This is a genomic window from Rhizobium sp. S96 (assembly GCF_030382195.1).
Taxonomy (GTDB): domain Bacteria; phylum Pseudomonadota; class Alphaproteobacteria; order Rhizobiales; family Rhizobiaceae; genus Rhizobium.
The window spans coordinates 1-57,671 of record NZ_JAUDRY010000006.1 but is presented as its reverse complement, the minus strand read 5'-3'; the positions used below and the strand labels follow the sequence as shown (position 1 = coordinate 57,671).

50 protein-coding genes and 1 riboswitch (1 of these 51 running past the window's edge) are annotated in these 57,671 nt (G+C 59.8%); of the genes, 20 read left to right on the top strand and 30 right to left on the bottom strand.

Features of this window, described 5'->3' with window-relative positions; translation table 11 throughout:
* Positions 1–596 carry the 5' end (the start) of a polysaccharide biosynthesis/export family protein gene (locus QTL94_RS07980; RefSeq protein WP_083199551.1) on the bottom strand. 649 nt of this gene lie to the left of the window's left edge, so 596 of the gene's 1,245 nt are visible here — the first part of the coding sequence; its start codon is at positions 594–596; the stop codon falls past the left edge of the window.
* A gap of 561 nt (positions 597–1,157) precedes the next feature.
* Positions 1,158–2,060: a DMT family transporter gene (locus QTL94_RS07975; RefSeq protein WP_289801164.1), complete on the bottom strand. Its 903-nt coding sequence runs from the start codon at positions 2,058–2,060 to the stop codon at positions 1,158–1,160.
* Between the two features lie 195 nt (positions 2,061–2,255).
* Here QTL94_RS07975 and olsE point away from each other — a divergent pair, with 195 nt between their 5' ends.
* A complete protein-coding gene (gene olsE, locus QTL94_RS07970) occupies positions 2,256–3,206 on the top strand; it encodes an ornithine lipid hydroxylase OlsE (RefSeq protein ID WP_289801163.1) in 951 nt (316 codons plus the stop codon).
* A 46-nt stretch (positions 3,207–3,252) separates the two neighbouring features.
* Here the strand turns inward: olsE and QTL94_RS07965 are convergent, their stop codons facing one another.
* The 3 genes from QTL94_RS07965 to cbiE form a co-directional block, all read right to left on the bottom strand.
* Positions 3,253–4,044, bottom strand: coding sequence for a helix-turn-helix transcriptional regulator (locus QTL94_RS07965; protein WP_065692821.1), 792 nt, complete (start codon positions 4,042–4,044; stop codon positions 3,253–3,255).
* Positions 4,045–4,523: 479 nt separating this feature from the next.
* Positions 4,524–5,282: a precorrin-4 C(11)-methyltransferase gene (gene cobM, locus QTL94_RS07960; protein ID WP_289801162.1), complete on the bottom strand. Its 759-nt coding sequence runs from the start codon at positions 5,280–5,282 to the stop codon at positions 4,524–4,526.
* Positions 5,283–5,292: 10 nt separating this feature from the next.
* The gene (cbiE, locus tag QTL94_RS07955; RefSeq protein ID WP_289801161.1) at positions 5,293–6,525 is read right to left on the bottom strand and encodes a precorrin-6y C5,15-methyltransferase (decarboxylating) subunit CbiE; all 1,233 of its coding nucleotides are present in this window, start codon (positions 6,523–6,525) and stop codon (positions 5,293–5,295) included.
* Between cbiE and QTL94_RS07950 the strand changes: the two genes are divergently transcribed.
* Positions 6,524–7,294 carry a cobalt-precorrin-6A reductase gene (locus QTL94_RS07950; RefSeq protein ID WP_289801160.1) on the top strand — a complete coding sequence of 257 codons (771 nt, stop codon included), beginning with the start codon at positions 6,524–6,526 and terminating at the stop codon, positions 7,292–7,294. The two genes, cbiE and QTL94_RS07950, sit on opposite strands and share 2 nt — an antisense overlap.
* Here QTL94_RS07950 and QTL94_RS07945 read toward each other — a convergent pair.
* The 7 genes from QTL94_RS07945 to QTL94_RS07915 all read right to left on the bottom strand — a co-directional run bounded on the left by QTL94_RS07945 (position 7,258) and on the right by QTL94_RS07915 (position 13,282).
* Positions 7,258–8,022, bottom strand: a complete 765-nt coding sequence (locus QTL94_RS07945; RefSeq protein WP_289801159.1) for a precorrin-3B C(17)-methyltransferase — start codon at positions 8,020–8,022, stop codon at positions 7,258–7,260. The two genes, QTL94_RS07950 and QTL94_RS07945, sit on opposite strands and share 37 nt — an antisense overlap.
* Positions 8,019–8,750 (bottom strand): precorrin-2 C(20)-methyltransferase, encoded by a 732-nt coding sequence (locus tag QTL94_RS07940; protein WP_289801158.1) that lies wholly within the window; start codon positions 8,748–8,750, stop codon positions 8,019–8,021. Before QTL94_RS07940 ends, QTL94_RS07945 begins: the two co-directional genes overlap by 4 nt.
* The gene (locus QTL94_RS07935) at positions 8,747–9,379 is read right to left on the bottom strand and encodes a precorrin-8X methylmutase (protein WP_289801157.1); all 633 of its coding nucleotides are present in this window, start codon (positions 9,377–9,379) and stop codon (positions 8,747–8,749) included. The genes QTL94_RS07940 and QTL94_RS07935 overlap by 4 nt, the downstream gene beginning before the upstream one ends.
* Positions 9,380–9,381: 2 nt before the next feature.
* Positions 9,382–10,746 carry a precorrin-3B synthase gene (gene cobG / locus QTL94_RS07930; protein WP_289801156.1) on the bottom strand — a complete coding sequence of 455 codons (1,365 nt, stop codon included), beginning with the start codon at positions 10,744–10,746 and terminating at the stop codon, positions 9,382–9,384.
* A gap of 62 nt (positions 10,747–10,808) precedes the next feature.
* Positions 10,809–11,576 carry a precorrin-6A synthase (deacetylating) gene (gene cobF, locus QTL94_RS07925; RefSeq protein WP_065692829.1) on the bottom strand — a complete coding sequence of 256 codons (768 nt, stop codon included), beginning with the start codon at positions 11,574–11,576 and terminating at the stop codon, positions 10,809–10,811.
* A gap of 194 nt (positions 11,577–11,770) precedes the next feature.
* Positions 11,771–12,562 carry an aldolase gene (locus QTL94_RS07920; RefSeq protein ID WP_289801155.1) on the bottom strand — a complete coding sequence of 264 codons (792 nt, stop codon included), beginning with the start codon at positions 12,560–12,562 and terminating at the stop codon, positions 11,771–11,773.
* An 18-nt stretch (positions 12,563–12,580) separates the two neighbouring features.
* A complete protein-coding gene (locus QTL94_RS07915; protein ID WP_289801154.1) occupies positions 12,581–13,282 on the bottom strand; it encodes a haloacid dehalogenase type II in 702 nt (233 codons plus the stop codon).
* Positions 13,283–13,371: 89 nt separating this feature from the next.
* Here QTL94_RS07915 and QTL94_RS07910 point away from each other — a divergent pair, with 89 nt between their 5' ends.
* Positions 13,372–14,229, top strand: coding sequence for a LysR family transcriptional regulator (locus QTL94_RS07910; RefSeq protein ID WP_289801153.1), 858 nt, complete (start codon positions 13,372–13,374; stop codon positions 14,227–14,229).
* Positions 14,230–14,233: 4 nt separating this feature from the next.
* On the opposite strand, the gene QTL94_RS07905 is transcribed toward QTL94_RS07910, so the two are convergent.
* Complete coding sequence (locus QTL94_RS07905; RefSeq protein WP_065692832.1) at positions 14,234–14,986, bottom strand: metallophosphoesterase; 753 nt, start codon at positions 14,984–14,986, stop codon at positions 14,234–14,236.
* Between the two features lie 201 nt (positions 14,987–15,187).
* Here QTL94_RS07905 and QTL94_RS07900 point away from each other — a divergent pair, with 201 nt between their 5' ends.
* From QTL94_RS07900 to QTL94_RS07890, 3 genes are all read left to right on the top strand, one after another.
* Positions 15,188–16,513, top strand: coding sequence for an LLM class flavin-dependent oxidoreductase (locus QTL94_RS07900; protein WP_289801152.1), 1,326 nt, complete (start codon positions 15,188–15,190; stop codon positions 16,511–16,513).
* A 102-nt stretch (positions 16,514–16,615) separates the two neighbouring features.
* Complete coding sequence (locus tag QTL94_RS07895; protein ID WP_065692834.1) at positions 16,616–16,957, top strand: DUF2147 domain-containing protein; 342 nt, start codon at positions 16,616–16,618, stop codon at positions 16,955–16,957.
* Positions 16,958–17,068: 111 nt separating this feature from the next.
* Positions 17,069–18,631: a DHA2 family efflux MFS transporter permease subunit gene (locus tag QTL94_RS07890; RefSeq protein WP_289801151.1), complete on the top strand. Its 1,563-nt coding sequence runs from the start codon at positions 17,069–17,071 to the stop codon at positions 18,629–18,631.
* Here the strand turns inward: QTL94_RS07890 and QTL94_RS07885 are convergent.
* Complete coding sequence (locus tag QTL94_RS07885; protein ID WP_289801150.1) at positions 18,624–20,510, bottom strand: diguanylate cyclase; 1,887 nt, start codon at positions 20,508–20,510, stop codon at positions 18,624–18,626. The two genes, QTL94_RS07890 and QTL94_RS07885, sit on opposite strands and share 8 nt — an antisense overlap.
* Positions 20,511–20,712: 202 nt before the next feature.
* On the opposite strand from QTL94_RS07885, the gene QTL94_RS07880 reads away from it, so the two are divergent.
* The 3 genes from QTL94_RS07880 to QTL94_RS07870 all read left to right on the top strand — a co-directional run bounded on the left by QTL94_RS07880 (position 20,713) and on the right by QTL94_RS07870 (position 22,343).
* Positions 20,713–21,639, top strand: a complete 927-nt coding sequence (locus QTL94_RS07880) for an arginase family protein (protein WP_289801149.1) — start codon at positions 20,713–20,715, stop codon at positions 21,637–21,639.
* Positions 21,640–21,732: 93 nt separating this feature from the next.
* Entirely contained in the window at positions 21,733–22,017 is a 285-nt protein-coding gene (locus tag QTL94_RS07875; RefSeq protein ID WP_141683995.1) for a hypothetical protein, read from the top strand.
* On the top strand, positions 22,014–22,343 hold the full coding sequence (locus tag QTL94_RS07870; RefSeq protein WP_065692839.1) for a hypothetical protein: 330 nt from the start codon (positions 22,014–22,016) through the stop codon (positions 22,341–22,343). Before QTL94_RS07875 ends, QTL94_RS07870 begins: the two co-directional genes overlap by 4 nt.
* Before the next feature lie 78 nt (positions 22,344–22,421).
* On the opposite strand, the gene QTL94_RS07865 is transcribed toward QTL94_RS07870, so the two are convergent.
* Entirely contained in the window at positions 22,422–22,565 is a 144-nt protein-coding gene (locus QTL94_RS07865) for a DUF1127 domain-containing protein (RefSeq protein WP_065692840.1), read from the bottom strand.
* 291 nt (positions 22,566–22,856) lie between these two features.
* Here QTL94_RS07865 and QTL94_RS07860 point away from each other — a divergent pair, with 291 nt between their 5' ends.
* Both QTL94_RS07860 and QTL94_RS07855 read left to right on the top strand, forming a co-directional pair.
* Positions 22,857–24,635 (top strand): adenylate/guanylate cyclase domain-containing protein, encoded by a 1,779-nt coding sequence (locus QTL94_RS07860; RefSeq protein ID WP_289801148.1) that lies wholly within the window; start codon positions 22,857–22,859, stop codon positions 24,633–24,635.
* A gap of 101 nt (positions 24,636–24,736) precedes the next feature.
* A complete protein-coding gene (locus tag QTL94_RS07855) occupies positions 24,737–26,737 on the top strand; it encodes an ABC transporter ATP-binding protein/permease (RefSeq protein ID WP_502944107.1) in 2,001 nt (666 codons plus the stop codon).
* A 34-nt stretch (positions 26,738–26,771) separates the two neighbouring features.
* Here the strand turns inward: QTL94_RS07855 and QTL94_RS07850 are convergent, their stop codons facing one another.
* The 8 genes from QTL94_RS07850 to QTL94_RS07815 form a co-directional block, all read right to left on the bottom strand.
* Positions 26,772–27,662 (bottom strand): DMT family transporter, encoded by an 891-nt coding sequence (locus QTL94_RS07850; RefSeq protein WP_141683996.1) that lies wholly within the window; start codon positions 27,660–27,662, stop codon positions 26,772–26,774.
* Positions 27,663–28,526: 864 nt separating this feature from the next.
* Positions 28,527–29,513, bottom strand: coding sequence for an ABC transporter ATP-binding protein (locus QTL94_RS07845; protein WP_289801147.1), 987 nt, complete (start codon positions 29,511–29,513; stop codon positions 28,527–28,529).
* An 8-nt stretch (positions 29,514–29,521) separates the two neighbouring features.
* Positions 29,522–30,481, bottom strand: coding sequence for an ABC transporter ATP-binding protein (locus QTL94_RS07840; RefSeq protein WP_289801146.1), 960 nt, complete (start codon positions 30,479–30,481; stop codon positions 29,522–29,524).
* Complete coding sequence (locus QTL94_RS07835; RefSeq protein ID WP_113522666.1) at positions 30,478–31,449, bottom strand: ABC transporter permease; 972 nt, start codon at positions 31,447–31,449, stop codon at positions 30,478–30,480. The genes QTL94_RS07840 and QTL94_RS07835 overlap by 4 nt, the downstream gene beginning before the upstream one ends.
* Positions 31,449–32,471: an ABC transporter permease gene (locus QTL94_RS07830; protein WP_289801145.1), complete on the bottom strand. Its 1,023-nt coding sequence runs from the start codon at positions 32,469–32,471 to the stop codon at positions 31,449–31,451. Before QTL94_RS07830 ends, QTL94_RS07835 begins: the two co-directional genes overlap by 1 nt.
* 15 nt (positions 32,472–32,486) lie before the next feature.
* Positions 32,487–34,148, bottom strand: coding sequence for an ABC transporter substrate-binding protein (locus tag QTL94_RS07825; RefSeq protein WP_289801144.1), 1,662 nt, complete (start codon positions 34,146–34,148; stop codon positions 32,487–32,489).
* A gap of 17 nt (positions 34,149–34,165) precedes the next feature.
* On the bottom strand, positions 34,166–35,071 hold the full coding sequence (locus QTL94_RS07820) for a proline iminopeptidase-family hydrolase (protein WP_289801143.1): 906 nt from the start codon (positions 35,069–35,071) through the stop codon (positions 34,166–34,168).
* A gap of 27 nt (positions 35,072–35,098) precedes the next feature.
* On the bottom strand, positions 35,099–36,610 hold the full coding sequence (locus QTL94_RS07815; protein WP_289801142.1) for a leucyl aminopeptidase: 1,512 nt from the start codon (positions 36,608–36,610) through the stop codon (positions 35,099–35,101).
* A gap of 272 nt (positions 36,611–36,882) precedes the next feature.
* Here QTL94_RS07815 and QTL94_RS07810 point away from each other — a divergent pair, with 272 nt between their 5' ends.
* From QTL94_RS07810 to repC, 4 genes are all read left to right on the top strand, one after another.
* Positions 36,883–37,785: a LysR family transcriptional regulator gene (locus tag QTL94_RS07810; protein WP_289801141.1), complete on the top strand. Its 903-nt coding sequence runs from the start codon at positions 36,883–36,885 to the stop codon at positions 37,783–37,785.
* 364 nt (positions 37,786–38,149) lie between these two features.
* Positions 38,150–39,385, top strand: a complete 1,236-nt coding sequence (gene repA, locus QTL94_RS07805) for a plasmid partitioning protein RepA (RefSeq protein ID WP_289801140.1) — start codon at positions 38,150–38,152, stop codon at positions 39,383–39,385.
* Complete coding sequence (gene repB, locus QTL94_RS07800; RefSeq protein ID WP_289801139.1) at positions 39,382–40,380, top strand: plasmid partitioning protein RepB; 999 nt, start codon at positions 39,382–39,384, stop codon at positions 40,378–40,380. Before repA ends, repB begins: the two co-directional genes overlap by 4 nt.
* 154 nt (positions 40,381–40,534) lie before the next feature.
* A complete protein-coding gene (gene repC / locus QTL94_RS07795; protein ID WP_289801138.1) occupies positions 40,535–41,749 on the top strand; it encodes a plasmid replication protein RepC in 1,215 nt (404 codons plus the stop codon).
* Positions 41,750–42,492: 743 nt separating this feature from the next.
* Here repC and ribB read toward each other — a convergent pair.
* The 7 genes from ribB to QTL94_RS07760 all read right to left on the bottom strand — a co-directional run bounded on the left by ribB (position 42,493) and on the right by QTL94_RS07760 (position 49,430).
* Complete coding sequence (gene ribB / locus QTL94_RS07790) at positions 42,493–43,122, bottom strand: 3,4-dihydroxy-2-butanone-4-phosphate synthase (protein WP_289801137.1); 630 nt, start codon at positions 43,120–43,122, stop codon at positions 42,493–42,495.
* Between the two features lie 115 nt (positions 43,123–43,237).
* Positions 43,238–43,382, bottom strand: a riboswitch (FMN riboswitch).
* A gap of 107 nt (positions 43,383–43,489) precedes the next feature.
* The gene (locus QTL94_RS07785; RefSeq protein ID WP_289801136.1) at positions 43,490–44,272 is read right to left on the bottom strand and encodes a glucose 1-dehydrogenase; all 783 of its coding nucleotides are present in this window, start codon (positions 44,270–44,272) and stop codon (positions 43,490–43,492) included.
* A 67-nt stretch (positions 44,273–44,339) separates the two neighbouring features.
* The gene (tpiA, locus tag QTL94_RS07780) at positions 44,340–45,077 is read right to left on the bottom strand and encodes a triose-phosphate isomerase (protein ID WP_289801135.1); all 738 of its coding nucleotides are present in this window, start codon (positions 45,075–45,077) and stop codon (positions 44,340–44,342) included.
* A gap of 4 nt (positions 45,078–45,081) precedes the next feature.
* Positions 45,082–45,870 carry an SDR family oxidoreductase gene (locus QTL94_RS07775; RefSeq protein ID WP_289801134.1) on the bottom strand — a complete coding sequence of 263 codons (789 nt, stop codon included), beginning with the start codon at positions 45,868–45,870 and terminating at the stop codon, positions 45,082–45,084.
* A 22-nt stretch (positions 45,871–45,892) separates the two neighbouring features.
* Positions 45,893–47,371, bottom strand: coding sequence for a sugar ABC transporter ATP-binding protein (locus tag QTL94_RS07770; RefSeq protein WP_289801133.1), 1,479 nt, complete (start codon positions 47,369–47,371; stop codon positions 45,893–45,895).
* Positions 47,372–47,400: 29 nt separating this feature from the next.
* Entirely contained in the window at positions 47,401–48,330 is a 930-nt protein-coding gene (locus QTL94_RS07765) for a sugar ABC transporter substrate-binding protein (RefSeq protein ID WP_065692856.1), read from the bottom strand.
* A gap of 116 nt (positions 48,331–48,446) precedes the next feature.
* A complete protein-coding gene (locus QTL94_RS07760) occupies positions 48,447–49,430 on the bottom strand; it encodes an ABC transporter permease (protein WP_065692857.1) in 984 nt (327 codons plus the stop codon).
* 218 nt (positions 49,431–49,648) lie between these two features.
* Between QTL94_RS07760 and QTL94_RS07755 the strand changes: the two genes are divergently transcribed.
* The 5 genes from QTL94_RS07755 to QTL94_RS07735 all read left to right on the top strand — a co-directional run bounded on the left by QTL94_RS07755 (position 49,649) and on the right by QTL94_RS07735 (position 54,787).
* Entirely contained in the window at positions 49,649–50,461 is an 813-nt protein-coding gene (locus QTL94_RS07755; RefSeq protein ID WP_289801132.1) for a transketolase, read from the top strand.
* On the top strand, positions 50,461–51,417 hold the full coding sequence (locus QTL94_RS07750; RefSeq protein ID WP_289801131.1) for a transketolase family protein: 957 nt from the start codon (positions 50,461–50,463) through the stop codon (positions 51,415–51,417). Before QTL94_RS07755 ends, QTL94_RS07750 begins: the two co-directional genes overlap by 1 nt.
* 64 nt (positions 51,418–51,481) lie before the next feature.
* Complete coding sequence (locus tag QTL94_RS07745; RefSeq protein WP_289801130.1) at positions 51,482–52,948, top strand: FGGY family carbohydrate kinase; 1,467 nt, start codon at positions 51,482–51,484, stop codon at positions 52,946–52,948.
* 21 nt (positions 52,949–52,969) lie between these two features.
* A complete protein-coding gene (locus QTL94_RS07740) occupies positions 52,970–53,923 on the top strand; it encodes a sugar-binding transcriptional regulator (RefSeq protein ID WP_065692861.1) in 954 nt (317 codons plus the stop codon).
* 384 nt (positions 53,924–54,307) lie between these two features.
* Positions 54,308–54,787 (top strand): ProQ/FINO family protein, encoded by a 480-nt coding sequence (locus QTL94_RS07735; protein ID WP_289801129.1) that lies wholly within the window; start codon positions 54,308–54,310, stop codon positions 54,785–54,787.
* The last annotated feature ends 2,884 nt before the right edge of the window (positions 54,788–57,671 follow it).

Genomic DNA, 57,671 nt, shown 5'->3' with positions numbered 1-57,671 from the left:
AGCAATGTCTGTTCTTGTGCGATGAAACGATTATTCTTGTCGTTTACCTCGACCGTTGCGCCGCCGTTCAATTCGGCCTGGAAGCGTGCGTAGCGGGCCGCTAGCTGCTCCAGCTTGCTCTGAGCGGCTTCGATGGAGCGTTTGACCACGATCGATCGGTCCTGATCCGCGGCGAGCATCTCGCTACGATGAAGACCACCGGCAACGCTCACGCCATGCAGGACGGTCATGCCCTTTCGATAGGGAAACGACCCCGGGGTCGTGACCTCTCCCGCCATGAACACGTTCGGCTGATGCAGCGGATCGGGGCGCAGCATGATCGTGAGGTTCGGGTTCTCCTTGAAGAAGGGGCGCAGCTTTTCGCTGAGCGCTGCCTCGACCTGGGTTACCGTCAAGCCTTCGGCCTTGAGGTGACCTGCCAATGGGAAGGAGACCCAACCATCCGGTTCGACGACGACATTGCGACGAAGGTCGTCTTCTTGAGCCACCCAAACTTCCAGGCTGTCGCCGGGCTGCAGCAGATACTTTTCCTCGCCATGGGCGCTGCCCAGGAGCATGAGGTACAATAGTCCGGCTATGCCATATCTCATTCGCATGCTTCGCTCCAAGAGTTGGATCTTTCTCAAAGCGTCACCCCAATAGGCAACATTTCGCTGCATCTTACTGGCTGCGAGTGGTGGTGAGAATAACGCACAATGGAGTAAGTCTACGGGCTGGAAATTCTGTCTCCTGTGTCATCGGAGACAAAAATTTGACGAACACGTGAAGATAGAAATCGGAGATGCTTGGCATCCGCCGTGGTGTAGGGTGGCACGATTTCAATTCGAAAAGTATAGAATGTCATTTTCAGTGAAAGTATAAATATATACTTTAGAAATTTCCTTGAGTTTATTAAGTGACTGATTGTAAATGAGTGTTTCTAATTTTCTCGCGTAGACAGTTGGTTTTTCCCTTTTGCTAAATCGATATTCTTGTCGGGACAGTCCCAAAATACCCCGCTTAAGCATGTATAGTTAATATGTAATCGAAAGAATATCGAGCACTATGGCCGGGGGAGAGGCCGCACGCTTCAAGGAAGTCAAGCTTCTTTTGGCTGTGTCGAGATCATCCATTTGGATTACGATCTCGAGGGCCTAAAAAACACCCGCGATTGCCGTTCACGCCATGAGGCGTTTTGCGGCGAGGACCTGGCGACGCTCCCACCAGACCAACGCGAGGCTGGATGTGACAATCAGCATGGCGCCGACGATCACGTTCATCGTGGGGATCTCATTCCAGATCATAAAGCCGTAGAGGAACGCCCAGACGAGGCCGCTATATTCCATGGGTGCCAATGTTGAAGCGGGGGCATATCGAAAGCCCTCATAGAGCAGATATTGCCCTGCGGCCGCGATCAAGCCCAGGCTGATCATCAGGATCCAGCCAAACAGGTCAGGCGTCTTCCAAAGCCAGGGCAACGTTGCGCCACAGGCGATAACAAAGAGAAAGCTGGTGGCCATCATCTGGTTCGGGGTGCTTTCCGTGCGGCTGACGATCCGAATAAGCACCGTGCTCAAAGCCCAGCAGAACCCGGCAAACAGAACCATGCCCGCCGGCACCAGGCTGGGGGCTTGGGTCGGATTGGCTGCCAGCAGGACGCCGAGAAACCCGGCGATGCAGGCGAGCCACCGGATCGGCCCCACATTCTCTTTCAAGATCAGGATGGAGAGGAACAGGACCATGACCGGTGCGGAGAAGTACATGGTGGTGATTTCGGCAAGCCCGAGATGTCGTGCGGCGGAGTAAAAGGACATCCATGCCGCAAACATCAGGCCAGCCCGCAGCAATAGCGAATTGCGGTGCGGGCTTTTGAAGATCGATGGATGCCGCAGCCGTCGAACCACAACACCCGCGACGACGGTCACCATGATGCTGCGCATGAAGAGGATCTGCGGAACCGAATAGTCGGCGACAAGCCATTTGACGATTGCGTCCTGGATGGCAAACAACGAGTAGCCGGAACAGGCAAGGCCAATTCCTGCAAGCGGACCTGGTTCGGCATGGGGAGATCGAGTGAGCATTGTGGCCTGCGGCGGGAATAGAAGTAGGTGCCGGGGGACTAGCAAGAAGGCTCGGCCAAGACAATTGCTAGATTTTGGATCGGACGGCCGATCACGATCCCGTTGTCGGCCTCTGCCGAACCACGGTTTGGCTTGTTTCTCGGCGTCAACTGAAGTCTATCATGGCGCAAACCGCAACTTCTCGAGGGGTGGCCGATGCGTGACGAGGAAAGATCGCCTCTGTATAAAACGCTCACCTGGGTTCTTTGGCCGGGGCTTTTCGTCGCGGGCCTCACGGGTGCGGGTTTCGCATTCGAGACCAAAGCGCCACTCTTGTGGTTCAATGTCGTCTACCTCGCCACCGTCGCCGTCATCGCAACGTTCGAACGTTTCATGCCGTATGAGCAGCAGTGGCTCACCCAGGATGGCCAGACATTCAACGATATAGCGCACACGCTGCTCAACAAGGGCGGGGTTCAGATCGTTGCGGCAATCGGGGTTTCAGCCCCCATGGCGGTCGCCACTGTCGTGGAACCGGCAGTACGGACACCGTGGCAGGTCTGGCCCGAAGGTTGGCCACTCATGCTTCAAGTCGCTTTGGGTTTGGTCATCGCGGAGTTCGGTCTCTATGTCGCGCATAGGGCGGCACACGAGATCTTGTCGCTTTGGCGTTTCCACGCCTTGCATCACAGCGTCGAGCGGCTTTGGGTCGTGAATACGGGCCGGTTCCACGTCGTCGACTCGCTTTTCAAGATCGCGCTGAGCCAGGCTCCTCTTTATCTGATCGGAGCGCCCTTGCCGGTATTTCTATGGATCAGCGCGGTGACGGCCTTTATCGGGCTGTTGACCCACTGCAACATCGATGTGCGAACCGGGCCTCTCGATCTGATATTCAGCACCCCTCGCCTGCATCGATGGCATCATTCCAGGGTGCTGGCTGAAGGAAACACCAATTATGGTGAGAACCTGGTTCTGTGGGATCAGGTCTTCGGTACCTACTTCAACCCCGATCGTCGCCCGCCCGCCGATATCGGCATAAGCGGTCGTGTCGCCGAAGGGTTTCTGGCGCAGCTGTTGCAGCCGTTTACGAAAAGAGGGTTTCGCCAGATACTTGGCCGGAAGGCCGTTAGCGAGAAGATTTCGGCGGAGTCAAGTAAATCGACCTAAGGAGCGCTGACCCACAGCGCTCCTAAATCAAGTAAAGATGGTGGAATTACTCGGCTGGGATGTTCCATCTGGAATCGCTCTGGAATATATCGTTCAGCTTGTAAGCAACTTCGGTGCGATTGGTTGCCTTCAGCTTCTTCATGATATTCCGGATGTGAACCTTGACCGTGCTTTCGCGCAGATTGAGTTCATAAGCGATGATCTTGTTTGCCTTGCCTTTGCGGAGGGCCTGAACGACTTCCGCCTGACGCAAGGTAAACATGCGGGCCAGTTCACGAGCTTTCGGGTTGCGATCCATGGGGGCCGGTGCCGAGAAGCTGTTGCTGGCAAGAATGAATGTTCCCCCCGCAATCGCAAGCGCGATCGCTTCTACGCAGACTTCGATACCGACGGACGTCGGAATGAAGCCACGAGCGCCATACTCGAGAACTTTCAACGTCTGGCTGAGGTCGTCGCCATCTGCAAGTATTACGACTGGAGCTGGCGCAAACTCGGCACTAATTGCAGCGATTTCGTCGGACAAAGCGCCATCATTGGCCTTTCGCCCGGCAATATTCAACAAAATGGCACTTACACGCTGCGTATTGTCTTTCCGGCGCTTCCATTCAGCGATCGATCCCACGGCGAACGCTTCCATGCCGAGGCCGTTTCTCGTCAATGTGGTCGCGAGGCACTCGCGTTCCAATGTCCGGCTGTCGATGATGAGCAAGCAGCGCTCCTCATCGAGGGTATCACGGTTATGCGCAAGGTCGCCGACTATCCGGGGCGACATTGCTGTGGCTCTAAGGTTACCAACTGGTTTTCCAGTGCTTTCAAATTCCGAAGGTACGTAATTCATACTAGCCTCATACTCAGTAGTGTTAGAGGTGACCATTCGCAACGAAATGCAATACTCTGTAGGCATCCATTGTTAGTGCGTAACTAAGTAGTTTCTTCGTCTTGCATCAGCGGTAAAAATTGAGACGTTTGGTTTCTACTTGATTTAGAACCTACATACATAGGTACTAATAATCAATATAAAATATTTTTGTAAATATAAAGAAAAACTGCTCAGTATATAAAAATATACCAGCCAAGTCCGAAATGGGAAATTTATTTGCACTTGATTCGGAAAATGGCAGAAATGTGGGGCCCCTTCCGCAATATGGCGAAATAATGTTCCTTAACGATAATGCGAATCAGTTGAGTTTCAGTCGATTTTACTGCTTTGAGCCGTATTATTTTGGGAAGATGCGTCAAGGGTTGTATTTACAGCGAACACCTCAAAAGAACAGGCGTATGGCAAAACTGCTGTACCAATGTGGACGTAGTCACACTCTATTCTTTGCCCCTGAAGCGGCGCTGGTAGACGGGATCGTAAAGCGAGCTCTCGCGGAAATCATGGGCATGCAGCGATCGCCCGACGAAGATGATGGCTGTTCGCTCGACCGGCTCGGCGGCCACCTTTGCCTCGATATCGGCAAGCGTGCCGCGCAGGATCCGTTCGTCCGGCCATGATGCCTTCACAACGATCGCGACGGGGCAGTCGGCGCCGTAGAGCGGCGTCAGTTCACCGACGACCTGGTTCAAGGCGTGGATCGCCAGATGGATCGCGAGCGTTGAGCCCGTCGCGCCGAACTTTGTCAGGGTCTCGTCGTTGGGCATCGGCGATGCGCGACCGGAGACCCGTGTCAGAACAAGGCTCTGAGCAACGGCCGGAATGGTGAGTTCGCGTCCGAGCGCCGAGGCGGCGGCAGCGAAGGCCGGAACGCCTGGTGTCATCGTATAGTCGATCCCAAGCCGTTCGAGCCGGCGGATCTGCTCGGCAACCGCGCTCCAGACGGCAAGATCGCCCGAATGCAGTCTTGCGACATCTTCGCCGGCGTTTGCGGCGCGAAGATATTCCGCCTCGATTTCATCGAGAGACATTGGCGCCGTGTCGATGATGCGGGCACCGGGCGGGCAATATTGAAGCAGTTCCGGTGACACGATCGAGCCTGCGTAGAGACAGACCGGGCATCTCGCGATCAGCTCGCGTCCGCGTACGGTAATCAGGTCTGCGGCGCCCGGCCCCGCGCCGATGAAATGAACGGTCATCTCTATACCTTTAATTCTTTGTCCAGCGCCATTGCGTGACCGGCATTGCCGGTCGCCAGCCGGTCATGCCGCCAATCGGGGCCGCCCGGCTGATCTCAATGCGTGTCAGCGTTCCGCCGAGCTCAGCCTGAGTGGCAATGAGCTTTGCTTCCATTTCGAGAGTAACGGCGTTTGCAACAATCCGCCCTCCATTCCTTAAGGCGCCGATCGCCGCATTCAGCACGCCGGCTTCGCTGCCGCCACCGCCGACGAAGATGACGTCCGGAGTGGCGAGGTGCTCAAGCGCTGCGGGCGCACATCCCTCCACGACGGCGAGGCCGGGCACGCCAAAAGCCGCCGCGTTGCGTGCGATGCGTTGCGCGCGTTCTTCTGACTGCTCGACCGCGATCGCGCGGAGGGAGGGATCGCAAAGCATCCACTCAATGCCGATCGAGCCGGATCCGGCGCCGATGTCCCAGAGCAGTTCTCCGTGGCGTGGCGCCAATGCGGACAGCGTGACGGCACGGATCTCCTGTTTGGTGATCTGCCCGTCATGTTCGAACAATGTGTCGTCCAGCCCGGGGGAAAAGGCCAAGGTTCGGGCTCCACCCGCCGCCACGACGTCGATGGCACAGACATTCAGGGGGTCGATGTCTGCAAGATCGAAGTGATCAGCTTTGCAACGGCGAAACTGTTCGCGTGTGCCGCCAAGGGTCTCCAGGACGCAAAGCTCGGATTGCCCGAAACCCGAGGCGGACAGGAGATCGGCAAGCTGGCGGGGTGTGTCGGCATCAGACGTCAGTGCGATGATCCGCCGGCCATTGTGAAGATGCGGCCGGATCAGATCGATCGGGCGGCCATGCAGCGATATCGTCGTGGCGTCCTGGAGTGGCCAACCGAGGCGCGAAGCGGCAAGGCTGAAGGAGGACGGGGCGGGAATGGTGTGCATCTCATCGGCATTCACATGCCGGGAGAGGGTCGCGCCGACACCATAAAGGAACGGGTCTCCCGATGCGAGGACGACGACAGGAGAGCCGCGACGGGCGACAATCGCGGCGATGGATCGATCGAAGGGGCTTTCCCACGTCAGGCATTCTCCGATCGCGATCGGTGCGACCAGCGCATGGTGCCGTCTGCCGCCGAAGACAACGGGTGCGGTGACGATCAGACGTTTTGCCTCGTCTCCGAGGCCGTCTGGACCATCCTCACCGATGCCGATAATAGTCAGCCAGCGTTTGTTGGAGGCGGAAGAGATATCAGCCATGGGCAAGATCCGCATTCTGATGCTTGGCGGGACGACGGAGGCGCGGTCTCTCGCGCATGCCTTGTCTGCCGACAACCTCTATGACGTCCTGCTTTCGCTGGCCGGACGTACGGAAAAGCCCTCCGCGCAGCCCGTGCCAGCGAGAACCGGTGGGTTTGGCGGTCGGCAAGGCCTTGCTGCTTTTCTGCGTGACGGGGGCTTCGATCTGTTGATCGACGCGACGCATCCCTTCGCGGCGAGGATTTCGCAGAATGCTCATGACGCTGCGGTCGATGTCGGCATACCGGCGTTCGTGCTGCGCCGGGAGCAATGGACGGCTGAGCCGGGTGACCACTGGAAGCATGTTGCCAACATTCCGGAGGCGATAGCGGCGCTCGGCACCTCGCCGCGGCGCGTGTTTCTGGCGATCGGACGACAGGAAGCCCATTTTGCGCTGGCCGCCCCGCAGCATTTCTATCTCATTCGCAGCGTCGATCCCGTAGAGCCGCCTCTGATGCTGCCGAACGCAGTGTGCATTCTCGATCGCGGTCCGTTCGAGATCGAACGCGAAATCGCGCTGCTTGCCCAGCATGACATCGATGTCGTGATCGCAAAGAACAGCGGCGGTTCCGCGACCTATGCGAAGATTGCCGCCGCCAGGCGCCTTGGTCTCGAGGTGGTGATGGTCATGCGCGCGCCAGCGCCGGCCATGCAGACGGTCGCAACGGTCGAGGAGGCGCTGGCGGCAATCGCTCACCTGTTTCCCCCTGCGATGAAGCGCGGCGTGTAAACGAGATCAGACTGGCCTTGCCTGGCAATAATTTTCGTTTCGGCTGACCCGATGATGACGCATGTCGCCATGTCAGCAATGGTCGCGTCTGCCTCGCCGAGTTGCTGTACGGTCATGCGCTCGTCGGGCCGTCCGGCCGCTCGCCCGAAAATAACCGGCGTCGTTGGTGGCAAATGCCGACGCAGCAATTCGAACGCCTTGCCCAATTGCCAGGGCCTTGCCTTGCTGATCGGATTATAGAGCGCGATCACGAAACCGGCGGATGCTGCCGCCTGCAGGCGCGCTTCTATTATGTCCCAAGGTTTCAGATTGTCCGATAGCGATATGGCACAAAAGTCATGGCCGAGCGGCGCGCCGATGCGCGCGGCAACGGCAAGCATGGCTGTGATACCCGGCAGCACGACGAGGTCGATATCGCGCCATTCGTCTGGTCCATTGTCGATTGCCTCGCACACCGCCGCGGCCATGGCAAATACGCCTGGGTCGCCGCCGGAAACGACACACACGATTGATCCGGCTGATGCCGCCTTCAGCGCCGCCGTTGCCCGGCCAAGTTCCTCCCTGTTATCGGAGGCTTGGCGCCGCTGGTCTTCCCGCAGGTTGAGCCGGTCGAGATAAGGTCCGTAGCCAAAGAAATCCGTGGCCTGTGATACCGCGGCGAGCGCCTGTGGGGTCATCTGATCCGGATTGCCGGGACCGGTCCCGATCACGAAGAGCTTGCCTGTCATCGGTTGCTCTCCCAACCCGGCACAAGCACCAGTGAGAAATAGGGAGCGTCGCCATCGGGCCGATCGGCGAGCTTGACCATGGCGGCATTCGCCATGGTGCCGCGCTCGACGTAGACCGCTTCGGAGAGGCGTCCGGAGGCCGCGAGCGCCCGGCGGATTTTTGGAAGGTTGCGGCCGACTTTCATGATCACGGCCGCTTGCGTATCGACCAGTCTGCGCTGCAGTTCCGCTTCCGCCATGGTGCCGGGAAGGACGGACAGGACATCGTCTCCCTGAACGATCGGAATGCCGGCCACCGACCAACATCCGGACATTGCAGTGATCCCGGGGATGACTTGGGTCGGATAACGATCGGCGAGCCTCACATGCAGGTGCATATAGGAGCCGTAGAACAGCGGGTCGCCTTCGCTTAGAACCGCGACGGTTCGGCCGGCATCCAGGTGGCCCGCGACGATCGCTGCCGACTGGTCGTAGAAGGCGGTTATCTGGCTGCGATACGCTGCCTCATTCTTGTCGATCTCGGTGGTAACAGGATAATAGAGCGGTAGCAGCGTGGTATCGCTGGTGAGCAGATGCTCGACGATCGCCTTTCCGTTTCCTGCCCGGCCCTGCTTGGCGAAATAAGCAACCACGTCGGCGGTTTCGATCGTCTTGACCGCCTTGACCGTCAGGAGTTCGGGGTCACCGGGGCCGGTGCCAACTCCGATCAGCTTGCCGCTGCCACTCATAGGCCCGGCCTCGCCAATGCATTCACCGCCGCTGCGGTCATGGCGCTGCCACCGAGGCGGCCGCGGACGATCGCGAAGGGTACGCCATAGGAGTTTTCCGCCAGCGCGTCCTTGGATTCGGCGGCGCCGACGAAGCCCACCGGCATGCCGATGATGGCGGCGGGCTTCGGTGCACCGTCACGCAACAGTTCGAGCAGATGGAAGAGTGCCGTCGGCGCATTGCCGATCGCAACGACGCTGCCGGCAAGACGATCCAGCCACAGGTGGAGCGCCGCTGCCGAGCGTGTGTTGCCGGTTTGCTTGGCAAGTTCCGCCGTGCGGGGATCATGGAGTGTACAGATCACGTCGTTCTTCGCCGGCAGGCGGGTGCGCGTCACCCCGTGGGAGACCATCTCCGCGTCGCAGAAAATCGGAGCGCCCGCATGCAGCGCCGAACGGGCGGCGCTGACGAAGTGCGAGGCAAAGACGAAATGTTCGGCCGCCTCTACCAATCCACAGGCATGGATCATGCGAACTGCGACATCGGCTTCCTCCGAGGAAAACCGGGACAGGTCGGCCTCGCTGCGGATGATCGCAAAGGACCGTTCATAAATCGCGTCGCCGCTGTGGATGTAGTCGTATTCTGGCATTCCTATTCCTGTCGCAGTGCAGGCGTGGCGGTTCCTTTGCCCAGCCGTCTAAGGCAGGCACCAGCCGATTCGCCAGCGTGTCTCTCGGTTTTGATGAGGCGGGCGAGCCTCTGTATAGCGGAATCGATATCGCCGCTAGCGATCTGTGCGTCTGGCAGGCTCGAAGCGGCGCCATCGACGATGAGATGGTAGCCGTCGGCTGTACCGGCCAGCGTCAATGCGGCTGGCCGTGGATGGGCGCAGCCCTTGATGCAACCTGAAAGGTGAATATCCAGCGAGCCGTCCAGCAACTCGGGAGCAGCAGTGGCAATCGTCTCGGCCAGCGTCTTGGTGGGATAAAAAGCGGATGCGCACGCCCCCGCTCCGGCACAAACCGCGATGGAGCCATAAGGATCCTCGTGATCTGCGAACATATTGTAGGCAATGGCTGCGTTCTTGAGAGTGATCGCGGCTGTGTGGGTCAGCCCGGTCACGAAAAAGCAGCGGCCTGGCGCAGGCCTGACCTCCTGTGCGCCGGCGCGTTCTGCGAGGCCAAGGAAGTCAATGACGTCCGATGCAAGCAATTGCCCAAACCGAGGTCTGAGCCCGACAACGGCGGCATGCGCGGAAATCGCGTGAACGCCCGGCGTCGCAGTCTCCCCCCCAGGCAAGCTCCCGGGCGCGATGGGGGTCGCAGGCAAGTGTGCCGCGGACAAGTGTTCAGCCGTGATATCCCGGGCCCGCTTGTGCCGCCCCATGGAAAGCAGGAGTTCCAGAACCGCGCCAACGGTGCGAATTGCCTCGGCGCTGCTTCCTGTCGCGACAGTACGGGCGGACTGCGCATCCCCGTCGATTGCGACGTGCCAAACGTCTGACGAGACGGCACAGAGGCGAATGTCGGCGCTGACCGCGGCAAGCCCCCGGCGACCACCGTCATCGATGACGATCGAAAGCTTCGGTGCGAGCAAGGGCGATCCGAAGAGCAATGCGAGGTCGCGGCGAAGCTCCCGCTCCATCACGGCCGCGTCGGCGATTTCGTCGGGAAAGATGCCGTGCAGCGGAGGTAACTCGATCACCGGTGCCGGGGGAACGACGATCCCCGCTGCCCCGATCTCCGAGGCCAGTATCGGCGCCGTATCCGGCGTCAGTCCGCGGACCTGCACGCTCCCGCGCGCGGTGATCTCTATGATGCCGTTTCCGTGGCGCTGCGCCGCTTGTGCCAATTGCTTGAATTGGCCAATCGTGAAGATACCGTGTTCGGGGCGCAATCGGGCGAGCAATCCATCGCCTGTTCGCATCGGTTCCATCAGGGTCGGACAGGCGCCACGTTGCGTTGCCGGTAGAGGGGCTCTCGTATTCTCAGGTGCGATCTGCTCGGCGCGCGTCATTGTCCCAATTCCTTCATTCATGTCTTTATAGGATTGGGGGCTGTTGGGCAAAATGATGCTTGTCAAAGGTCGTCGAAGTCGTGGCCCTTGCGGAGCAGATAGATGTCCATGATCCAGCCGTGGCGAGCGCGAGCCTCCGCGCGTGTCCTTACTATATCGTCCGCTACGTCACCCAATCGTCCCGAGCGGACGATTTCGTCTTCGGTTCCGAGGTAAGCGCCCCAGAAGATTTCGGCATCGGGGTCGTCGATCTTCGCAAATGCCTGTTCGCCGTCCAGCATGACGATCGTGGTCTCTGCTCGGTTGCCATGTTCGGCGAGCCGGCGACCCGTGGTCACTTCCAGAGGCTTGCCGACGAGATTAATCGGGATGCGATGGCTGGCCGCGAGTGCCTGGACGCTCGTGATCCCGGGGATGACGCTATAATCGAAGGCTGCCCTTCCGATCTGCTTTGCCCTCTCGATAATACGGATGGTGCTGTCATAGAGACTTGGATCGCCCCAGACCAGAAAGGCACCGATCCCATCGTCCGGCAGGTCGTCGATCAGGTGTACATAGGTTGTCGCGAGCTTGGCGTGCCACTCGTCGACACTTTCCACATATGTGCGATCTTGCATCGCCCGGGTGGGGACCGCGAACTCGATCAGGGATGTCTTCGGGTTCGTGACGTAGCGCTGGCAGATATCACGACGCACCGCAGCAAGGCCTTCCTTGCTCGCTCCCTTGGTCGGGATGAAAATAGCGGTCGCCGCATTCATGGCATTGATCGCCTGAATGGTGACATGCTCGGGATTTCCGGTTCCAATGCCGATGATGTAGATATGGCGCACGCGCTTGCCTCGATCAGTTCTGGCCGTTTCTGGCGCAGACCAAAGGGTTTCGCAAGGCCCTGTCTCAGGCCGAATAGGCCAGACGGTGTTTTCGCGTGCGGTAGCGCGAACCGATCGCCTGCCTTTCTGCTCGCGAACGGATGAGGCGGCGGCTCAGTGTCCCCGTAGTTGTGGCCACTGAGCGAAAGCAGCGATCAGTCGCGATACTCCGGCTCCTGCCGGTCGAGGATGCGCCGGATGCTTTCCAGATGCATCCGGGCACTTTCCGGGTCCCCTTCCCTCATCTGCTTGGCCGCCTGGGCGGCGACTTCTGGCAAGACGGGGAGGAGCTTGCGACCGGAGCCCATCGCCTTCAACTGTACCTCGGCAGCTCGCTCCAGATAGTAGAGATCATCCCAGGCCTCGGCGATATTCGGCGCGCACACCATTACGCCGTGGTTCCTCATGAACAATATGTCCTTGTCACCGAGAACCGAGGCGATCCGGTCGCCCTCGGTTTCATCCAGTGCGAGACCATTATAGTTTTCATCGACGGCTACGCGGCCGTAGAATTTGAGCGCCGTCTGCCCTGCCCAGACCAGCGGTTCGCCTTCTACCATGCTAAGCGCGGTGGCGTTGGGCATATGAGTATGAAAAGCGGCTCCCACCCGCGGGGCCATCTTATGCAGGCGTGCATGAATGAAGAATGCCGTCGCTTCCGGTACGCCTTCGCCTGCAACGACGTTGCCTTCGAAGTCGCAGATCAGCAGTGATGAGGCGGTTGCTTCCTGAAAGGCCCAACCCAGACGGTTGACGATAAACAGATCCGGATGGCCGGGGACGACAGCCGAAAAGTGGTTGCAGATGCCCTCTTCAAGTCCATGGCGCGCCGCTGTTCGAAGGCAGGCGGCGAGATCAATCCTCGCCTGCCATATCTCATCGGTATCCAATGAAATACTGCGCCGAACACTATGCTGCGCTTTCGAAATATTGAGTTCGTGGGCCATGCTCTCTCCTTCGAGACACTACTTCCATTCTGTCGCCGCGAGCACCGCGGGTACCTTGTCGAGCGCCGCGACAATCTCATTCGGGCGATAGTCCGGTAGCGGTTGTCGGCCCGTGCCGCGATCAACCCAGATCGTACGAAATCGAAGTTCACGCGCCGCCGCAAGGTCGAGATGCGGGCTGGCACAGATATGCACTAGATCGTTGATCCCGATGCCAAGGCTTTTCCAGGCGTGATGGAAAATCTGGGAAGACGGCTTGTACGCCCCCGCTTGTTCCGCGGTGATGACACGATCGACATATCCACCAAGCTGGGCGACATTTCCGGCGATGATGGCATCATCGGTATTCGAAATGATCGCCAGGCGGAAACCGGCGACCTTCAGGGCTTCGAGCGTTGCGACCACCTCTGGAAAGGGCGGCATGTTGCCGATCGACGATGTCAGGATTTCGGCATCCGCTGGATCGAAGGGCAGTCCGAAATCGACCATCGCCCGCTCCAGGGCTAGAGCGCTGACCTGCGCGAAGGTGCGATGGGGACGCACTTCCTCCAGCGCATGTTCGTGACGGTCGTAGACCGCAATGAAGCTGCGCTGATCGATGTCGCCGCCCTTTGCGGACAGTATTTGTCCCATCGCGGCAAGCAGCCCTTCGTCCCATTGGATCAGGGTTCCATAGCAATCAAAAGTCAGCCACGTCGGCTTAGGTCCGGCAAGTGTCATCGGCTTTGTCTCCTTGAGCATGCCGAGGTTGACAGGAATACAAGATATTGAGAAATTAAATCTCCATATGCTGGACATTGGAAAATCAAATGAGCTTTGGCTTTGATCTCGATCTGCTGAAAACCTTCGCGACAGTTGTCGATTGCGGCGGGTTTACGAAGGCGGCAGAGCGGGTTCACCTGACCCAATCAACGGTGAGCCAGCAGATAAAGAAGCTGGAGGCCAATCTAGGCACTGCGCTGTTACGTCGGGACAAATCAGCGGGGACCGTCGAAACGACGGAGGCCGGCGAACTGCTGCTCAGCTATACGCGCAGGATACTCGCGACGGCGGCGGAGGCGGCAGAGGTGATGCGCAGGCCTTCGGCGCCAAGGACGGTCCGCCTCGGCGTGCCCGAGGACTTTGCCGGGCGGCGGCTCATCGATCTGCTGTCGGGATTTTCCGCGGCATCTCCCCACATACGGCTCGACACGGTGAGCGGTTGGAGCACCGAGCTGCGCCGACTGCTTGATGCAGGCGAGATCGACCTAGCCTTGATAAAGCGGGAGCCGGGGGACGGCGCATGTCTTGCGAGCTGGGCCGAGAAGCTTGTCTGGGTAGCGAGCGCCGCGCGGGCTGTCGACGCGGATCCCGTTCCGTTAGCGGTCTTTCCCGTGGGCTGCATCTATCGAGATCGCGCCATACAGGCGATCGAGCAAAGCGGGCGCCGCTGGAGGATCGCTTATACCAGCCAGGGCCTGATGGGAGTGCAGGCGGCGGTCGCCTCCGGTCTCGGCATCAGTCTCCTCCCGTCAGATGCAGTTCTTCCCGAACATCAAGAACTTGGCGCAGCAGAGGGCTTTGACGATCAGCCCGCATCGGAAATGGCCTTGGTCAAAGGCAGGGCAAGCCTATCGGCGGAGGGGAAATCCCTTGGGCTTTTCCTAGCCGATAATCTGCATCCTTGATCCGTCAGGGTAACCAAGTCTCGACAGTGATATCACCCGTCTCGACCAATTGCGTGCAGACGAAATGGGAGAGCTTGTCTTGCCGGATCACGGCGGCGCTGAGGCGGCCGGTTCGGTAAGCAGCCGTATCGACCGCGATGCGGTTGTCGTAAATTTCAGGACGCAAGGAGCTTGTGATCGTATGGCCATGGACGACAACATGGTCGAACGCATCCGCATGGTCCAGAAAGCCTGCCCGGATCCATCGCAGGTCGTAGTCGGTCTGTGCCGTGAGCGGAAGCCCTGGGCGGATCCCCGCGTGAACGAAGCAGAAGCTTCCGATCTCCTTGTACGTCAGAGCGTTATCCAGCAAGGCGGAATGGTGTGGGAAGGCGTTGCGGATATCTGCGGCGATGCCCTTGAAGTCGGGAACCGGTCGATCGGAATAGGCACTTACCGTTGCGACCCCGCCCCAATCCATCCAGTTGACGGCATCTTCGTATGTGAGCTCCTCGCGAAGCAGGGCGCGCAGATAGAAGTCGTGGTTGCCCAGCACCAGTTGCGAACCCGGATAGAGATTGAGGGTCGACGCCACCAGGTCGAGTACCTGCGGACTACGTGGTCCGCGATCGATCAGATCGCCCAGAAAGATCACGGTCGGCGGCGATCGGCGCTCGCTCGAGGCGGCTGCGATATGATCCAGCATGGCTTGTAGGAGATCGGCGCGTCCGTGAATGTCGGCGATTGCATAGATGTCGGACGGCACGTCGTCGGTCATATCTGTCATTCTCCTGCAGGCAGCATCGCGCCCGGCATCACTCTTGAGCGGATCTAGGGTTTACGTCAGCTATTGGTCTGTCCGCAAGGTGTCGCCAGCGCGCAGTTGAAGGAAGAAGAACGAAGCGGGTGGCCGTTGATCGGGATGCGGCGAGTTCCTAACTGACAGAAAGCGTGTATCAAACAGCGGGAAAGCTCGAACATGACAAAGCAGCGTCAAATGCATCTTGGAGCATTCATGCGTCCCGTGAGTCTCCATACCGGCGCGTGGCGCTATCCCCGCTCCTTTCCGGACGCCAACTTCAATTTCTCGCATCTCAAATCGTTCATCCAGAAATTGGAAGCTGCGAAGTTCGACGCTTTCTTCATGGCCGATCACCTCGCCGTCTTGAACATGCCGATCGAGGCCCTCAAGCGAAGCCAGACGGTAACGTCCTTTGAACCCTTTACGCTTCTGTCCGCGCTCGCCGCTGTCACGGAAAGGATAGGTTTGGCAGCCACCGCGTCGACAACGTTCGATGCCCCATACCACGTTGCACGCCGCTTTGCGTCGCTCGACCACATCAGCAACGGCAGGGCTGCCTGGAACATCGTCACTACGGCAAATCCGGATGCCGCCCTGAACTTCGGCTTCGACGAGCATGTCGAACATGGCGAACGCTACAAGCGGGCGCGTGAGTTCTATGATGTGGTGACGGGCCTGTGGGACAGCTTTGCCGACGATGCTTTCATCCACGACCAGGAAAGCGGCATCTTCGTCGACCCGGAGAAAATGCATGTGCTCGATCACAAGGGAGAGGAGCTAAGTGTTCGCGGCCCATTGAACATCGCTCGACCCGTGCAAGGCTGGCCGGTGATCGTGCAGGCCGGTCAGTCGGAGCCGGGGCGACAGCTGGCGGCGGAAACGGCCGAGGTCGTTTTCTGTGCTCCAAGGGACATCGATGCGGCAAAGGCACTCTATTCGGACATCAAGGGACGCATGAGCGATTTCGGCCGAAGTCGCGACCATCTGAAGATGCTGCCGGCAGCGTTTGTCGTGTTGGGAGATAGCATTGAGGAGGCCAAGGCCAAGCGGGCTAGACTCGACAGCTTTGTCCACTACGACAGCGCGATCGCGTCTCTCTCGATTGCTCTTGGCCACGATGCGTCGGCTTTCGATCCTGATAAGCCGCTGCCCGACATACCGGAGACGAACGCCAGTAAGTCCGGTCAGGCGCAGGTGCTGAAACTGGCAAGGGAGGAGAATCTCACCGTCCGGCAACTTGCGCAGCGGTACGGCGGATATGCCGGGCTCGCATTTGTCGGGAAGCCGGCGTCTGTCGCCGATGAGATGGAGCGATGGATCGACGAGGAGGCTTCCGATGGCTTCAACATCGTATTCCCCTACCTGCCCCAGGGACTCGATGACGTCGTGAACCTTCTTGTACCTGAGCTGCAGCGACGCGGCCGGTTCCGGAAAGAATACGACGGCGAGACATTGCGCGAGCACCTTGGACTACCCCGGCCGGTCAACCGCTTCTTTGAATAAGTGCGTTGGGTCGGCAAGCGGCCCATTTGATGATGCCAAGCCGCTCTTGTTGTGTGACGACAGGAGTACATATCTGCCTGAAGTCAATGCGAGCATTTCCACATGCGACCGAGGTTTGGCGTCACACTGGTTATCACCCTGCTCGCCACCGACGCGATGAGCGCCGACGCGGTGGTGGGGACCTGGAAGACGGAAGATGGCAAGATCTCCGTTGTCGAGCGTTGCGGCGCGAGTTACTGCATTTTCGCCAAGTCTGGCGAGTATGCGGGACAGAAGATCGGCACCTTTTCCGGTGCTGCCGACAGCTATTCAGGACGGATCACGGATCCGAGGAACAAGACCACCTACAGCGGAAAGCTGACGGTTCTCGGTGACAGTTTGAAACTTCGAGGCTGTGCCACCGATGTTCTTTGCAAGACACAGACATGGACCCGCGCGGACTAGAGCTCCCGGAAGGTGAGGCTCAGTCCATCCGCACTGGCGCTCATACCCAGTTTCGCTTTTCCGTTGCGCCATCGTCATTCTCAGGGGAAGCAACGCTGACAGGATCGTCCGGTGCAGGCACAACTTGATCCGTATCCGGCAGACCGCCACAAGCCTGGGGTCTGGCTAGGCTTCATTGCCATGTGCGTTGGCATGTTCATGGCAATCCTCGACGTGCAGGTCGTGGCGACGTCACTGCCGACAATCCAGTCAGCTCTGGATATCGATCCCGATCAGATGAGTTGGATCCAGACGGTCTATTTGATCGCCGAAGTCGTTGCGATCCCGCTAACGGGCTTCCTGACGCGCGTTTTGACGATGCGTTGGCTATTCGTGACGTCGCTATCCATGTTTGTGCTCGCTTCGGCAGGATGCGCGGCGAGCACCAGCTTCCCTCAACTGCTCTGTTGGCGGGTATTGCAGGGGTTCTCAGGCGGTACGCTCATACCGTCTGTCTTCTCGGCCGTCTTCCTGCTGTTCCCCGAAAGGCGTCAGGCGCTTGCCACGACCATTGCCGGTGTCCTGGCGGTGCTTGCGCCAACTGTCGGGCCGATCGTCGGTGGCTGGCTGACGAGTAGCTATTCCTGGCACTGGCTCTTCTTGATCAACGTCGTCCCTGGATCTCTTGCCGCATTGGTGGCGGCGCGGTCGCTTCCCCGTGAACAGGTCTCTCTGTTGCAACTACGCCGTATCGATGCAGTGGGGCTGGTCTCCATGGCTCTGTCCCTCATCTGCCTGGAGATTGGACTGAAGGGCGCGCCGACCAGCGGATGGCTGTCGATCGACAGCCTTGCCCTGTTTGGTGTTTTCGCCCTTTCGGGGGCGCTTTTCATCAGGAGAACGCTTTCTATTGCGAGCCCCCTGGTAAACCTTCGTAATTTTCAGGATTGGAACTTTCTCATTGGTTCGACCCTGAGTTTTGTTCTTGGCATCGGGCTGTTCGGCTCGGTCTACATGATGCCGGTTTTCCTGGCATTCGTGCGGGGGCATAACGCCCTGGAGATCGGATTGACGATGCTTGTCACGGGCATCGCGCAACTGTGCACGGCGCCGATTGCGGTTGCCCTCGAAAAAAGAACGGATCCTCGGCTATTGTCGGCGGCCGGCTTTATATTGTTCGCTGCCGGAATGGCCATGAGCGCTTGGCAGGATCCCCGGTCGGATTATGACGCGATGTTCTGGCCGCAGATTATCAGAGGCATCGCAATCATGTTTTGCCTCCTGCCCCCTACCCGGCTGGCCCTTGGCAATCTCTCGCCTGAACGTGTTCCTGACGCCAGTGGCCTCTTCAATCTCATGCGAAACCTGGGCGGCGCGATCGGCATAGCGCTGATCGACACGATCATCTACACGCGATCCGAACCGTTGACCCAACAGCTCTGGCAAAGCCTGCAAGACGGCAATCTCAAAACGGCCGAGTTCGTCGGGGCGCCTCTGGCAACGATAGAAGACCACACCGGCCCCTTCGATCCCCAGACGGTGGCGAGCCTTGATGGCCTGGTTCAAACTTCGGCGACCGTGCAAGCGCTGAACGAAGCGTGGATGATCGTCGCAATCATCACCTTCGTGGCCGTCGTATGCTTGCCGTTCGCGAAGCCGGCACCGCAGAACTCCGTCGCGGGCACACTCAGCTAAAGGCACGTTGGAGCATGTCGTCCGTTTTTCCGAAAACACGGACGCAATGACGGCCGGCATTCTTTGCATCATAGAGAGCGAGATCTGCCTCCTGCAGCAACCGGGTAACGCCGTCGGCCGATCGGTTGCCGGTGCAAACCGTGATACCCATGCTCGCCGTTACGATCGCGTGCTCACTTTTTGCATGCTTGATCCCCATGCCAATCACCTCGGATTGGAGGTGTTCGGCAAAATCCATGGCGGCTGAAGCGTCCGTGTCCGGCAACACGACCATGAATTCCTCGCCGCCGAAACGTGCCATCACCTGATCCGGTCGCTGCCGGGCCTGGATGAGGCAGTGGGCCACCTGTTTGAGGCAATCATCGCCCATCAGGTGACCGTAGTGATCGTTGTACGCCTTGAACCGATCGACATCGATCATGATGATCGAAAGCGGTCTCGCGACCGTTGCCCTGCCAAGTTCCGCGGCGAGGGTTTGGTCCAATGCACGACGATTGGCGAGCCCGGTGAGGCCGTCGGTCTCTGCCAGAAGCTGAAGTCTCTCTGCGAGAGAGCGGAACGCGAGTTCCGATTGCTTTAGTGCGGTCGTTTCCGTGACGACTGCAAGGGCCATGCGATTGCAGGTCACGCGCGTTCTTATTTGCAGCCAACGTCCCGCGTCGGTCTGGATGTCCTGATCGTGGTCGGTGAAGAGCCCACGTGCGATGTCCTCTATCCAGGTCGCTTTATCGAGAGGAAGATTGGTCTGCTCCTTGGAGGCGACCACGCCCTCGAGAATCGTGCGGATATGCGTGCCGGGAACGCGCAGATGGGCCGTTGCGGGAAAGAATTCACGATAGCGATCGTTGCAGAAGAGCAGAACGCCCGTCTCGCTGAATAGTGCCAGCCCATCAGACATGTCGCGCATCACCTGCTTCAACAGGTCCCGGCTCTGCACGATTTCAGTCTCCAGGCGCTTGCGCTCTGTTATATCGCGGGTGATCCCGGCAAGCCCGATCACATCACCTTCGCTATCGTGGACGGCAACTTTTGAGGTCAGGAACCAGCGTTCGCCGTTCTCCCCAGCGAGACATTCTTCGCGGTTCACCAGGGCACCTCCGGTCGCCATGATATGGCGTTCTTCATCGGAGAGTGCGGCCGCTCGCGACGTTTCCGCAATGTCAAAATCCGAAAGGCCGATCATCGCCGCCGGATCATCGAATTTGTTGAAACGCGCCACGGCTTCGTTGGCAAAGCGGAACCGGCTCTTGGTGTCTTTCAAATAGTAGAAATCTGGCGACTGCGCCAAAGCTGCCCTGAGAAGATCACGCTCCATGGTTATGCGACGGAGCTTCAGGATGATGAAGCCGGACGCCAGAATGCAGACGAAGTTCAATCCGACAGCACCGCCCGCGACGGCAGTGCCGAGATGACGCAGAGGAGAAACTGAACTGTTTCCGATGAGGTAGGCAGCGCCACTCTGGAGAACCGCCAGAACTGCGACGTGCCGGAACAGAATTTTTGATCCGGCCGCCTCGCGCATCAGGAGCGATAAGACTGTGGCGGCAACAATTCCGGCAACGCCGATTGTTGCGCCGGCGCCCGCCATCCAAAGCCTGAATATAACCGCCATGACGGTGGCGAAAACGGCTGCTACCGGCCCGCCGAAGAGTGCGGCCGACACCACCAATCCGGCGCGAAGGTCGAAATAGATGCCGGGTTTTATCTCGGCCGACATCGCCATCGAAATTACGGCGCCGCCGCCCATCGCCATGCCGAAGAAAGCTTCGCGCGATAGGCCGAAACGTGGCCGGATGGATGGCGAAAGAAGCGCCCACGCTGTCATCATCAGCGCAACGGTCGCGAGATTGCCGAGAAGTGTCTGCCAGATATGTGCCATAGTCGATGCCGTGAGATCAGTGCCGGCACTCCTAACGCTATGTAGTAAGAGTTTAATTAAGCGATTGCCGATTCGAACGCGTCGCGCCGATCTCGGCCATCGCTTTATTCGGTGATCTCACAAGGTCTGGGCACTACTCTATCTGGGCATCAGCTGTTATCCGCAATAGACAAGTCTCGTGTATGAAGGCGGAGAAGATATAGTGTTTCGGTTCCAGCAAACTTCTGACACTTTCCTGGGTATCCCAACGGCGGCGGATGCAGCGGGCGCCGATGTGGCGATCTTTGGCGCAGTCCATGGGACGGCCTATCCTCACGCCTCCTCGGCAACCGAAGAGACGATCGCGCCGGACGCTGTTCGCCGTGCGATTACTGCTGCGTCCGTCAACATCGACCACTGGGATTTCGATTTCGGTGGGCCGCTGCTGAACGATGGTGCCTTGACCGTCGTCGATCTCGGAAACGTGCCCACCGCATTTAATGCCAATCAGAAGAACCGCGAGGCGATCGGCGAGGCAACACGCAGCGTTCGAGCGCGGGGGGCTCTGCCGATCCTCATCGGCGGGGACGATTCGACAGCGATACCATTCATTCGCTCGCTATCGGATCTGCCGGCGTTGCACATCCTGCAGATCGATGCCCACATCGACTGGCGCGATCGGATCGGGGACGAGCCTTTGGGGTACTCAAGCACGATGCGCCGCGCCTCGGAGATTCCGCCTGTTCGCTCGATAACGCAGGTTGGGATCCGCGCAGTCGGTAGCGCGCGTCGCGAAGAAGTAGACACGGCGGTGTCATGGGGCGCACGAATTTTCACCGTTCAGCAGACACGCCGGAGTGGGATGGCGGCCATCGCGGATACCATTCCACGGGAGGGCGCGTTGTTGATCCACATTGATCTCGATGCACTGGACCCGTCGATCTGCCCCGGCGTCAACGCGCTGTCACCCGGCGGCCTGCGTCTCGACGAAGTCACCGAACTGATAGCCGAAGCAATGCGGGGCCGAACGCTGGCAGGCTTTTCGATCGTGGAGCTCAACCCGGCGGCGGACGTGAACGGAATGACGGCTACGGTTGCCGGGCGGCTGATCTGCCACGTGCTCGGTCACCTCGCACGCCGCGGACCATAATTCGTCAGATCTTGATCGGACGAAAACGAACCGATATGGCAGTAGGATCAAGGTGTAAGCAGTGTCGGAGACCTTGACCTCGGAGGGTCCAGCTTGACGTTTCTCTATTGCTATATGGCCGCTGTCTTTATCGTGCTGTTCCTTGCCGCGTGCATGGAGTGCCAAGCCTTGAAGAACGGGATTTCGGGGGCGAATGGCTTTGTCTGGGTGATGCTCAGCATGGTCATGTGCGCCGCCCTGTTTCCGGTAACGCTGCTTGCCTGGATCTTCGAGGATAGCAGGACGGCTTTTGCCACCTTTATCTGCGGCGCTGGTTGGCTTGCGCTCGTGTTCACGCTGTCAAAGAAGATGATCCTCGCGACGGAGAGACAGAAATGACATGGATCTTCGGGTTTCTTCGCATCGTCTTGCTGGCTGTTGTCCTGTCGTTGTGTCTCGCCTGGCTCAGGACGGGGGACGGTGATCTGGCGCTGACGCTCTCCTGGACCTTGTACCCCGTGAGCGGGGGGATGGTCGCAGCGCGAAGTCTGCTGGATTGGGAGGCGACGCGCCGGGACGCCCAGCTGTTGGCCGGAGTTCTTCGGGTCGCGGCGTTCTTTGCGGTCGTGGCCGTGGCGCAATGGGGATTTCCCGGCTCGCTCGCGGCGGTCAGCGTGGCTTTTGTCACCACCTTGACGCTCGCCTGCTACAGGGCTGAGGCCTAGCCGCCGGACGCATGAAAAAACAAAGCGCCCGTCATGAATGGACGAGCGCTCAAAAGCAGTCTGCGTATAGCTGCAGTCTTACAGAGCAGCGGCCTTCGCGATCCGTTCGATATCACCGCGGGCAATGCCGAGGTCGTTAAGTTCTCGGGTGCTCATGCGGCCGAGCTCGGAGACCGTCTGACGGTACTTGCGCCAATTGTTGAAAGTGCGTGCTACGTTCATGATAATCCCCTTTCCTTGGGCTTTCGAAAGGTAGCTGCCGGTCCTTGGCGCTTCGTTCCTTTCGATGACGCTGATATAAGCGGGGACGGCGTGACTGTGTAGCGCCAAGACGTGATCCCAGCCATGCCGCCGATGCATATCGCGTGGCCTAACCGTGTGCGACACTCCGCATGGCAGTCGGGCATGGCACCAAATCATCTCGGTCTTTGCCACTGGCCGGACGTGTGATGTTGCCTACCTGTTTTGTGAGAGCAGAGGTTTTCGACCACTGCGACAAGGGAGGGCTACTCGTTGCAGCGAAGGCTGGCAGCCATCTTGGTCGCCGACGTTGTCGGTTACTCGGGCCTCGTCGAAGCGGACGAAGGCAAGACGCTTTCGACGCTGATGAACCTGCAGACGTCGGTGTTCCGGCCGCTGATTGAGAAACATTCAGGGCGGCTGGTCAAATTGATGGGCGACGGCTTGATTGCCGAGTTCACATCGGTCGTGGAGGCCGTGTCCTGTGCGATCGCCATGCAAACCGCTCTTTCGAGCGAGCGGAATTATCCTGCCGCAGTCAGCGGAATCGTCCTGCGCGTGGGCATCAATCTCGGCGACGTCGTTGTCGAGGGCGATGATCTCCTGGGCGATGGTGTGAACGTCGCGGCACGCCTGGAGCAGCTGTGCCCGCCGGGCGATGTGCTGATTTCCGGCTCGGCTCACGAGCAGTTGGCCGGGAAAATCGATGCCCGCTTTGAATATGCAGGTGAACAGAACCTCAAGAACATCGCAAGGCCGATCAGAGCCTATCATCTGCCTCTCACCGGCTCATCCTTCGTCGCGACCAAAGCGCCGAAGCTGGCCGGGCCGGCGATCGCAATCCTCCCATTCGAGAACATGTCGGCTGATCCGGAGCAGAGCTATTTCAGCGACGGTATCACCGAGGATATCATCACCGAGCTGGCTCGTTTTAGCGAACTGATGGTAATCGCAAGAACCTCGTCGTTTGCGCTGCGCGGTCGGATGCTCGATTCACGCGAGATTGGCCGTATTCTCAATGCGGGTTACGTTGTCGAGGGAAGCGTCAGGCGAGCCGGCAATCGCGTCCGTATCAGTGTGCAGCTCATCGAGACGACGGGCGGAACACATCTTTGGGCAGACCGATACGACCGGTCCCTGGAGGACATCTTTTCCACCCAGGAAGAGATAGCGCAGAACATCGTCGCGATGGTCGCGCAGCGGGTCATCGACAACAACGAGCTGACGTCGCGAAGACGCCGACCGGAAGACGTGCGCGCCTACGATCTCTTCCTGCAAGGCAACCGCCTCTCCGATGATTTTGCCGCCGGAGCGCAGGAAAGGGCAGAGGCACTGTTCGAGCAGGCGGCCAAGACCGACCCCACGTTTGCGCGCGCCCACACCGGCCTCGCTTATATCTATCTCAACCGAGCTTCCGATGGCGGCATCGGCATTCCAAGGCAACAGGACGAGAACCGAATCAAGGCATTGCGTTCGGCGGAAAGAGCGTTTGCGCTCGACCCGAGCGATCCGAGGGTGCAGTGCACGCTGGGCTATATCTGCATGACTTGGCGCGACTTCAAAAGAGCGGAGCATCATCTCGGCCTGGCGAAGTCCATGAACCCCAACGATGCCACGATCCTGATCCTGTGGGCATGGATGCAGGGAGCGCTTGGGCGACCTGAACAGGGCTTGGCTGGAGCAGAGGTCGCATATCGGCTGAACCCGCTGCATCCCGCTTGGTACAATTACTACAAGTCGCGACTGCTGTTTCAGGCAGGGCGATATGGCGAAGCCGCAATTCTGCTTGAACAGCGAACCTTCGACACGCCGGAACGGGAACCGCGAGATATGGCGTGGCGAGCCGCTGCCTATGCTCATCTGGGCCGGATCGAGGAGGCCGAAAAGTGCGGAAAGGTCTTTCTCGATGCCGTCAGCAGACGCTGGCAGGGGGCCTCGTCGGCAGGCCCGCCGGACTACGTGGCTTGGCTGATCGACGTTTCGTATCTCAGAGAAGACAGAGACGTCGAGCGCCTGCGCGATGGGCTGAGGCTTGCGGGCCTACCTGCATGAGGGAAGCGGTGCTTCGGAACCTCCAGGAGTGCTAGGCGGATATTGCGGTAGCCCGTCGTGGCGCTGCTCTCGCGATGAAACTTTCTGATTTTGAAGGCGTTATGCGCCTTATGTGGGACCTGAGGAAGAAGTCCGGATCGCTCGACGATACCCGGGATTGTAACGACAAGTCGGACCATGAAAGCCAGCCTCCCGCCGAGGCCAAGCCGCCACCCTTTGATGAATCCGAAGACATGACGCCCGAGGAAATCGAGCAGGCTCGCAAAGCGTATCTTCTCAAGCGGTTCTGGATCAGCGCACGCGGCTATTGGGGGCGCAGTGGCGACAGGCTTTCCTGGCCGCTCTCCATAGGGCTGCTCATCCTGATCGGGATAAATGTAGGCTTCCAGTACGGGATCAACATCTGGAATCGTGGCATCTTTGATGCCATCGAGCAGCGCAATGCGCCGAACGTATATTTCCTTGGCGCCCTGTTTCCGCCGCTGGTGTTTGGAAGCGTCGCGCTCGTTACCATCCAGGTGTATGTCCGCATGAAGATGCAGCGACGGTGGCGTTCATGGTTGACGACCGCGCTCATCGGCCGCTGGCTTGCAAATGGCCGTTACTATCAGCTGAACCTCATCGGAGGAGATCACAAGAACCCCGAGGCTCGCCTCTCCGAGGACATGCGGATCGCAACCGAGTCCCCGGTTGACTTTGTCGCTGGCGTGATATCGGCATTCGTATCGGCTTCGACCTTCATCGTCGTGCTCTGGATGATCGGCGGTGCTCTTCAGCTTCCGATCGGTGGAGCAGTCATTACTATTCCCGGCTTTCTTGTCGTGACGGCTGTCCTCTACGCGATCATAACGTCCAGCTCGATAGCATTCATCGGGCGCCATTTCGTCCAGGTCTCCGAGGTCAAGAACCAGGTCGAAGCCGAGTTCCGCTATACTCTGACGCGCGTGCGAGAAAACGGCGAAAGCATAGCCCTGCTCGGCGGTGAGGAGGAGGAACGCAACGACCTCGACAAGACCTTCGGAAATGTTCTGCACCAATGGGCGTTGCTCGCGCGTCAATACATGCGAACCACATTGGTCTCGCATGGTTCGATGCTGATCGCACCTGTCGTCCCGGTTCTGCTTTGCGCGCCGAAATTCCTTGATGGCAGCATGACGTTGGGCCAAGTCATGCAGGCAGCGTCCGCATTCACGATCGTCCAGAGTGCGTTTGGGTGGTTGGTCGACAACTACCCACGCCTGGCCGACTGGAATGCCTGCGCCAGGCGCGTCGCCTCGCTGATGATGTCGATCGACGGCTTGGAGCGCGCCGAACAGAGTGACTCGCTTGGACGCATCAAGCGGGGCGAGACGCAAGGCGATACCGTGCTCAGCCTGAATGATCTCTCGATCTCGCTTGGTGATGGCACGGCCGTGGTCAAGGAAACCCAGGTCGAAATCCAGCCGGGCGAACGCGTGCTTGTGGCGGGAGAATCCGGTTCTGGAAAAAGCACGCTGGTCCGGGCGATCGCGGGCCTTTGGCCGTGGGGCAATGGCAGCGTCAACTTTCACGCTGATCGGCGGCTGTTCATGCTGCCGCAGCGACCATACATTCCGTCAGGAACGCTGCGCCGCGCCGTCACCTATCCCGCCGGCGCCGATAGCTGGGCGCCCGATGAGATCAAAGCCGCGCTCGAGAAAGTTGGCCTTGGCCATCTGAAGGAGCAGATCGACGAAGAGGCGCCCTGGGACCAAACCCTGTCTGGCGGCGAAAAGCAGCGGCTCGCATTCGCACGGCTTCTGCTGCACAACCCGGATATTATTGTCCTCGATGAAGCAACCTCCGCGCTCGATGAGAAAAGCCAGGACTACATCATGGAGATGCTCATACGCGAACTGCCGAAAGCCACCATCGTCAGCGTTGGGCACAGAGCTGAATTGGAGGCATTTCACAGCCGCAAGATCACATTGGAACGCCGACAAGGGGGCGCGAGATTGGTGAGCGATGTCGATCTGGTCCCACATAAGAGGACGCGAAACATCCTGGCGCGCCTGACAAAGCACCGGCATCGATCGTCGTCCGGCTCTGCGATGTCGCCAGGAACTAGAGACTCAAGCAGCTAACCATCAACACAGAACGCGCACGCGTTTGTTTGGGTCAAGGCATGACGCCCGAGCGGCTCGCCGGGTTGTTCTTGGAATGCGCTCGCGGCTCGCGCCACATCGTAAACAGCCCGGCACCCACGACAATTGCGGCGCCCAACAGCATGTTCCAAGTGAGGGTTTCGTCAAAAACAAGCACGGCGATGACCGCACCCACCACGAGCTGGAGATAGGTCAACGGCTGCACGTCCGACGCTTGCAGCGAGTCATAAGCGCGGATCAGGCAATAGTGGCTAACCGCACCGCAGATCGCCAGCGCGGCGACGAACGGCCAATCCGACCGCGCGATGGGCATCCAGTAAAAGGGACCCAGCAACGAAATGGCAACCGCACCGCCGACAGCCGTGTAGAACAGGCTCGTGAATGCCGCGTCCTGGCGGCTGACCGCTCTCGTTGCCACGCTGTAAATGGCGAACATGAAAGCACAGCTCAACGGCAGCAGGAGATAGGCGTTAAACTCATGGCCCACGGGGTTGATGATCAGCAGCACTCCAAACAAGCCTGCCACGACGGCGAGCCACCGTCTCCAGCCGACATGCTCGCCGAGAAACGGGATCGACAGGACCGTGACGATCAGCGGTGAGGCCTGAAAGATCGCCTGGGTGACGGCAAGGCCCGTATGGGCCAGTCCGTAAACGAACACGGCAATCTCGGCGACCAGAAGGACGCCACGCAGGATCTGGAGCGCGGCATGTTTCGTAGCGGCAACCGCACGCAAGCCGCCCGGTCGTCTGGAAGACAGCAGGATAACGAACGCTGCAAAGACCCAGTAGCGGATCATCGTGATAAAGATGGGAGAATACCGCTCGCCAAGGTATTTGGAGAAGCTGTCCTGTATCGCGAAAATAACGACCGCAAGCAGGGTGAATGCGTATCCGCTTGCCACTTTGCTGTTCTTGAAGATCGACCTATCCTCCAGATCGCCATCGCGAGATCACGACGACCTGGGAGGACCTAGTTCAGCCGATTGACCCGCTCAAGCCCACAGAGCCGCGAAGCTGTACGCTTGGCGTGTTTTTTAGGGTGAATGCAGAGAACCAATTTGGACGCCGGGCGCAACAACCGTTCGCGACTGAATGGCACCGATATTCTCAATGTTTCGCATCAGAATGGCTAGGATTTTCGGGCACACAAGGCCTCCCGGTATGCATTCCTGAAGGGAATTTTCTTCCGTTGAACAAATCTGCGGGCGTCGAACATACGTCTTTGGTTGGCGCTCAAGGGCGGCGAGTTGTCGTTGTTGCGGCACGGTTTCGGGCGCAGGTGACATGCATTTCATGGTCTTACCGAAGTCGGTGGTTTCTCCACGGCGTATGCGACCCGCCAGCGCGCCAGAGAGGCATCCTTTTTGCCGACAGAGTGATCGGAATATGCTATGTTACGCTACTGGCGCTGGACTGGCATCGTGACGTTAACAATCATCGCCGGTCCAGCAGCAACCCGCCGTGATCGACCGTCACGGCGGGTTTTCATATTTGGTATCCTTGCCGGGATTCGGATTTTCTGAAGCGCACGCCAAGTGGCTGAAAGTTCTCGTCGCATCGCTGCCTTGCACAAGAGGTGGATCAACCCAAAGTTGGCCTGAGTGGCCGCCGGAATTGAATGCTAGGAGGCGGCGCCGCATCTGTTGGTGGCAACCACCTCTAAGGCTCGCCCGTTGGCGAGCCTCTTTTTGTTCGGGCCAAGCAATGGGATTGAGTAAGCGGCAAGGTGACCGCTGTCACAGCCCTTTGGCGTTTCTTATTGCCCCTCAGATCGTCGGAAAGTGACAAGCCACCTTTCGGTCCCCAGCGTAGGAGATAGGCTGGGGGCGCTCCGTGCGGCAGCGGTCCTGGGCGATTGGACAGCGCGGGTGGAAGCGACAGCCGGAGGGCGGGTTGAGTGGGCTTGGGACATCGCCGGTCAAAAGGATGCGCTTGCGCGTTCCGCCCGGTATCGTCTCGACCACGGGCACAGCGGAGATCAGCGCCTGGCTGTAGGGGTGCGCCGGCGCGGCGAACACCTCTTCCGCCGGCCCCTCCTCGACGACCGAACCGAGATACATGACGGCGATGCGGGTTGAGACCTGACGCACGACCGAAAGGTCATGCGCGATGAAGACATAGGTGAGATTGAGCTTTTCCTGCAGGTCGGCGAGCAGGTTGACGATCTGTGCCTGCACCGACACGTCGAGGGCGGAGACGGGCTCGTCCAGCACGACGAGGTCGGGGTTCAGCGCAATTGCTCTCGCGATGCCGACGCGCTGGCGCTGTCCGCCGGAGAACTCGTGAGGGTAACGCCCGACATGATCCGGCAGGAGGCCAACGATTTCGAAAAGCTCGGCGACACGCCGGTTGATGTCGGCGGCGGAAAGCTTGGTATGAATGCGCAGCGGTTCCGCGACCAGATCGCCCACACGCCGACGCGGGTTAAGGGAGGCGGACGGATCCTGGAAGACCATCTGCAGGCGGCGGCGCAGTGGCCGCAGCTGGTTCAGCGACTTGGCGGTGATATCCTCGCCTTCGAAGATCAGTTCGCCTTCGCTGACGTCGTAGAGCCGCACCAGACAGCGAGCGAGCGTGGACTTGCCGCAGCCGGATTCGCCGACCAACCCCAGGGTCTCTCCCCGTCTGACTGTCAGCGAGACGTTGTCGACGGCGTGGACCGTCCGCTTGCCTTCCGCCGAAAAGCGGGTGCCAATCGAGAAGCGTTTTCCGAGCGAGCGGGTTTCGAGAATAGGCTGATCTGTCTGTGTCATCGCTTCGCTCATGCTTGCACCTCTCGAAGACAGGCGGCTGCGTGTCCGCCGGTGCCGAGGGCTGGCTTCTGGCTGGTGCATAGTTCGTAGCGCACGGGACAGCGCGGGCCGAAGGCGCAGCCTGGTGGAAGCCGCAGCAGTGATGGCGGCGACCCCGGGATGGCGGGCAGGCGCGCCGGCTTTGCGCCGGTCAGAGGCGGGATCGAGCCCAGCAGAGCGCGGGTATAGGGATGACGCGGATCGGAGAAGAGCTCCGCGCGGCTGCCGCGCTCCACGACACCGCCCGCATACATCACCATCACCCGATCGGCGAGTTCGGAGACGACGCCCATGTCGTGGGTGATGAAGACGATCGCCGAGTTGTGGGTGGCGCGCAGCTTGCGAACGAGATCGAGAATGCCGGCCTGGACGGTCACGTCGAGCGCCGTCGTCGGTTCGTCGGCGACCAGCAGGGCCGGATTGCAGGACAATGCCATGGCGATGACGGCCCGCTGGCGCATGCCACCCGAGAGTTGGTGCGGATAGCGTGACATTGCCTCGCGCGGATTGGGGAAATTGACCTCGGCCAATAGCTCCTCGACCCGTTCAAGCGCCTTCTTTCTGCTGATCTTCTGGTGTGCGAGGATCTGTTCGGCGATCTGCCAGCCGATCGTATAGACAGGCGTCAGCGCGGTCATCGGATCCTGGAAGATCATGGCGATCTCGTTGCCGCGCAGGCGTCGCAGTTCGTGCGCCGGCAGACCTAGGAGTTCGCGGCCCTTATAACGGATAGAGCCTTCGATGATGGCGTTGGGATCGGTGATCAGGCCCATGACCGCCAGTAGCGAGACGGTCTTGCCGGAGCCGGATTCACCGACGACGCCGAGGATCTCGCCCTGGTCGAGATCGAAGGAGATGCCGTCGATGGCCCGGACAAGGCCATCTTCGGTGCGGAACGATACCCGCAGGTCGCGCACGGAGAGCATCATGAGGTCCTCACTCGCGGATCAAGAAGGATATAGACAAAATCGACCACCGCATTGGCGATGACTACGAACATCGAGGCATACATGACCGTTGCCATGATCATAGGCAGATCGAGGTTCTGCATGGCGTCGTAGGTGAGCTTGCCAATGCCGTTCAGGCCGAAGACCACCTCGGTCAACAATGCGGAGCCACCAACCAGCGCACCGAAATCGAGGCCGAAGAGCGTCACGAAGGCGATGAGCGAAGTCCGCAGACCGTGGCGCAGCAGGATACGGGTTTCCGACAGGCCCTTCGCCCTCGCCGTGCGCACGAAATCCTCCTGCATCGACTCGATGATGGCGGCGCGCAGGACGCGAGCGTAGATGCCGATGTAGAGGACGGCGAGCGTGATCCACGGAATGACGAGGGTGAGAAACCATCCCTTGGGATCGCTCATCAGCGGCTTGTAGCCGAGCGGCGGTACCCAGGAGAACAGCCAGGTATCGTGATAGCGGCTCTGGGTGAACAGGTTCATGACCTCGCCGAGCCAATAGACCGGCATCGAGATACCGAGCAGGCCAAGCGCCATCAGAAATTTATCCAGCCAGCTGTCGCGGGTCGCCGCTGCGACAATGCCGATGATCACGGACATCACAACCCACAGAACAGCCGCGCCGAAGACAAGCGACAGCGTAACGGGGATCGCGTCGAGGACGGCCGGAACCACCTTCCAGCCACGATTGACGAAGGAGGTGAGATCGCCGGTGATGAAGATCTTGTTGATCATCAGCGCGTATTGCACATAGAGCGGGCGGTCGAAGCCGAAGCTGTGACGGACCGCCTCAAGCACTTCGGGAGACGCATTGCGGCCTGCAATGCGGGCCGCGGGGTCAGAGCCCGGCGTGGCGAAGAAGATCAGGAAGACGATGACGGATATACCGAACATCACGAACAGCATCTGACCGAAGCGGCGGAGGATGGCATAAATCATCAGCTGCGCCCCAGTTGAACCTTCGAACGCGGATCGAGCGCGTCGCGCAAACCATCGCCGAAAACGTTGAGCGCCATCACGGAGAGGGCAATGGCCAACCCCGGCGCGAGCGCGACGACCGGGCGCGTGTAGAGCAGCGCCTGCCCGTCCTGAATGATCGTGCCCCAGCTGGCCGCCGGTGGCTGTACGCCGATCGACAGGAAAGAAAGAGCCGATTCCGTCAGCATGTTCAGTGCCATCATCAGGGGCACGAAGACGATCAGCGTCGTGGTGATGTTCGGTTGAATATCGCGCAGGAGAATGCGCCAGCCCGGCACGCCGAGATTGATGGCGGCGAGCACGAATTCACTGTTGCGAAGCGACAGCACCTGACCGCGGATCGGACGGGCCACGTACGGCACGTAGACGATACCAATGATAATGACGGGCAGCCAGAGACTGCCGGATTCGATCTGGATCGGTCCGATCGCGATGCCCTTTGCGATCATCACGATGGAAAGCGAGATCGCCAGCAGATAGATCGGGAACGCCCACAGGACGTCGAGAAAACGAGAGAGCAGCGTATCGGTGACGCCGCCGAAATAGCCTGCCGTCAGCCCTGCCGCGGTGCCGAAGAATAGCGTGAAGATGGTGGCCGCGCCGGCGATCAGCAGCGAGTTGAGCCCGCCATAGAGCAGGCGTGCCATGACGTCCCTGCCCTGACTGTCTGCGCCGAGAAAATAGTTGCCGAGCTCCCAGGTCGGGCCGATCGGCGTATAGCCAAGTCCAAGTCCCTCCGTTGAGGGCTCCATGACCGGGACCTCGGTGCCCCCGACCTGAATGACGGCATCGAGGGTCGATGTGAAAGGATCGACGCCGGCCCAGCGCGCATAAAGCGGCGCGCTGAGACAGGCCAGGACGATAATGAGGAAGATCGACAGGGACGCCATGGCGGCCCTGTTTCGTTTTAGCCTCACAAATGCGAGGGCCCATGGCCCTCGCGTCGCGCGTTGCGTTGCAACGGCTTCAGTTGACACGCTCATGTCTCCGCCTGGATATCACTGTACCCACGCCTGGGTAATCATCCAGTTGAACTGGCGGTTGAACATGAAGTTGCCGAGGCGCTTGCTGGTGAAGTCCAGACGCTTGGGCGTGAACAGGCCAACAGCCGGAGCCTGGTCGGTGACCTCGCGGTCGATCTCGGCCCACAATGCGTCCGCTGCCTTCTGGTCGGTCACACCGAGATCAAGCGCCTTCTGCATCTTGGCGTCGATGCCCGCGTCGCAGAAACCGGAGATGTTGATCGAGGCATCCGAGCCTTCACGGAAGGATGCGCAGCCGAACAGGATATGCAGGAAGTCGGAAGCCGCCGGATAATCCTTGTACCACTGGCTGACGGACATCTGCACCTTGTTGTTGGTGTTCTGGATGTAGGTGAACTGGATGTTGGTCGAGATCGGCTTGACGTCGGCAACATAACCGATGCTGGTAAGCACGCTCTGGAGGTAGACACCGATCGAACGCGACACAGCGGTGTCTTCAACGATGATCGTCACCTTCTGGCCCTTGGTTCCCGATTCCTCGACGAGTTGCTTGGCCTTGTCGAGATCAGGAGCGGACCACTTTGCACCGGGGTTCTTGGTATAGGGGCAATAATCCTCGTGGCCGGGAAAATCCGGAGGCAGAACCTGGCAGACCGGCGAAGCCAGCACCTTGCCGCCAAACAGCTTGACCAGCGTGTTGCGATCGACGGCGAAGGCGACAGCCTGACGCGCCTTCACATTGTCGAACGGTGCAAGGCGCGTGTTGAGCGGCGCGTACCACCAGGCGGACAGCGGCGAGATGTGGAGCTGTTCCTTGAACTTGGTGCCGAGTTCGGCCAGGCGATCGCTCGGCAGCGCATCGAACATCCAGTCGGCTTCGCCGTTCTGGATCGCCGTGACGGCCGCCTCTTCGGAAAGACCGAAGTCGTATTGGACAACGTCGGGATAGCCGTCCGGCTGGGCTTCCTCGCTCCACTGCTTGAAGTGCGGATTGCGGGAGACGGTCATGCCCTTGTTCGGGTCGAATGCCGAGATCATGTAGGGACCAGTGCTCGGGATCGGAACCGAGCCCATGTCTTCGGCCGCGGTATCGGCCGGCAGGACGACGGCGTGCGGCAAGGCGAGCTTGTAGAGGAACTCGGCATCCGGCTTGGCGAGATTGATGGTGATCGTGCCGGCTGCTTCGTCACCCACTACGCCGCCCTCAAGCGTGCAGCTCTTGGCATCGGCAAGGCATTTGTCGGCGCCGTTGATGCCGGCATAGAAGGTTCCCGATGTCGGGCCGGAAACCTTGAAGATCCGCTGGAACGAGGCGACCACGTCCTTGACGCCGACGTCCTGGCCGGTCGAGAACTTGATGCCCTTGCGAAGCTTGAAGGTAAAGGTCGTGCCATTGTTGCTGACATCAGGCAGCGCCTCGGCCAGATCCGGTACGATGGTGAAACCATCGACGCCCTCTGCCTTGCGGAAGGCGACGAGGCCGTCGTAGATCGGCTGATACATCTGCCAGCCCTGATCGGTGTAGTTGATATGCGGATCGAGCGTTCCGGCCGCGGAGCGCGCCAGGAGGCGCATGGTGCCGCCGCGATGTTCCGGATTATAACCGGCCTGCGCCGGAGCCAGCCATCCGCCGCTAAGGAGCGCTACGGCCGTTGCCGTCATAAGCAGTTTCTTCATTCTCGATCCCCTTTTTTCTATTGATCGTATTGATTGAGAAAAGTTCCCACAACCCGCATGCAGGCTTCCTGCTCTTCGACATGCGGCATGTGGCTTGAATGCTCGAAAATCTCCCAGCGCGCACCCTTGATGCCGTCCATGAAGGGCTGCACGGTCGCCGGCGTGGCTTCGTCGTATCGTCCGGAGACGATCAGCGTCGGCACATTGATGGCCGGCAGGCGGTCGATGATGCTCCAGGTCTTCAGGGTGCCGATGACATGGAATTCGTTCGGCCCGTTCATCAGGGTATAGACCGTCGGGTTTCTTGCCGCCTGCTCGAAGCTCGCGGTTACCTCGGGTGGGAACGGCACGACACGGCAGACATGGCGTTCGTAGAAGGCCATCGTCGCCTGCTGGTAATCTTCATGATCCGTCGTGCCTGCATTCTCATGCCGCGTCAGCGTATCCTGGATGTCTTGCGGGAGGTCGGCGCGCAGCCGGTTGGCCTCCTCGACCCACAATGTCATGGAGGCTGGTGAGTTGGCGATGGTCAGCGACACAAGCCCTTTGGGGCGCTGTACCGCATATTCGGCGCCGAGCATTCCGCCCCAGCTCTGTCCCAGCACGTGGAATCCATCGCGGATCCCGAGGTGGTCTACCAAGTTCTCAAGCTCGTCGATGAACAGCTGCGGCGTCCAGAAATCGGCGCCTTTTTCCGGGAGCAGCGTGGAGTTGCCGCATCCCAGCTGATCGTAGTGAATGACGGCCCGACCGTCGTTGGCAAGCAGCTTGTAGGCATCGACATAATTGTGCGCGACGCCGGGTCCGCCGTGCAGGATCACCAGCGGAAGCTTGTCGCCACCGAGTTCACCGCTGATCCGATACCAGGTTTCATAGCCCCTGAACGGTGCCCGGCCTTCTGTGCTGCTGATGGAAACTGACATATCCGCTTCTCCCGCGATTGAAGACGCCTAGGCGCCCTTCCGGTTCGTCTGCACCCATTCCTCCAGCATCTGCACGCCGAAGGCCGTGGCGCCTTCCCGGCCAAGCGGACGATCCTCGGGGGCCAGTTCCTTGCCGGCGATGTCGAGATGCACCCACGGGCGATCCTCGGTGAAGTGACGAAGGAAGGCCGCGGCATAAGGGGAATCACCATCCTCCATGTCTTTGGCATGGTGGCGCAGGTCCGCAAGAGGCGATTTCAGCCCTTCGTCATAGGCCCGGTCGAGCGGCAGGCGCCAGAAACGTTCGCCGACCTTTTCCCCGGCGGCGATCATCTCGTTCGCAATCGCGTCGTCCGTGCTGAACAGGCCCGCGAAGATCGATCCGAGGCCGCGCATCACCGAATAGGTCAGTGTTGCCAGGTCGACGATTACCGATGGCTCAAAGCGTGTCGCCGTATAGTGCAGGCAGTCGGCAAGGATCAGCCGGCCTTCCGCGTCGGTATCGAACACCTCGACTGTCTGGCCGGACGCGGTGGTGACGATGTCACGGGGCTTCAGTGAGGTGCCGGACGGGAGGTTTTCGGCAATGCCGAGGACACCGACGGCGTGCACGGGGCTCTTTTGACGTGCCAGCGACAGGAGGAGGCCGACGACCGCCGCCGCCCCGGCCATGTCTGCCTTCATGTCGAACATCTGGATGCCGCCCTTGATGCAAAGCCCGCCGGAATCGAAACAGACGCCCTTGCCGACGAAGGCAAGAGGCTGTTCGGCCGAACCTTTTCCGCGATAGCGCAGAACGGCCAATCGCGGCGGACGCACAGATCCTGCGCCGACAGCCAACAGGGCATTCATGCCGAGTTCCTTGAGTTCGGCGGCCTCGAGCACTTCAACCTCTATCCCGGCTTCCCGCAGCGGCGCGAGATGGGCCGCGAAACTATCGGGATGGAGGTAGTTCGGCGGCAGGTTGACCAGCGTACGGGCGTACTCGACCCCCTCGGCAACGGCGTTGGTGCGAGCAAGCGCCACGTCGAGCGCATGCTTGTCAGCGCCGACCAGTTGCAGGTGCCAGGCTTTGTCGGTCTCAGCCACGGGGCGCTTGTTGCGCAGGTCAAAACGATAGCGGCGCAGTCGGATACCGAGCGCCACGCGCGCCAGGATCTCAGCCTGCGAGAGGCTCGCTTCAGCAGCGGAATCGAGAACGAGCGTGGCATCTGTCTCGCCCAGATCCTCCAGGTGAGCAGCAAGGCTCCCGCCCGCTCGCGCAAGCGACAGCGCAGTCAATGCTTCCGGTTTCCCGAGGGACAGGATGAGAACGCGGCGCGTCGATATCGCCTGCGGCGGCACGAGCTCGATGCAGGTGCCGTTTTCGGCGAGCTTTTCGGAGGAACAGGCCCTGGTGATGATTCCGCCCAATATGGCATCCAGCTCAGCGGCGCGAGGGCCAAGAGGCTGTCCGGCGAGCTGGAGGATCACGATGATCGACGCTTCGGCGGAGATTGCATCCACCGCTTGAAAGACCGGAACGGGCGATTGGGGCATGAAGGTATGCTTCCTGTTACAGCTACGCGGAGGTGGCTGCTGCAGGCATGGGGCATCGATCCGGAGAACGGCATTTGCCGCCCGTCGAAGCGATGCTTCGTGCCGGAAGCCATCACCGATGGATGGATGCGTGCCAGAGACCGAATAATCGTGTTCTCATGGCGACTTAGAGGCTCGTCACAAATCGGTAACGCCGAACGGGACAGGCGTTCAAGCGCCAATTTTGCTCATATCGATTGACAAAAACTCAAGTGATAATTCATGGTCTGCGCATGGCTTTACCTTCACTCAACGGCATGCGCGCTTTCGAGGCGGCCGCACGCCTCGGCAGCATCAAGGACGCGGCGGAAGAGTTGCATCTGACGCCTTCCGCGGTCAGCAGGCATATCCGAACGCTGGAGAAAACCCTCGGCCAGGATCTGTTTGAACGCGGGTTCCGGCAGGTGACCCCGACGATGCGTGGATCATACTATGCGCGCAGCCTGTCAGAGGCCTTCGAGGCGCTCTGGCGCGCGACGGAAGACGTCAGCCTTTACGAGAAGCCGCGCGGCGACAAGGCGCAACGGGTCAAGCTCATGTGCGAGCCGACCTTCCTCAACCTCTGGCTGGCCGATCGGCTGCCGAGCTTCCGTCGCCTGCATCCATCCGTCGATCTCGAAATATCGACATCAGGCAAACGAGCCAGTGTTGATCTGGCGATCGTCGACGAGTTCGCCTACAAGGCCGGCCCGGCGCTGACGATGATGGTTCCGCTGCTGCTCACGCCGGTTTGCGCCCCTTCCCTGCTGGAGGGCCCAATACCGCTCCGCTCACCGGCCGACCTTGTCCGGCATCACCTTATCCACGAATGCGAGACGACGCGCTGGAAGCAATGGTTGGAGCGTGAATCCATTGCGTACGTGCCATCGCGCTCGAGCTCCATTCTTCACGACTGCACCCTCATCATGCGTGAGGCGATGAATGGCGCGGGGATCGCCCTTGCCGACACAATCATGGCACAGGATCTCCTGCGTCAGGGCAAGCTCGTCGCGCCGTTCGCCAATCGCCACGCCTACCCCGCCGGCTATTATCTGCAGCAACGGCGGAGTATCGGCAACAAGCCCGGGGCCGGCCTGTTTCAGGACTGGCTCTTGGCCGAGGTCGAGGAACACAAGAGAGCGATGGACATCGCCTAGTGGCAGGTGCAGGCGGGGATGGAGTAAGGTGCACGCGACGCCGCGCAGTCACGCAAGTGAGTCGCGAAAATCGGTGCATTTTGATGATGCATGGCGCGTTCTTGGCGGTGCATTCGCCTTGTTCGTTGTCTTGAGAAATTTTTCTCTCATGGTGGCCGTGACGAGGCCGATCAGGCGAAATAGGCTGTTCTGCTTGAGGTACGGGCGCTCAGAGTTGATTTGCCTTTAAGAACCAATAGGTTTGTCAGGAATTCGTTAACCTTAAAACGCTTGCGCCCGCGATAGAATCGGTTCTTATTCGTCGCGTGCGGAGTTTTGGCTTTTGCTGGGCATCTTCCGCACATGAGAGCTAACAGGCGAGAAGATGACGAAAACCGCAAAGGCCGCAACTGGCCGAACATCACCACTCCGATCCAAAATCGCGGGGCATTCGGCATCTCTTTCAGCCAAGCTGCAGGAGCATCAGACCAATATTTTCCAGCCGCATGCTCGCAAGGGGATCCGTTCGTTCTCGCCGTCTGAGGCGGCCAAGCTTCTCGGCGTTGCCGAAGGTTATCTGCGCACCAGCGCCGTCGAGTTGGAACGAAAGGCCGCAGAAGGCTCGGAACGCGAATTCAGCCCGGCGCTCGCGGGCGGCCGGCGCATGTATTCCGTCCAGGATATCGCGGCGATGCGCGCTTATCTGGACAAGCCGGCGCGATCCAACGGCCGCTACCTGCCGCACCGTCGCCAGGGTGAGGAGCTCCAGGTCATTTCGGTCATGAACTTCAAGGGCGGGTCAGGCAAGACGACGACGTCCGCGCACCTCGCCCAGTATCTTGCCTTGCGTGGCTATCGTGTGCTGGCCATCGACCTCGACCCGCAGGCAAGCCTTTCGTCGCTGTTCGGCAACCAGCCGGAACTCGACGTTGGGGTCAATGAAACGATCTATGGCGCCATTCGCTACGACGAGGAGCGCCGTCCGGTACAGGAGATCATTCGAGGGACCTACATTCCCGACCTCCACCTCATCCCGGGCAATCTTGAACTCATGGAGTTCGAGCACGACACACCGAAGGCTCTGCTCCAGCGCAAGCCCGACGACATGCTGTTCTTTGCGCGGCTTCAGGCCGTCATCAGCGATGTCGAGGACGCTTACGACGTCGTCGTCATCGATTGCCCACCCCAGCTCGGCTTCCTCACGCTGTCTGCGCTGACCGCAGCTACGTCAGTGCTGATCACCATTCATCCGCAGATGCTGGATGTCATGTCGATGAACCAGTTCCTCGCCATGACGAGCGCGCTTCTCGAAGAAATCGCCGAAGCAGGTGCTGAAGACCGCAATAACTGGATGCGGTATCTCGTCACCCGTTTCGAGCCGACCGACGGTCCCCAGAACCAGATGGTCGCATTCCTCCGCTCGATGTTCGGCGAGGATGTGCTTGTCAATCCAATGCTGAAGAGCACGGCCGTTTCCGACGCGGGGATAACAAATCAGACGCTCTTCGAGGTTGAACGCAGCCAGTTCACGCGTTCGACCTACGACCGGGCGCTCGAGTCGATGAACAACGTCAACGCCGAGATCGAGTCCTTGATCAAGGCGACATGGGGTAGATCATGAGCCGAAAGAACCTTCTCTCCTTGCTGCACAGTGAGGGAAAGCAGGATCAGCTTCCTGCGGCCCCGCCGCCACCCATCCGCCCGCTTATGGATGCGTCGAAATCAAAGCCGATGGCGGCTGTCAGCAAATCGCTCGGGGATCTGAACGATCGCAGCCGTCGTGCCAACGAGATCGAACGCAAGCTGGCTGAAGGCCAGGCGGTAATCGAGCTGGATACGGCGAGCATCGAACCATCCTTCGTGCAGGATCGCATGGAAGGCGATATCGACGGCCTTCTCGCTTCGATCCGTGAGCAGGGCCAGCAGGTTCCGATCCTCGTGCGTCCTCACCCTGAGCAGCCAGGTCAATACCAGGTTGCCTTCGGCCATCGTCGTCTTCGCGCCATCACGGAGCTGGGGCGTCAGGTCAAGGCGATCGTGCGTGACCTGACCGACGAGCAGCTGGTGATCGCCCAGGGTCAGGAAAACAACGAACGCGAGGACTTGAGCTTCATCGAGAAAGCCCGGTTCGCAGCTCGACTGAAAGAACGTTTTTCGCGCGACGTGATCACGGCGGCAATGTCGGTCGATAAGAGCGATCTAACGCGGATGTTTAATATCGTCGATGCGTTGCCTGTGGAACTGATCGACGCGATCGGGCCGGCCCCGGGTGTCGGACGGCGGAGCTGGATCGAGTTGGTCGAGCTTCTCGAGAAGGCGCCGGCGCCACAGGAAGCCACCCAGTTCGCGCTTGGTCTTCGTGCCCTTGCCTCGCAGGATCGCTTCAAGGAAGTCGTTACTCACCTGAAACCGCGGCGTATTGTTGCGCGCGGCGTGCCCGACGTTCTCGCAGCGCCTGACGGCGCGCGGCTGGCGCAGGTCAAGCAGAGCAAGGCCAAGGTTGAAATCATGATTGACAGGAAGGCAACGCCAGACTTCGCGGCCTTCGTTCTGGAACACGTACCGGCGCTCTATGCGGAGTACCGGGCCAAGCATCAACAAAAGAAGGAAGCGTAACCCGCAAAAGAAAAGAGCCCCCAAAACGTCGCCGTCTCGGAAGCCCCTATCTGTCTAAGCACCAGTAGAATCGCATTTCCGGGAATCATCGTCAAGAGTCTTTGGCATCGTTTTGATGAGCGGATTTCTTTTGCCTGCTGAAAGGTGAAAGACGATGCAAACGGGAAGTGTGACGACGCCTTTCGGGCGGCGGCCGATATCGCTTGCTCTCGTGCGGCGCCAACAGGCGACCGCGGAGATCAAGGCGGGCAAATCGGCGGACAAATGGAAAGTCATGCGGGACGCTTCGGCGGCCATGGAACCGCTCGGGCTGCAGTCGAACAGCCTCGCGGTCCTCGACGCATTGTTGAGCTTCTATCCGGAAAACGAACTGCGCCAGGACGCGCAACTGATCGTCTTCCCTTCGAACGTGCAGCTGTCGCTCAGAGCCCACAGCATGCCGGGATCCACGCTTCGGCGCCACCTGGCATCACTTGTCGACGCCGGATTGATCGTGCGAAAGGACAGCGCCAACGGCAAGCGCTTCGCCCGCAAGGATGACGCCGGCGATGTCGAGAGCGCTTTCGGCTTCGATCTTTCCCCGCTGCTTGCCCGTGCGGAAGAGCTCGCGGCGTTGGCCCAGCAGGTCGTCGCGGCCCGTGCGGCCTTCAGGAAGGCCAAGGAGAACCTGACGATTTGCCGTCGTGACGTACGCAAGCTGATAACGGCAGCGATGGAGGAGGGGGCTGACGGTGACTGGCAGGCTGTCGAAGCCATTTATATCGCGCTAATCGCTCGTCTCCCGCGCGCACCATCGATCGACGACGTGACGAGAGTGCTCGATGAAATGGAAATGTTGAAGCAAGAGATCCTCAACGGGCTGGAAAATCAGGAGAAAACAGAAAATACCAGCACCAATGATGCTCATATCGAGCGGCACATACAAAATTCAAACCCCAACTTCTCAAATGAACTTGAACCAAGCTCTGAAAAAGAGCCGGGGGCGAAATCGAGCCAAATGATCCGACCGACCAGTGAGCGGCTGAAGGCTTTCCCGCTTGGGGTCGTGCTGAAGGCCTGCCCCCAGGTGTCTGATTACGGACCGGGCGGAGCAATTGCGAGTTGGCGCGATCTTATGTCGGCGGCCGTGGTGGTTCGATCGATGCTGGGGATCAGTCCGTCGGCTTATCAAGATGCTTGTGAAATCATGGGGCCGGAGAATGCGGCGGCGACCGTGGCCTGCATTCTGGAGCGGGCGAACATGATCAACTCTCCGGGTGCCTACCTCCGCGATCTGACCCGTCGGACGGAACGTGGCGAATTTTCGCTCGGGCCGATGATCATGGCGCTGCTCAAGGCGAACGGAGAAAGAGGCCTGAAGGCAGGATAGCCGTGGGCGGATTGCGCACCGGCGAGGTGCTGAACGATGCCCTTTTCACAACGACTGCTTGCTGGGAGCGTAGTTCGCGAACCGGTCCGGCCGACGTTGGAATGATAGAGGAGTGGCTGTGTTATTTCCCGGAAATAGCCGCCTCCCCAGAATGGAGAGGCGGCTCCCCCGCCCTTTTTCGCCTAGCGGCAAACGGTGCGGTATTTCGTTATCCGGTGATGGTGGCTCCACACGTGGTACGGCTGTTTCCAGCAGTGGTCATATCGCACGTGATGTCGGTCGTGATGATAGCGGTCCTGGTAATATCTGTGGTCACTCCGACCCGGCTCGCCAATGCGGATGGTAACGCTGTCAGCGTAAGAAGGGGCAGCGGTTGCAGCAAGCGATGACATAGCAAGAACGGTCGCGACGATAAGTCTCTTCATTACATTCTCCATTGATTTCAGAGACATAAACGTTCGAGCCTTCTATTGGTTTCATCCAATTTTCGTCGAGACCAAAACACCAGGCCGAATAGTCTGCGTCGTCGAGCTCTGACGACAGAGCATCGAGGATGGCGCGCGGGTACGCATTTCTCGAAGGGAAATGCCTGCTGCGTCGGAGCTAAAAGGTTTCGGAGAAGGCGGAGATTTCTATGAAAAGAGGCGCGCAAACCAAATCTGTAAACAGTTGCTGGGCGCTGCATTTGTAGTCGTCTCGAAGCGGAAAACCTTGCCGCTTCGAGACGAGATTGTGACTGGAGATCAGGCCGCCTTCACGGGCAGAGCGGCTGCGGTTCTGTAGGCGATCAGGTCTTCGATCGTGATCAGATGAAGGCCGTGGCGTTCTGCAAAAATCTCAAGGTCGGGAAGGCGCGCCATCGTGCCGTCGTCGTTCGCGACTTCACAGATGACGCCGGAAGCGGAAAGGCCGGCCAGCCGCGCAAGATCAACGGCCGCTTCGGTGTGACCCGGGCGAGACAGGACCCCATTCGGATGGGCGCGCAGGGGAAAGATGTGACCAGGACGGGCGAACTCCTCGGGACGGGTCCCTTCCCGCACAAGCGCCCGGACGGTCGCTGCCCGGTCGGCGGCTGAAATGCCGGTCGTCGTTTCCGGGATGTAGTCGACGGAGACGGTGAATGCGGTCTTCAGAACTTCGGTGTTGCGAGGAACCATCAGCGGAATGTCGAGCTCATCGAGCCGTTCGCCTTCCATCGCGACGCAGATAAGTCCACGAGCGTGGTTCATCATGAATGCGATCGCCTCAGGCGTGATCGCTTCCGAGGCGATTACCAGATCGCCTTCGTTTTCGCGGTCCCGGTCATCGACGACCACAACGATCTCGCCACGGCCAATCGCGGCAACCGCGTCTTCAATCTTCGAAATAGTCATTCATCGTGCCTTTCAAGGGTTAGCCGTTTGACCGGCGTGCATGGCCTTCAACAGCCATCATCATCCCTTGGGCGAACAAGCACACGACACACCGCACCCAAGGCGGCGTTCGCTGCGTTGCTCTCTTCCATCCGGACTTTAACCGTCGGCTCCGGCATCTCACCGGATCTGCTGACCCTTCGTTTTCACGAAGGCGCTCGCGGGCTCCGAGTTTCCTCGATACCGCCGGTGGGGAATTGCACCCCGCCCTGAGAACAAATGTAACATAGACAATCGATAGCCGGTTCCGCAAGGGGGCTCGGCGCGTTCAATCAATGAGGACGAAGTTCCATCGGTGAACACACTGTTCCCCGTCGCCGAATAACGGCTACGACATGATCAGGCCGCCATCGACGTTGATGGTCTGGCCGGTGATGTAGGCCGCGTCGTCACTGGCAAGGAAGGTAACAAGGCCGGCGACGTCTTCGCCCGATCCTGCGCGCCTCATCGGAATTCCCTCGACCCATTCCTTCATGAGTTCGCCGGGAGCGTAATTCCCGAGAAGCTTGCCCCATGCCTGGTCGTTATAGGCCCACATGTCCGTTTCGATGATGCCGGGGCAGAACGCGTTGACGGTGATCTTTTCCGTCGCGACTTCCTTGGCAAGGCTTTGGGTAATGCCGACAACACCCATTTTCGAAGCCGCGTAGTGCGGGGTAAAGATGAAGCCGTCGCGTGCCTGGCCAGAGGCGGTATTGATGATGCGGCCACCACGTCCGTGCTTGCGCATCCGCAAGATTGCTTCCTGCGCACAGAGGAAGACGCCCTTGGTGTTGACGGCCAGAACCTTGTCCCATTCGTTCTCGGTCATGTCCTCGATGCGCGCGATCGTGATCACGCCGGCATTCTGGATCGAGACGTCGATTGTACCGAATGCTGTTTCGGCGGCGTCGTAGAGAGCCTTGACGCTTGCCTTGTCGGTGACGTCGCCGACGAAGGAGATCGCCTTTCCACCGTCCGACTTGATCTGCTCGGCCACGGCGTGGACCGAATCTTCGTTTGCGGAGACGACCAGATTGGCGCCTTCCCTGGCAAAACGCTTGGCGATCGCCGCCCCAATCCCGCGGCTGGCACCCGTGATCACCACGGTCTTGTTGTCGAAGCGGCTCATGTTGTCATCCTTTCATGGTGTCAGCTAAGGCGGCTTGGAAAGCCGCCGTCTTTCTGGTGGTGCCGGATCAGCCGGCCGCCGAGATGATGCCTGCGAAATCTGTTGCCTTGAGCGATGCTCCGCCGACGAGGGCGCCGTCGACATTCGCGACGCTGAAGATCTCGCCTGCATTGCTTGCTTTCACCGATCCGCCGTAGAGGATGCGAACCGTCCGACCGTCGGCGCCCAATGCATCGACGAGGAGCCTTCGGATGGACAAGTGGACTTCGGCGATTTGTTCGAGCGTTGGAACGAGCCCGGTACCGATCGCCCAGACCGGTTCATAGGCGATCGCGGTGTTGCTTGCGGTGGCGCCGGCGGGAATTGAGCCACGCAGCTGCTCGCCGACGACTTCGATCGCCCTTCCCTCGTTGCGTTCGCTTTGTGTCTCGCCCACGCAAACAATCGCGATGAGCCCGGCTTGATGCACGGCGGCGGTCTTGGCCGCGACGATTTCATCGTCCTCGCCGTGATCAAGGCGCCGCTCGGAGTGTCCGACAATGACGTATCGGGCGCCAGCATCTGCCAGCATCTCAGCGGAGACGTCACCGGTATAGGCGCCGGACACCTTCGCGTGGCAATCCTGCGCACCGATGCTGATGTTCGTTTCCTCGACCTGGTCAACCGCCCGGTCGATCAGCGTGAAGGGCGGGCAGACGACGATATCGCACGCCGTACTGCCCGTTAGTCCCTTCAACGCGACGATCTCAGCCAGGGAGGAAGCGAGACCGTTCATTTTCCAGTTGCCTGCGATCAGCTTTTTCATCGGATCACCAGCAGCAGAAGCCGCCATCGACGAGGAGGTCGACGCCCGTGACAAAACTTGCGGCGTTCGAGAGCAGGAACACGGCCGGTCCGACCATTTCATCGACTGATGCCATGCGCTGCATCGGTGTCTGCTCTTCGAAAAGTTTGGTCTGGTGAACCATTTCGGGCCGGGTGTTCATCGGCGTCGCGGTATATCCAGGCGAAATCGTGTTGACACGGATGCCGCGGTCGACCCATTCCATCGCCATCGATTTTGACATGTGGATCACGCCCGCCTTGGACGCGTTGTAGTGCGCCTGGTTCAGTCCGCGGTTCACGATAACGCCCGACATCGACGCGATATTGACGATTGCGCCGCGTCCATTCTTGAGCATGGCGCGAGCTTCGGCCTGGCAGGAAAGGAAGATGCCCTTCAGGTTGATATCCATCAACGTCTGATACTGGTCTTCTTCCATCTCTTCGGCGGGATTGGCGTTTGCGATCCCGGCGGCGTTGACCGCGAGCGTCAGCGCGCCGAGGTCTGCCTCCGTCCGGGCAACGGCGTCGGCGAGCGAGGATTTGCTGGTGACGTCGGCGGCGATCTGGATCGAGCGGCGACCGGCGGCCGCGATGTGCTTGGCGGTGCTTGCCAGGCCATCGTCGGTGCGGCGATCAAGCAGTGCAACGTCCGCGCCGCACTGGGCGAGACCGATTGCAATTCGTTGACCGATACCGCTTCCGGCGCCGGTCACCATGGCGACCTGGCCGCTGAGATCGAAAAGCTTCGGCGCGTTCAGAGTGATGTCGGACACCGCTCTTCCTTTCTTTGTTTTCCTAGATTGTTGCCAGTTCCATGACAGAGACGTCGTTTGCCTCTTCACGGGACAAAATGCCTGCCTGCGTGCCTTGAGCGAGCACGAGAATTCTGTTTGAGACGCCGAGAACCTCTTCGAGATCGGAGCTGACGACGATAACCGCGACGCCTTGTCGGGCGAGATTGGCGATAATGTCGTAAATACCGGCTCGTGCACCGACATCGATCCCTCGCGTCGGCTCGTCGAGAACGACCACCTTGGGATCGCGCATCAGCCACTTGGCGATGACGACCTTTTGCTGGTTGCCACCCGAGAGATCCGATGCAAGTTGCTCCGCCCGTCCCTTGACACCAAACTTGGCGACCGCTTTGTCGGCGAAAGAGCGCTTGATGCCGGCTGTGATCCAGCCGCTGCCGAGCTTGTCGAGGTTCGCGTAGATGATGTTTTCGCCAATGCGATGCCCGACGACGAGCCCCTGTTCCTTTCGATCCTCGGGTACCATGACGATCCCCCTGGATATCGCGTCCGCCGGGTCGCGAAGCTTGAGGTTCACGCCTTCGAGCTTGATCGATCCAGCGCTGACGGGATCCGCGCCTGCGATCGCGCGAACAAGTTCGGTGCGGCCGGCACCGACGAGGCCGGCAATGCCGAGGATTTCGCCGGCATGAACGTCGAACGTGACGTCACGGAACGAATCTTCCGGTGACGTAAGACCGGATACCTGAAGAACCGGCCGACTGGACGGTTCCGGAAGAGGTGGAAACATGCGATCGAGCGAACGGCCCACCATGCTCTCGACGATTGTCCGAACGGGCGTCGCGCTGTCTGCGAATTCGTGAACGCGCTCGCCATCGCGCAGGACGACGATGCGGTCGGTGATCTTCTTGATCTCTTCCATGCGGTGGGAAATGTAGATGATACCCACGCCTTCGGAACGAAGCTTTCTGACCTGCTCGAACAGCGCTTCGGTTTCGGCGCCGCCCAGTGCGGCAGTCGGCTCATCGAGGATCAAAAGCTTGGCGTTGAGAGCAAGCGCCTTGGCGATTTCGATCAGCTGCTGGTTGGCGGTGGAAAGACCAGCGACCTTTCGGGTCGCTGGAATATGCAGATTCAGTCGGGCGAGCTGCTCCTGGGCGCGGCGGACCATTTGCGCCCGGTCGACTACGCCGTTCTTCATCGGCCAACGACCGATGAAGACATTCTCGGCAATGGACAAGTGCGGCAGAAGCTGCAGTTCCTGGTGGATCAGGACGACACCCTTGTCGATTGCGTCGCGCGGCGCGGTTGGGGCATAGGGCTGCCCCAACCATGTCATCGTGCCTTCGGATGGCGTGCGTGACCCGGCAATGATGCCCGAAAGCGTCGATTTGCCAGCGCCGTTCTCACCGAGAAGTGCGACCACTTCGCCGGGATAGACGTCCAGGTCCACGTTTTTCAGAACCTGGAGTGGTCCGTAGCGTTTGGATATGCCCCTCAGGGAAAGAACCGGCTCGGTCACAACACACCTCCTAGAGACTTAAGACTGCATTACGGATGGTTGGCGATAAAGCCTGCGACGTTTTCCTTGGTCGTCAAGGTCGCGTCCATGAGCTGCACCGGCGGTACCTTTTCACCAGCAACGAGCTTGATGGCGTTTGCGACTGCGTCGCGGCCCATCTTCTGTGTCTGCTGGGTTGCGGTGACGTCGAAGACGCCCTTGCTCAGAGCCTCGAGTGCAGCGGTGTCACCGTCAAAGCCGCCGACGACGATCTTCTGAGACGGGTTTGCAACCTTGATTGCCTGAGCGGCGCCGAGCGCAAGGGCGTCAGCCTGGGCAAAGACGATCGAGACATCAGGGTTTGCCTGCAGCATGTTCTGCATGATCTGGAAACCTTCGTCCTGACCCCAGATGTTGGAATACTGCTCAGCAACGATCTTCACATCAGGATAGGCCTTGAGAGATTCAGCGCAGCCTTTCGAGCGGTCCTGTTCCGGCGTCGTGCCCTTCTGGCCGTGGATGATGACCATCTTGCCCTTGCCGCCGGCTTCCTTGAGGATGTAGTCGCAAACTGCCTTGGCGGAAGCGACGGAATCCGTTGCAAGGAACGTGTCGCCCGGTGCGCCTTCGGCGTTGCGGTCGACGTTCACAACAGGAACGCCGGCGCTCTTTGCGAGCTTCACCGGAACAGTCGCGGCAGCAGCACCTGCCGGAATATAGATCAGGGCGTCGATTTTCTGCGTGAGCAGGTCCTGGATCTGGTTGACCTGGGTCGGGCCGTCACCCTTTGCATCGACGGTAACGACCTCGATGCCGCGTTTCTTGGCTTCGTCTTCGACAGCCTGCTTGATCTGGTTGAAGAAGTTTGCCTGCAGGTTCGCGACGGCGAGGCCGAGCTTCTTCACTTCGGCTGCGTGGGCAGAACCGAGGGTCAGACCGAGAATGGCTGCGGAAGCGAGCAATGTGCGCGCAAAGTTCATGTTATTTCCTCCTTCGTTGATGAACCCTTGGGTATCCTCCCCCTCGGGCAGTAATCCGCTCCAAACCTTTCGGAGAGGAATTCTTGATGCCCGCCCGTGCGGCGGGCCGGCGGCTGCTAGGCAGCCCGCCGCTTACGGATGGTCTCGGCGCCAACTGCGAGAACGATGACGATGCCGATGATCACCTGCTGCAGGAATGGCGAGACATTGAGCAGATTGAGACCGTTGCGCAGAACCCCGATGATCAGCACGCCGATCAGCGTTCCACCGATGCCCCCTGCCCCGCCGGATAGAGACGTTCCACCGATCACGACGGCTGCGATGGTATCAAGTTCGTAGCCAAAGCCGCTCGACGGCTGAACGGAGTCGAGCCTTGCTGCCAAAACGATGCCAGCGAGACCTGCCAGGACCGCACTGATCACGTAGACGCCGATGGTTACGAGCTGAACATTGATACCGGCGAGACGTGCGACTTCAGGATTGCCGCCGACCGCGTAGAGCATCCGGCCTTCCGAACGGAAATGCAGGAAGATCCAGGCCACTAGAACGACCGCAAGCATCAGGAAAACGGTTGCTGTCAGGATTCCGAAGTGCCGGTCGATGGCAAGCATCATGAACCAATCGGGAAATCCGACGATCTGCTGGCCATCGGTGATCATATTCGCCACGCCACGTGCGGCAGACATCATTGCAAGCGTCGCGATAAAGGCGGGGACCCTGAACCAGGTTACAAGAATACCGACGATCAGTCCGCTCACGGCGGACGCCAAGAGGGCAAAGACGATCCCGACGGCAAGCGGCATGCCGGCGACGTTGGCTGTCCAGCCCATCACCATCATCGAGAGCGCCAGAACCGATCCGACCGACAGATCAATGCCGCCGATCAGGATGACGAAGGTCATGCCGACGGCCATGATGCCGAGTACCGTGATCTGGTCGAGGATGTTGAGACCGTTCCGAAGCGAGAGAAACGCATCGGTGCTGAAGGTCAGGAATATGCACAGAGCGAGGAGTCCGATCAGGGGGCCCGTGGCTCCCGTGAGCTTTCTGACCCATGCGCCAGACGGACGGCTCTGCTCATTTACGTCGATCGCCACCATCATTCCTCCCTGGAGACTAAGGCCGCGGCCTATAAATCTTCAAGCACGAATAAATATTCATGCCTGCTGGAAAATTCATTAACAAACTTGCCCATTCGGTGTCAACAGCGTTTCTGGGCCTCGGTGGCGAATAGAAATCGTTCAGGGGGCTTGACTAACCCTCTTCATGTGCAAAAATATAACCACATGAATAAATATGCACGAGAGGAAACAACCCAATGGAGCTACCGGAACTTGAACGTATCGCTCGCCAGATACGTCTGCGCGACCTCCAGGCCGTTTACGAGGCGGGAGCTGGCCACATTGGCGGCGAGATGTCCGTTATCGACCTGTTGACCGCGCTTTATTTCCGCGTGCTGCGCCTCTGGCCGGACGAACCCAAGAATCCCAATCGCGACCGCTTCGTGCTGTCCAAGGGGCACACGGCCTGTGCGCTTTACGTCACGCTGGCCAAGCGCGGCTTCATCCCGGAAGAGGAAATCTCCACCTTCCTGAAGCCGCACTCGCGGCTGAACGGGCATCCGAACTGCAACAAGGTTCCCGGCGTTGAAACCAACACCGGACCGCTTGGACACGGCCTTCCCGTGGCCGTGGGCATGGCGAAGGCCGCCAAGCTCTCAGGCGCCGACTACCATACCTATGTGATCACCGGCGACGGCGAGATGCAGGAAGGCTCGAACTGGGAGGCCATCATGGCTGCAGCCCAGTTCCGTCTGGACAATCTGACCCTGGTCATCGACCACAACCGCTTCCAGCAGGGCGCGTCGCTCTCCGATACGAACGATATCGCGCCGCTGCGTCCCAAGCTCGAAGCTTTCGGTTGGGAAGTCACTGAAATCGACGGCAACAACATGCGTGAAGTGGTTCCGGCTCTTGAGCATCGGAGCAACGGCCGCCCGCACTGCATCGTCGCGCATACCAACAAGGGACACGGTATCTCCTTCATGCAGGACCGTGTCGATTGGCACCACAAGGTTCCGAGCAAGGAACAGTACGAAATCGCATTGGCAGAACTGTCGGAGGCACTCTAATGAACGCGCCAGTAAATGCACCCAAGCTGTATGACTGCCGCGATGCGTTTGCCGCAACGCTCGAGCGTCTGGCAGCCGAGAACGAAACGATCGTCGCGGTTTGCAACGATTCAGTCGGATCGTCGAAGCTCGGGGGCTTCAAGTCGAAGTTTCCGGATCGCCTGGTCAACGTCGGCATCGCCGAGCAGAACATGGTCGGTGTTGGCGCCGGCCTCGCCAACGGCGGTCGCCTGCCCTATGTCTGCGGCGCCTCCCCGTTTCTGACCGGTCGCTCGCTTGAACAGATCAAGGCCGACATTTCCTACTCAAACGCGAACGTAAAGCTTGTCGGTATCTCCTCCGGTATGGCCTATGGCGAACTCGGGCCAACCCACCATTCGATCGAAGACTTCGCGTGGACGCGCGTGCTTCCGAACCTGCCTGTCATCGCGCCATGTGACCGCATCGAAACGGCGGCGGCGGTCGAGTGGGCGGCGAGCTACAATGGCCCCTGCTTCCTGCGTCTGTCGCGTGTCGGCGTTCCCGACCTTCTTCCCGAAGGCCATAAGTTCGAACTCGGCAAGGCCAACCTGCTGCGCGAAGGTTCCGACGTCACGCTAATTGCCAACGGCACGCTTACGCACCGTATCGTGACGGCTGCCGAGATCCTCGCGGAACGTGGCATCAGGGCTCGCGTCCTCAACCTGGCAACCGTTCGTCCGATCGACGAAGTGGCAATCATTGCCGCCGCGAAGGAAACGGGAGCGATCCTGACAGCCGAAGAACATTCGATCTTTGGTGGCCTCGGTTCGGCCGTTGCCGAGGTTGTCGTTGACAACGCTCCCGTGCCGATGAAGCGTCTTGGCGTTCCGGGCATTTATGCTCCGACCGGTTCGGCCGAGTTCCTGCTCGACGAATTCGGCATGGCTCCGTCGGCGATCGCGGATGCCGCGCAGGCGCTGATCAAGCGCAAGTAAGCGATAGCACGCCATCATGCCGGGACGCATAGGCGCCCCGGCCCGTAATTTTCTGGAGGATACGATGCGGGCTATTCTGGCCATCGACCAGGGAACGACCAATTCGAAGGCAGTTCTTGTTTCCGAAAAGGGTGAGGTTCTAGCAAGGGGGGCTGCGCCCGTTGGCATTTCCTATCCAAGGCCCGGCTGGGTGGAACAAGATCCGCGCCGCCTCTATGCATCCGTTTGCGAGGCAATCGAAGCCTGCTTGAACTCGGCGGCCGATGTGACTGTCGAGGCGATCGCGATCTCCAACCAGCGCGAGTCAGTCACAGCCTGGGACGCGGAAACAGGCGAGTCCCTCGGACCTGTCCTGAGCTGGCAGTGCAGACGCACGGCGTCTGATTGTGAACGGCTCATCGCCGAGGGGCGCCTCGAGCGCGTGCAGGCGCTGACGGGCCTGCCCCTGGACCCGATGTTTCCCGGTTCGAAATTCCGTTGGCTCCTCGATCGCGCGCCGAAGGGGCGTCCGATCCGGCTGGGAACGATCGACAGCTGGCTGATTCACTGCCTTACAGGCGGCCGCTTGCACGCATGCGACGCTTCGAACGCAGCACGAAGCCAGCTGTTTGACCTGCAGGCACAAACCTGGAGTGCCGAGCTCGGGGAGATTTTCGGGGTCGACATTTCATTGCTTCCCAAGGTGATGGATAGCTCTGCCGACTTCGGCACCACGCTGGGTCTCCCGGGTATCGCGGACGGCACGCCGATCCGCGCCGCCATCGGGGACAGCCATGCCGCTCTCTTCGGCCACGGGGCATTCAAGCCCGGCGATGGCAAGGTGACGTTCGGGACGGGATCGTCCGTCATGACCACCCTCCCCTCGTTCATCGCTCCCAGGAACGGTATCACCACAACGGTTGCGTGGCGGATCGGCGGCAAGCCCACGTTCGCTTTCGAGGGCAACATTCTCGTTTCCGCGGCAAGCCTGCCGTGGATGGCGGGTATTCTCGGCCTGCCGGACGTTGCCTCGCTTGTTGACCTTGCAGCCACCGCCGAAGCAAATGGCCCGGGTTTCGTGCCGGCGTTTGTCGGACTTGGGGCGCCCTACTGGAATTCCGACGCGCGCGCCCTCTTCTCGCAGATCAACTTTAGCACGACCCGTGCCCAGATGGCGCGTTCCGTCACGGACTCGATTGCATTTCAGGTCTACGACGTGATCCGGGCGATGCGCGCACAGAGCGGCGGCGAACTCGGGGCCCTCTATGTCGATGGTGGCCCCAGCCAAAACCGGTTCCTGATGCAATGCGTCTCCAACCTCATCGAGCACGCCGTCATCCAGTGCGAAGCACCTGAGGCGTCGGCCCTAGGGGCCGCCTATCTGGCAGGGCTATCGCTCGGCCTATGGCGTGATCTTGAGGTCATCGCGGCACTGCCGCGCAGCACGCAGACCATCGCGCCCGAAGCCGCCGATCGCGCCACGCTACTGAATACCTGGAATGATGCATTGAGCCGCTCGACGTTGGCGCTGACACCCGCTAAAGGTGAATAAAAATTCACACTGGGATCAACGATGACTCGACTGAACGAACTCCGTCTCATTTCCAGAGTGGCCCAGATGTATCACATCGAGGGGCGGCGACAGGCGGAGATCGCTCAGCATCTTAGGCTCTCCCAGGCGACCGTGTCGCGCATGCTGAAGCGTGCCGAGGCCGAGGACATCGTACGGACAAGCGTGATCCCGCCGGTCGGCACCTATTCCGATCTGGAGAAGGAGTTGCGGGACAAGTTCGACCTGCCGGAGGCGATCGTTGTCGAGTGTTCTGAAGATCGCGACGGCGCAATTATGGCGCGCATCGGCGAAGCCGCAGCCCACCTGCTGGAGGTGACGCTCTCGCCCGGCGAAATCATCGGCGTATCGAGCTGGAGCCAGACGATCTTCAAGATGGTCGAGGCCATCCACCCGCAGAGGAGTGCCCAGGCGAAGTTCATCGTCCAGACGCTGGGGGGCATGGGCGATCCATCGGTGCAGACACATGCGACGCAGCTGACGACACGGCTCGCGAGGATCACCGGCGCCGAACCCAAGCTCCTTCCCGTCCAGGGTTTGGCGTCGTCTCGCGAGGCGAAACTCCTGATGATGGCTGACCCGTTCGTACGGGAGACCTTTGACCTCTTTGCCAGCATAACGCTTGCCATCGTCGGCGTCGGCGCTGTCGAGCCATCCGAGTTGCTCGCAAGGTCCGGCAACATCTTTTCGTCTCGAGAGCTCGCCGATCTCGCGGAGGCCGGTGCGGTCGGCGACATCTCGCTGCGCTTTTTCGACAAACAGGGCAAGGCCGTAAAGACTCCTCTCGACGAGCGCGTCATCGGCCTTTCACTCGATGAGCTATCGCACATCGACCGGGTGATCGCACTTGCCGGCGGACAGAAGAAGACGGTCGCGATCGCAGGCGCCTTGCGTGCGCGGGTGATCGATACGCTCGTTACCGACAAGTTCACTGCGGCGCGGTTGATCGAGCTGTAGGCCGATCAAACATGTGGGTGAATGTCCTATGCGAGAATTGCGGGCATAGATATCGGCGCCGGCAGTGCGGTTAGGCAGCGCGCGTTAGCGCGAACCTATGTCGGACGATGACGTGGCGTGCCACCGTCTAACCCAGCTCTGAGAGCTTTCAGGTTCCGCAAGATCGGTGACCGCAGCAACCTGTAGCAGATAAAAACACAATTTATGATTGAATATGCTATCTCGGCATTGAAATCGCCGCCCTCAAGCATGCTTCGACCGTCTCAGGCCCTGAAATCTCCAACTTGTTCTCGTCGCGTACGTGGACCGCGCTCCACTGGAGGGGGGCGATGTCAAATTGTCTTCATGATCTTCTCCTAGGACCGGACGGAGACGAGGTGATCGATGACGAAACTCTGGACATCCAGTCGCGGACCAATCGCGGCAAACGAAACAGATCTGCTGAAGGCGAAAGCGATCAATGCCCTCCTGTTGCAGCCGATCGATATCCTCCCCTCCACAATCGGTGACCCGATCAAGCCTTTTGCGCTTGGGCTTTGGAACGAGATCCGACCTCTTCTGAGGCCAGATGCGAACGTGACCGCCCTACGACGGGCCACCGGCTCTTATCTGCATTCCAAGCGCTACTACCTCGCGACCGCCCAGCCGGAGTCGATGCGCTTCGATCTTCACGGCCGCAGCACAGGCCCGGTCTCGACTGCCGATCGCCTAGTCGCCCAGCAACGGTATCAAAGCCTGCTCCAAAGCAAGGAGCCCTCCCCTGCTCCCATCGCCATAGCCGCAGTCCCGCCCAGCCTCACCAAGACGGAACAGATCCGGGCTGCATTGCTAAGCCGCGACCGGCACAGGCAGCACAACCCATAAAGTGACGAATTGCTCCGCTCGCAGAGCTCCATCGAGTAGAGGCGCCGTCGGCATGAACCCGAGCGGGAGTTCGCTTGTGTGTCGAGTTGCAGATTGGCGATTGGCTGGCGCGCCGGCATGTTGCGCAGCGATATGGCAGTCGACACGACCGCGCGCTCTCACTCTCTGGCATCGTGACCTAAACGAGCCCGACCGATCTCGCACCGGCGAATGAATACGGTGGCTGAAAGATGCCAGCCGCTCGGACGTCAGCCGGACGTTCAGGTGTTCAACACCGCACGAATGCTTTTAGCGACCGGAACCTGGCGTGCCACTCGGTCCTCGATCCGGGTAGTAGCCCGCCTCTCCTATCCCGTCTCGGTAGTTCATTCTTTGCGCGTCCGTTCGGCCATCGTCACAATGGCCGTTGTAGCCGATCGAACTGGCATTCCCGTTCGCTTGCCAGCTCCTACGCCCAGGAGATGCGGAATGTTGTGCACGCAGAGCACTCTGAGAGCCGGACTCGAGAAAACTGTTGATACTCAGCCGCTTAAAGCCGTGGGCCGTGACCCACAGCGGTCTTCTTCCAATTCGTCCCCGAATCGGGCTGTCATTCTGGCCCGTTTGATGCCGGCTCGCTAAGGGCCTGCTTAGCGGAGAGTACCTCCGGTGCTCCGATGACCCGCCGTCCAGTGATCTCGTAGGGCGACGGCTGTGCCAACCGCTTGCGCGATTCGGCAATCACGCGGCGTTGCGGTCGGTTTTCCTGCGCATGACGACGCCAAGGGTCCGTCAAGTTGGTGAAAGGCCGCCGTTCCGAAAAGTATATATTCATCAATCGCTTAGTGTTGTGGGCCGCGGCCTACAGGGTTTTTCGCCTTCCTGCTGCTTTTGGTCTTCAGGAGTGCATGGGGCAGGCTCTCGCAACTCGCGAGGCTTGGAGCCGACCAAGGATGTGCGTCTCCCGTCTCCAAAACTCGCTCCACTTGTTGCGGGCGAGGGGAGCTTCCAGCCGCCGCGATCAGTTCGCCGAGGAGGTTAAAGCGACGGCTATCCCCTGGCGTATGGCCGTGCCGCCCGCCACTTGGTCTCGGCAATCTTCGAGCCTAAGGACGGAGAGGTCTCGTCCATACCAGCATTAGGGAAGGTGTCGTCACGAACTACGCGGTCTTCGGGTGTGGTTGGACGCCAAAACAGGCCAGGGGTGTTGGTCCATCGATACGGGGTTTGTTGCTGGCATTTGTCCGGCGACTTAACGCTCGGTTCATCCTGTGTGCAAGTTTAGTTCACCTAGGGGTCCGATATTAATGAGGTGGAAGACGTTCCGGTGTTTTCTAGTCAGCGTCGGATTATCGATAGGAGAATGAGCATGATGCTCGATGATATCTCGCCCCTGATCTGGATCGCTGCGGGTGCCTTTGTATTCTTTCGCTGGGTCGTCAGTGACATGAACCGTCACGGGTAGGCACAAAACCGCGCGCAGTTACCTCCGCACACAGCCGGCTTCCTGAGCCGAACGGTGTGACCGGTACATCGGTAGCCTCAATTCGTGGGAGTCGGTATTCCTGTAAGCGTCTCGACCGAGGCTGTTTCCCATCAGAATCAATCAGATTGCGATAGCACGACGGCCGTTTGACCGTGCAGGGGCTGGCGCTCACCACTTGTTTGAGCTGAATGGCGACATCGCCGCGCGCCAACCTGCCAGGCGATCGATAGTAGATGCCAGAAAGATTATCTTCCGAGGTCAGCGTGGGGCGATACGTCGGCGCTCCTCTTCCGCAGCTCGTCTAACGAACCCGATCGTGAAGCTCTGGACAGGGTTGCCTATTCGAGGGGAAAGTCGGTGCTATAGCGCATTGCGGTCGGAGGTATAGCCGTCGGAAGCCGGGCTTGAGTAGGGGTGAGTAACCTCCCATCTAGGTATCTCTTCTGAGCGCTGATGAGGTTGCCGCGACGGCGGGTGGCATTTGCACCGGTCCCGGTCTCAATGCGCCCCTATGGGTTCGGGCCCTGGACTGGCCGTTGGCTTGCATCTCGGCGATAAAAATGGACGGCAGATATGTTCGCGTTCGGACAGCCCGAGACAGGGAACTCCGCGTTGCGCAGTGGGGGAGGGAGCCCGCTGTCGGTGAGCTTTGGCGCGCAGCAAGCTCCGTTTATGACCGGCAGCTGGGTTCATCGAGCCGCGCTCGCTGTTGGTGACGGCCGCAAACTTCTAAGGACGCAAAATATTCTTTGAACTCGACAGCTTTGATCGCAAGCGTCGGGAATTCACGAGAATGATCCAGCACTCTCATGGAAGGCGAGACGGTATTGCGCCCAAGCGTTGTTCGATCGCCAGAGCAGACCGGCTTCGAAGCCGGGAGTACAATCAGCCAGTTGACCGACGACGGAAGATGAGCAACGCTGACACTTGCAGGAGCAGCAGTCACTACCGCGCCCCAATGGTTTGGGCGCCGATTGCTCTGCAGTTGATCGTCTGCGGCTAGCTGGCGGCAGAACGAAGCGTGCCGATCAGGGGTTCACGGGCAGATGCTGACGGCCATGGCGCCGATGTGAGATGCCTGTTGGGGCAAGCTGGGATATGACGGCAAGCTCGACGTCAGCACGGGCGGATAGGCTTGCATTCGAAGATGCGCCCGTCCTCCGACGCGAAATCCTCAGCAAATGGTTTGAATGCATTTGTTAACCATGTCATAACTGGACGAAGCAAAGTCACGTTTCGCTTCGCTTTGCAGTAAATTGAAAAAGATAACAATGCGCTACGACATCGATACATCGATGGTAAACAGTAAGCGGGGGTAAGCGGGGCTGATCCGGTGGCACTGCCGGCACAATGAGCAATGAAAAAGCGTCAGCCGCGCGCTGCGACCATGGAAGGGAGGGGCGCAATAGGATGATCGTC

Coding starts and splice junctions, on each gene's coding strand:
- QTL94_RS07975 (WP_289801164.1), bottom strand. CDS start 2,060: ATGCTCACTCGATCTCCCCATGCCGAACCAGGTCCGCTTGCAGGAATT.
- olsE (WP_289801163.1), top strand. CDS start 2,256: ATGCGTGACGAGGAAAGATCGCCTCTGTATAAAACGCTCACCTGGGTT.
- QTL94_RS07965 (WP_065692821.1), bottom strand. CDS start 4,044: ATGAATTACGTACCTTCGGAATTTGAAAGCACTGGAAAACCAGTTGGT.
- cobM (WP_289801162.1), bottom strand. CDS start 5,282: ATGACCGTTCATTTCATCGGCGCGGGGCCGGGCGCCGCAGACCTGATT.
- QTL94_RS07950 (WP_289801160.1), top strand. CDS start 6,524: ATGGGCAAGATCCGCATTCTGATGCTTGGCGGGACGACGGAGGCGCGG.
- cbiE (WP_289801161.1), bottom strand. CDS start 6,525: ATGGCTGATATCTCTTCCGCCTCCAACAAACGCTGGCTGACTATTATC.
- QTL94_RS07945 (WP_289801159.1), bottom strand. CDS start 8,022: ATGACAGGCAAGCTCTTCGTGATCGGGACCGGTCCCGGCAATCCGGAT.
- QTL94_RS07940 (WP_289801158.1), bottom strand. CDS start 8,750: ATGAGTGGCAGCGGCAAGCTGATCGGAGTTGGCACCGGCCCCGGTGAC.
- QTL94_RS07935 (WP_289801157.1), bottom strand. CDS start 9,379: ATGCCAGAATACGACTACATCCACAGCGGCGACGCGATTTATGAACGG.
- cobG (WP_289801156.1), bottom strand. CDS start 10,746: ATGACGCGCGCCGAGCAGATCGCACCTGAGAATACGAGAGCCCCTCTA.
- QTL94_RS07920 (WP_289801155.1), bottom strand. CDS start 12,562: ATGGCCCACGAACTCAATATTTCGAAAGCGCAGCATAGTGTTCGGCGC.
- QTL94_RS07915 (WP_289801154.1), bottom strand. CDS start 13,282: ATGACACTTGCCGGACCTAAGCCGACGTGGCTGACTTTTGATTGCTAT.
- QTL94_RS07910 (WP_289801153.1), top strand. CDS start 13,372: ATGAGCTTTGGCTTTGATCTCGATCTGCTGAAAACCTTCGCGACAGTT.
- QTL94_RS07905 (WP_065692832.1), bottom strand. CDS start 14,986: ATGACCGACGACGTGCCGTCCGACATCTATGCAATCGCCGACATTCAC.
- QTL94_RS07900 (WP_289801152.1), top strand. CDS start 15,188: ATGACAAAGCAGCGTCAAATGCATCTTGGAGCATTCATGCGTCCCGTG.
- QTL94_RS07895 (WP_065692834.1), top strand. CDS start 16,616: ATGCGACCGAGGTTTGGCGTCACACTGGTTATCACCCTGCTCGCCACC.
- QTL94_RS07885 (WP_289801150.1), bottom strand. CDS start 20,510: ATGGCACATATCTGGCAGACACTTCTCGGCAATCTCGCGACCGTTGCG.
- QTL94_RS07870 (WP_065692839.1), top strand. CDS start 22,014: ATGACATGGATCTTCGGGTTTCTTCGCATCGTCTTGCTGGCTGTTGTC.
- QTL94_RS07865 (WP_065692840.1), bottom strand. CDS start 22,565: ATGAACGTAGCACGCACTTTCAACAATTGGCGCAAGTACCGTCAGACG.
- QTL94_RS07855 (WP_502944107.1), top strand. CDS start 24,737: ATGCGCCTTATGTGGGACCTGAGGAAGAAGTCCGGATCGCTCGACGAT.
- QTL94_RS07845 (WP_289801147.1), bottom strand. CDS start 29,513: ATGACACAGACAGATCAGCCTATTCTCGAAACCCGCTCGCTCGGAAAA.
- QTL94_RS07840 (WP_289801146.1), bottom strand. CDS start 30,481: ATGATGCTCTCCGTGCGCGACCTGCGGGTATCGTTCCGCACCGAAGAT.
- QTL94_RS07835 (WP_113522666.1), bottom strand. CDS start 31,449: ATGATTTATGCCATCCTCCGCCGCTTCGGTCAGATGCTGTTCGTGATG.
- QTL94_RS07830 (WP_289801145.1), bottom strand. CDS start 32,471: ATGAGCGTGTCAACTGAAGCCGTTGCAACGCAACGCGCGACGCGAGGG.
- QTL94_RS07825 (WP_289801144.1), bottom strand. CDS start 34,148: ATGAAGAAACTGCTTATGACGGCAACGGCCGTAGCGCTCCTTAGCGGC.
- QTL94_RS07820 (WP_289801143.1), bottom strand. CDS start 35,071: ATGTCAGTTTCCATCAGCAGCACAGAAGGCCGGGCACCGTTCAGGGGC.
- QTL94_RS07815 (WP_289801142.1), bottom strand. CDS start 36,610: ATGCCCCAATCGCCCGTTCCGGTCTTTCAAGCGGTGGATGCAATCTCC.
- QTL94_RS07810 (WP_289801141.1), top strand. CDS start 36,883: ATGGCTTTACCTTCACTCAACGGCATGCGCGCTTTCGAGGCGGCCGCA.
- repA (WP_289801140.1), top strand. CDS start 38,150: ATGACGAAAACCGCAAAGGCCGCAACTGGCCGAACATCACCACTCCGA.
- repB (WP_289801139.1), top strand. CDS start 39,382: ATGAGCCGAAAGAACCTTCTCTCCTTGCTGCACAGTGAGGGAAAGCAG.
- repC (WP_289801138.1), top strand. CDS start 40,535: ATGCAAACGGGAAGTGTGACGACGCCTTTCGGGCGGCGGCCGATATCG.
- ribB (WP_289801137.1), bottom strand. CDS start 43,122: ATGACTATTTCGAAGATTGAAGACGCGGTTGCCGCGATTGGCCGTGGC.
- QTL94_RS07785 (WP_289801136.1), bottom strand. CDS start 44,272: ATGAGCCGCTTCGACAACAAGACCGTGGTGATCACGGGTGCCAGCCGC.
- tpiA (WP_289801135.1), bottom strand. CDS start 45,077: ATGAAAAAGCTGATCGCAGGCAACTGGAAAATGAACGGTCTCGCTTCC.
- QTL94_RS07765 (WP_065692856.1), bottom strand. CDS start 48,330: ATGAACTTTGCGCGCACATTGCTCGCTTCCGCAGCCATTCTCGGTCTG.
- QTL94_RS07760 (WP_065692857.1), bottom strand. CDS start 49,430: ATGGTGGCGATCGACGTAAATGAGCAGAGCCGTCCGTCTGGCGCATGG.
- QTL94_RS07755 (WP_289801132.1), top strand. CDS start 49,649: ATGGAGCTACCGGAACTTGAACGTATCGCTCGCCAGATACGTCTGCGC.
- QTL94_RS07750 (WP_289801131.1), top strand. CDS start 50,461: ATGAACGCGCCAGTAAATGCACCCAAGCTGTATGACTGCCGCGATGCG.
- QTL94_RS07745 (WP_289801130.1), top strand. CDS start 51,482: ATGCGGGCTATTCTGGCCATCGACCAGGGAACGACCAATTCGAAGGCA.
- QTL94_RS07740 (WP_065692861.1), top strand. CDS start 52,970: ATGACTCGACTGAACGAACTCCGTCTCATTTCCAGAGTGGCCCAGATG.
- QTL94_RS07735 (WP_289801129.1), top strand. CDS start 54,308: ATGACGAAACTCTGGACATCCAGTCGCGGACCAATCGCGGCAAACGAA.